Annotated in this window: 34 protein-coding genes and 2 rRNA genes (1 of these 36 running past the window's edge); 29 read left to right on the forward strand and 7 right to left on the reverse strand. The window is 49.0% G+C overall.

Annotated features, from left to right (window positions below; translation table 11 throughout):
* Window positions 1–273 carry the start of an aspartate-semialdehyde dehydrogenase gene (gene asd, locus J3369_RS17010; protein WP_349589100.1) on the reverse strand. It extends 849 nt beyond the left edge of the window, so only the first 273 of its 1,122 coding nucleotides appear in the window; it begins with the start codon at window positions 271–273; its stop codon lies off the left edge, out of view.
* A 374-nt stretch (window positions 274–647) separates the two neighbouring features.
* On the opposite strand from asd, the gene nhaC reads away from it, so the two are divergent.
* The 7 genes from nhaC to cyoE all read left to right on the forward strand — a co-directional run bounded on the left by nhaC (window position 648) and on the right by cyoE (window position 7,882).
* Window positions 648–2,069: a Na+/H+ antiporter NhaC gene (gene nhaC, locus J3369_RS17015; protein ID WP_349589103.1), complete on the forward strand. Its 1,422-nt coding sequence runs from the start codon at window positions 648–650 to the stop codon at window positions 2,067–2,069.
* A gap of 408 nt (window positions 2,070–2,477) precedes the next feature.
* Entirely contained in the window at window positions 2,478–2,888 is a 411-nt protein-coding gene (locus tag J3369_RS17020) for a hypothetical protein (protein ID WP_349589106.1), read from the forward strand.
* A gap of 181 nt (window positions 2,889–3,069) precedes the next feature.
* On the forward strand, window positions 3,070–4,008 hold the full coding sequence (gene cyoA, locus J3369_RS17025; RefSeq protein ID WP_349589109.1) for a ubiquinol oxidase subunit II: 939 nt from the start codon (window positions 3,070–3,072) through the stop codon (window positions 4,006–4,008).
* A gap of 2 nt (window positions 4,009–4,010) precedes the next feature.
* The gene (cyoB, locus tag J3369_RS17030) at window positions 4,011–5,999 is read left to right on the forward strand and encodes a cytochrome o ubiquinol oxidase subunit I (RefSeq protein WP_349589112.1); all 1,989 of its coding nucleotides are present in this window, start codon (window positions 4,011–4,013) and stop codon (window positions 5,997–5,999) included.
* Entirely contained in the window at window positions 5,996–6,598 is a 603-nt protein-coding gene (gene cyoC / locus J3369_RS17035; protein ID WP_349589114.1) for a cytochrome o ubiquinol oxidase subunit III, read from the forward strand. The genes cyoB and cyoC overlap by 4 nt, the downstream gene beginning before the upstream one ends.
* Window positions 6,598–6,936, forward strand: coding sequence for a cytochrome o ubiquinol oxidase subunit IV (cyoD, locus tag J3369_RS17040; protein WP_070126334.1), 339 nt, complete (start codon window positions 6,598–6,600; stop codon window positions 6,934–6,936). Before cyoC ends, cyoD begins: the two co-directional genes overlap by 1 nt.
* 49 nt (window positions 6,937–6,985) lie before the next feature.
* Complete coding sequence (gene cyoE, locus J3369_RS17045) at window positions 6,986–7,882, forward strand: heme o synthase (protein WP_070126333.1); 897 nt, start codon at window positions 6,986–6,988, stop codon at window positions 7,880–7,882.
* 104 nt (window positions 7,883–7,986) lie between these two features.
* Here cyoE and J3369_RS17050 read toward each other — a convergent pair whose 3' ends face one another.
* The gene (locus J3369_RS17050) at window positions 7,987–8,898 is read right to left on the reverse strand and encodes a LysR family transcriptional regulator (protein WP_349589119.1); all 912 of its coding nucleotides are present in this window, start codon (window positions 8,896–8,898) and stop codon (window positions 7,987–7,989) included.
* Between the two features lie 120 nt (window positions 8,899–9,018).
* On the opposite strand from J3369_RS17050, the gene J3369_RS17055 reads away from it, so the two are divergent.
* Window positions 9,019–10,125 carry an NADH:flavin oxidoreductase/NADH oxidase gene (locus J3369_RS17055; protein ID WP_349589122.1) on the forward strand — a complete coding sequence of 369 codons (1,107 nt, stop codon included), beginning with the start codon at window positions 9,019–9,021 and terminating at the stop codon, window positions 10,123–10,125.
* Between the two features lie 78 nt (window positions 10,126–10,203).
* Here J3369_RS17055 and J3369_RS17060 read toward each other — a convergent pair whose 3' ends face one another.
* The gene (locus tag J3369_RS17060) at window positions 10,204–11,091 is read right to left on the reverse strand and encodes an alpha/beta hydrolase (protein WP_349589125.1); all 888 of its coding nucleotides are present in this window, start codon (window positions 11,089–11,091) and stop codon (window positions 10,204–10,206) included.
* A 104-nt stretch (window positions 11,092–11,195) separates the two neighbouring features.
* Complete coding sequence (locus tag J3369_RS17065) at window positions 11,196–12,788, reverse strand: N-acyl-D-amino-acid deacylase family protein (RefSeq protein WP_349589128.1); 1,593 nt, start codon at window positions 12,786–12,788, stop codon at window positions 11,196–11,198.
* 356 nt (window positions 12,789–13,144) lie between these two features.
* Here J3369_RS17065 and J3369_RS17070 point away from each other — a divergent pair, with 356 nt between their 5' ends.
* From J3369_RS17070 to J3369_RS17080, 3 genes are all read left to right on the forward strand, one after another.
* Entirely contained in the window at window positions 13,145–13,735 is a 591-nt protein-coding gene (locus J3369_RS17070; RefSeq protein ID WP_303572619.1) for a porin family protein, read from the forward strand.
* Window positions 13,736–14,025: 290 nt separating this feature from the next.
* The gene (locus J3369_RS17075) at window positions 14,026–16,218 is read left to right on the forward strand and encodes a VTT domain-containing protein (protein WP_349589131.1); all 2,193 of its coding nucleotides are present in this window, start codon (window positions 14,026–14,028) and stop codon (window positions 16,216–16,218) included.
* Window positions 16,206–16,964 carry an endonuclease/exonuclease/phosphatase family protein gene (locus tag J3369_RS17080; protein ID WP_119502479.1) on the forward strand — a complete coding sequence of 253 codons (759 nt, stop codon included), beginning with the start codon at window positions 16,206–16,208 and terminating at the stop codon, window positions 16,962–16,964. The genes J3369_RS17075 and J3369_RS17080 overlap by 13 nt, the downstream gene beginning before the upstream one ends.
* Here J3369_RS17080 and J3369_RS17085 read toward each other — a convergent pair.
* Entirely contained in the window at window positions 16,940–17,914 is a 975-nt protein-coding gene (locus tag J3369_RS17085) for a LysR family transcriptional regulator (protein WP_349589133.1), read from the reverse strand. The two genes, J3369_RS17080 and J3369_RS17085, sit on opposite strands and share 25 nt — an antisense overlap.
* A 471-nt stretch (window positions 17,915–18,385) precedes the next feature.
* Here J3369_RS17085 and J3369_RS17090 point away from each other — a divergent pair, with 471 nt between their 5' ends.
* The 18 genes from J3369_RS17090 to J3369_RS17175 all read left to right on the forward strand — a co-directional run bounded on the left by J3369_RS17090 (window position 18,386) and on the right by J3369_RS17175 (window position 43,594).
* Window positions 18,386–20,962, forward strand: coding sequence for a TonB-dependent receptor plug domain-containing protein (locus J3369_RS17090; RefSeq protein ID WP_349589136.1), 2,577 nt, complete (start codon window positions 18,386–18,388; stop codon window positions 20,960–20,962).
* A gap of 831 nt (window positions 20,963–21,793) precedes the next feature.
* Complete coding sequence (locus tag J3369_RS17095) at window positions 21,794–24,406, forward strand: TonB-dependent receptor plug domain-containing protein (RefSeq protein ID WP_349589139.1); 2,613 nt, start codon at window positions 21,794–21,796, stop codon at window positions 24,404–24,406.
* A gap of 151 nt (window positions 24,407–24,557) precedes the next feature.
* Entirely contained in the window at window positions 24,558–25,379 is an 822-nt protein-coding gene (locus J3369_RS17100) for a sulfite exporter TauE/SafE family protein (RefSeq protein WP_119502482.1), read from the forward strand.
* Window positions 25,380–25,406: 27 nt separating this feature from the next.
* Window positions 25,407–26,573, forward strand: coding sequence for a pyridoxal phosphate-dependent aminotransferase (locus J3369_RS17105; RefSeq protein WP_349589141.1), 1,167 nt, complete (start codon window positions 25,407–25,409; stop codon window positions 26,571–26,573).
* 317 nt (window positions 26,574–26,890) lie between these two features.
* Window positions 26,891–28,078: a methyl-accepting chemotaxis protein gene (locus tag J3369_RS17110; protein ID WP_349589143.1), complete on the forward strand. Its 1,188-nt coding sequence runs from the start codon at window positions 26,891–26,893 to the stop codon at window positions 28,076–28,078.
* Window positions 28,079–28,165: 87 nt separating this feature from the next.
* On the forward strand, window positions 28,166–28,531 hold the full coding sequence (locus tag J3369_RS17115) for a response regulator (RefSeq protein WP_119502485.1): 366 nt from the start codon (window positions 28,166–28,168) through the stop codon (window positions 28,529–28,531).
* A gap of 20 nt (window positions 28,532–28,551) precedes the next feature.
* Entirely contained in the window at window positions 28,552–30,495 is a 1,944-nt protein-coding gene (locus J3369_RS17120; RefSeq protein WP_349589146.1) for a chemotaxis protein CheA, read from the forward strand.
* A complete protein-coding gene (locus J3369_RS17125) occupies window positions 30,492–30,992 on the forward strand; it encodes a chemotaxis protein CheW (protein WP_349589149.1) in 501 nt (166 codons plus the stop codon). Before J3369_RS17120 ends, J3369_RS17125 begins: the two co-directional genes overlap by 4 nt.
* A gap of 2 nt (window positions 30,993–30,994) precedes the next feature.
* Complete coding sequence (locus J3369_RS17130) at window positions 30,995–33,922, forward strand: methyl-accepting chemotaxis protein (protein ID WP_349589152.1); 2,928 nt, start codon at window positions 30,995–30,997, stop codon at window positions 33,920–33,922.
* A 15-nt stretch (window positions 33,923–33,937) separates the two neighbouring features.
* Window positions 33,938–34,774: a CheR family methyltransferase gene (locus tag J3369_RS17135; protein WP_349589155.1), complete on the forward strand. Its 837-nt coding sequence runs from the start codon at window positions 33,938–33,940 to the stop codon at window positions 34,772–34,774.
* Entirely contained in the window at window positions 34,767–35,381 is a 615-nt protein-coding gene (gene cheD, locus J3369_RS17140) for a chemoreceptor glutamine deamidase CheD (protein WP_349589157.1), read from the forward strand. The genes J3369_RS17135 and cheD overlap by 8 nt, the downstream gene beginning before the upstream one ends.
* 7 nt (window positions 35,382–35,388) lie before the next feature.
* Entirely contained in the window at window positions 35,389–36,435 is a 1,047-nt protein-coding gene (locus tag J3369_RS17145; RefSeq protein WP_303572608.1) for a protein-glutamate methylesterase/protein-glutamine glutaminase, read from the forward strand.
* A gap of 273 nt (window positions 36,436–36,708) precedes the next feature.
* The gene (locus J3369_RS17150) at window positions 36,709–37,074 is read left to right on the forward strand and encodes a response regulator (RefSeq protein ID WP_119502492.1); all 366 of its coding nucleotides are present in this window, start codon (window positions 36,709–36,711) and stop codon (window positions 37,072–37,074) included.
* Entirely contained in the window at window positions 37,071–37,655 is a 585-nt protein-coding gene (locus J3369_RS17155; protein ID WP_119502493.1) for a chemotaxis protein CheC, read from the forward strand. The genes J3369_RS17150 and J3369_RS17155 overlap by 4 nt, the downstream gene beginning before the upstream one ends.
* Window positions 37,655–38,926, forward strand: a complete 1,272-nt coding sequence (locus tag J3369_RS17160) for a sensor histidine kinase (RefSeq protein ID WP_303572607.1) — start codon at window positions 37,655–37,657, stop codon at window positions 38,924–38,926. Before J3369_RS17155 ends, J3369_RS17160 begins: the two co-directional genes overlap by 1 nt.
* Window positions 38,927–38,981: 55 nt before the next feature.
* Window positions 38,982–40,898 (forward strand): tetratricopeptide repeat-containing diguanylate cyclase, encoded by a 1,917-nt coding sequence (locus J3369_RS17165; RefSeq protein ID WP_349589161.1) that lies wholly within the window; start codon window positions 38,982–38,984, stop codon window positions 40,896–40,898.
* The gene (locus tag J3369_RS17170; RefSeq protein ID WP_349589163.1) at window positions 40,898–43,246 is read left to right on the forward strand and encodes a DNA polymerase II; all 2,349 of its coding nucleotides are present in this window, start codon (window positions 40,898–40,900) and stop codon (window positions 43,244–43,246) included. The genes J3369_RS17165 and J3369_RS17170 overlap by 1 nt, the downstream gene beginning before the upstream one ends.
* Before the next feature lie 141 nt (window positions 43,247–43,387).
* On the forward strand, window positions 43,388–43,594 hold the full coding sequence (locus J3369_RS17175; protein WP_119502497.1) for a hypothetical protein: 207 nt from the start codon (window positions 43,388–43,390) through the stop codon (window positions 43,592–43,594).
* 274 nt (window positions 43,595–43,868) lie between these two features.
* Here J3369_RS17175 and rrf read toward each other — a convergent pair.
* Window positions 43,869–43,984: ribosomal RNA gene (gene rrf / locus J3369_RS17180) — 5S ribosomal RNA — on the reverse strand.
* 153 nt (window positions 43,985–44,137) lie between these two features.
* Window positions 44,138–44,245: ribosomal RNA gene (locus tag J3369_RS17185) — 23S ribosomal RNA — on the reverse strand; the annotation flags it as partial.

Below are 44,245 nucleotides of genomic sequence, written 5' to 3' on the forward strand. Positions count from 1 at the left end.
GCTTTCCCGCAGGGCCAGATAGACTTCTTTAGTGTAATCACCACCCTGACAGGTAATAATAATATCCTGCTTTGCCAGTGCTTCAATGTCATTGGCATCTTCCAGTACACCGCAATCTTTACCGGCGAAATCCGGCGCAGGTAACCCTTTTTGAGAGGTCGTGAAAAAGGTTGGCTCAATGAATGAGAAATCGTTTTCTTCCTGCATTCTTTGCATTAATACAGAGCCGACCATACCGCGCCAGCCAACTAAACCAACTTTATTTTGAGACATTCTCTGAACCCTTCTTGTGTCCTTCCCGGCGCCTGTCTGACGGCAAAACCTCTTGCGGGCTCTTTATCTTTTGCCGTTGTTCACCGGAAACCTGTTGTAAAGGCCGCAGTCTATAAAGAAAGTCACGGCTTTGCCAGCAGCATTTGTTATCAGCAATAGCTGTTTTTCATACAAGACTGGTAATTTCCGTTGAGCAGTCAGTATTGCGCGATGTTGCGATTGCGCTGCGTCGTGGATTCCGATAGGGTAGAAATTAACCAACAGAATAATAACCTATTGATTTAGATTAACTTACCTGCCCTCTCCGGCCACTAAGATAATAAAGGAGCCCGCTTTTATCAGCAGGAACGGGACAGATACAAGGATGCAGAATCATGCAAACAGTCAGACAACCTTCTCTGCTCCAGGTCGGATTACTCGCCGGCGTAATTATTCTGATGATAGTTGTTATGACCCAATATACTCCGCTTCCCATTCAGCTGGCGCTGCTGGGCGCCTGGTTTGCCACTCTCGGGCTGGGGAAATGGCTCGGTCGTAGTTATGAATCTATGCAAAACGGACTGCTTAGCGGCATCTCTCAGGGAATGGAAGCTATTCTTGTACTCATCGCAGTGGGCGCACTGATTGGTAGCTGGATGGCCGGCGGCATTGTGCCGTCCATTATTTATTACGGTTTGTCTGTAATGACACCTCAGATATTCCTGTTCGCCGCCTTTTTTATCTGTGCGGTAACTTCCCTGGCGACCGGTACATCCTTCGGTACTATCGGTACCGCAGGCATTGCCATGATGGGGATTGGTGAAGGCTTTGGTCTGCCCGCTCCTCTTGTCGCCGGTGCTGCCATATCAGGGGCTTATGTGGGAGATAAATTATCCCCGCTGTCTGACACAACCGTGATGACGGCCTCATTGTGCAGAGTCGATCTCATCGAACATATTAAATCCATGCTTTATATCAGTGTACCTGCAATTGTGATTGCCAGTGCCCTGTTTTTGTTCACCGGCATTCTCACAGGCCATCAGGGAAGTACCGGACGGGCAACAGAAGTTATGGCCGTTATAGATGCCTGGTTTACGGTCAGTCCGTTTATGATTTTGCCCGCACTGGCGGTCATCACCCTGCTCATTCTTCGTCAGCCGGCGGTTCCGGTTATCTTTTTTGGTGCTTTACTTGGCGTTGTCTGGGCAGTTTTGTTTCAGCAGCAGGATGTCATACCGGCATTGGAAACGTTGTACGGCGGAAGCCACATCGAATCTGATGACAATGTTATCGCCGTGCTGCTGAACCGCGGCGGTATGGTGTCTATGCTGCCAAATATTCTGCTTATTATTCTGGCTCTGGGCATCGGCGGCCTGATGGAAGCCACCGGTGTACTGACTACCATTACCACCTCACTGCAACGCTGGGCTGATAACGTGACAAAATTGGGTTTATCCACACTACTGGCAGGGATCATTGGCAATATATTGGGTGGAGCGGCCTATGTATCGCTCATTACCGCCAGCACGATTACCGGTAAAAACTATAATGCGACGGGTACGGACCGGCGGGTACTGTCCCGTAATGCAGAATCCGGCGGAACGGTGGTGACACCGATGATTCCGTGGTCAGACGGAGGGGTATTCATGGCCACTACCCTGGGTGTGACCACAGCAGCTTACCTGCCTTATTTATGGTATCACCTGCTGGTACTTGGCATTGCTGTTCTCTACAGTTTTACCGGCTGGTTTCATTTCAACAACGCCATCCGGCCCGCAAAAACGTTCACTAACGAACAAAAAACAACCGAATCGTAGTCGCAAAAATCGCAGGTTCACGCTCCTTATCTGAATATTTCCACTATTTAACTATTGTTGCGCGATTGTTAAATCCACAACAAAATCAGGGACTATCGGTAAGGGTAAAAGGAAAAAACTACGACTTTGGTCATGCGTCCATAAGACCTTAGGAGCGATCAGGTCGGATATTGACTCATATTGTCTGAAATTGATATGGATCAACCCCGCCCCAAATGAAAACAAAATGTTAACAGCGATCACAAGGTGTTTTCACGCCTGCCGGAAATCTGTTCTCAGTCTCTTTTACTTCACTTGAGTCCCGGGTGATTTTTCTCTACTCTCTGACGCCCGAAGACTAATTTCCTGTTGAAATGTCGTTTCGAGACAATTCAGCATGACCGGTACACACGAGGACAGATAGTCAGCATGATTACCTCATTGCTCACCAACAATGCTTATGCGGTTTCCTTAAACCGTATGGCAATTGACAGCACCACGCGTGTTGGGGTGGTGCTTTGGCTGGCGACCCTCGTACTGGTATTCAATGTGTCTTTAATTATCAGCGGTATCATGGCGGACTCATCGGAGTTTGTTGGTGCCCTGCATGACAACCTTGTTGTCGAACCTCATTCCCTGGCAGTGATGCACGAAGCATTATCTGTGTTCTTCTTTTCAGCAGTCCTGCTTATCTGTTTATTGGGTATTCATCTACAGCCCGCCCCGTTAACGCGCGCCGGTGTAGCTGCCTCCCCGAAACCAGTTTTAATCGTTAACGACGATTACCGACAGCCGTTTGTGCAACAATCCGGCAGTCGCGCACCACCTTCTGACAAGTGATTTTCTGTTGATTACAGACGTGCCTCAGGTACGTCTGTAATCAAGAGCGCGTCGCGGGTCACTCCTCTGCTGGTTCACGCCGTGTTCACTTGTTCGAAAACCTTCGATAGTCACTATCGGAATATTACGCGTGTCGTCTGTGACGGCAATAACGTTGAACCCGGGTTATAGGAAAATGCTTTTGTCTATTCGTAACCTTTCTAAATTAGCTTTTGCGTCAATCGTGCTGTTACTGGCCGGTTGTAGCGGTGGCGTACTTGATCCGAAAGGACAGGTAGGTATTGAAGAAAAGAACCTGATCATTCTGTGTACGATTCTGATGCTTATCGTTGTTATTCCGGTGATTGTACTGACGCTGTATTTCGCCTGGAAATACCGCGCGAGCCGCGACTTTGAAGTCTACACACCGAAATGGGCTCACTCTACCAGGATTGAAGCCACGGTTTGGTCTATTCCAATTCTGATCATCATTGCACTGGGCATCATTACGTGGCAATCAACCCACGCATTAGACCCTTATGCACCGCTTGAAGATAAAGGCGAGCACATGACTGTTGAAGTGGTTTCACTCAACTGGAAATGGCTGTTCATTTATCCTGAGCAAGGCATTGCAACGGTTAACGAACTGGTGATTCCGGCTGACAAGCCAGTTTCATTCAAAATCACTTCTGAAGGCACAATGAACTCGTTCTTCATTCCTCAGTTGGGTAGCCAAATCTACTCAATGGCAGGCATGGAAACTCAGTTACACCTGATTGCTGATGAGCCGGGTACCTACAAAGGTATTTCTGCGAACTACAGCGGTGCGGGTTTCACTGGTATGAAGTTCGACACCATTGCTACGCCAACTGAAGCCGACTTTGATGCCTGGGTTCAGAAAGTAAAATCAGAAGGCGGTTCCCTGACTTCTGAGAACTTTACACAATTAGCTGAAGATAGTGAAAACCACCCTGTAACTTATTACAGCACGGTTAGCGACGGTCTGTTCCACGAAATCATCATGAAGTACATGAAAGATCATGGCTCTATGGATTTCTATGGTAAGCCTGCTAATGCCGCTACCGGCGAAAAAGCCGAAGCGATGCAGCACAACGGCCATCACATGGGGGTTGAAGAGTAAGTATGTCTTTTTTAGGTAAGTTATCTATAGAGGCTGTACCGTACCACGAGCCAATCGTTATGGTTACGCTTGGGGTTGTTGCAGTACTCGGTCTGGTGATCGCGGGTCTGATCACCAAATACAAAGCATGGGGTCCGCTGTGGCGCGACTGGATCACGTCCATCGACCACAAACGCCTGGGTGTTATGTATATTATCCTGGCACTTATCATGCTTATGCGCGGCTTTGCCGACGCCATTATGATGCGTACGCAGCTCGCTGCGGCAACAAACGGTGCAGAAGGTTATCTGCCACCGGAACACTACGACCAAATCTTCACCGCACACGGTGTCATCATGATCATCTTTATGGCGATGCCATTCATGGTGGGCCTGATGAACATCATCGTGCCGCTGCAGATTGGTGCGCGTGACGTTGCCTTCCCGTTCCTGAACAACCTGAGCTTCTGGCTGACCGCTGGTGGTGCAATTCTTATCAACCTGTCTTTAGGTGTGGGTGAGTTTGCGAAAACCGGTTGGGTTGCTTATCCGCCGCTGGCGGGTCTGGAGTATTCACCGGGTGTCGGGGTTGATTACTATATATGGGCCTTGCAGATATCGGGGCTCGGGACGCTCTTGACCGGGGTTAACTTCCTGGTAACTGTATTCAAGATGCGTGCGCCAGGCATGAAACTGATGCAAATGCCTATCTTCACCTGGACTTGTACCTGGGGTAACATCCTGATCGCTGCGTCATTCCCTATTCTGACTGCAGTACTGGCGATGCTTACGCTTGACCGTTATCTTGATTTCCACTTCTTCACCAATGATTTAGGTGGGAACTCGATGATGTACATCAACCTGTTCTGGGCGTGGGGTCACCCTGAAGTATACATTCTGGTTCTGCCAGCATTTGGTATCTTCTCGGAAATCATTTCCACCTTCACGGCGAAGCGTCTGTTCGGCTACAAGTCGATGGTTTACGCATCCGGTGCAATCGCAATCCTGGGCTTCATTGTTTGGTTACACCACTTCTTCACAATGGGTTCCAGCGCGAACGTTAACGCCTTCTTCGGTATCATGACGATGATTATCGCCGTACCGACCGGGGTAAAACTGTTTAACTGGCTGTTCACCATGTACCGTGGCCGTCTGACCATCACTACGCCTGTGCTGTGGACGTTAGGCTTCATGGTAACGTTCACCATCGGTGGTATGACAGGCGTACTGCTTGCTATCCCTGGTGCTGACTACGTACTGCACAACAGCTTGTTCCTGATTGCTCACTTCCACAACACCATCATCGGTGGTGCGGTATTCGGTTACCTGGCAGGTTTTGCTTACTGGTTCCCGAAAGCAATGGGCTTCAAACTGGATGAGAAAACCGGTAAAGCAGCATTCTGGTGCTGGCAGATCGGCTTCATGCTGGCGTTCATGCCACTGTACGTTCTGGGCTTCTTAGGAATGACCCGTCGTCTGAACCATACTGACAATCCTGACTGGAACATCTGGCTGTACATCGCTGCATTCGGTGCTTTCGTAATCGCTGCGGGTATCTTCTTCCAGCTGCTGCAACTGTTCATCAGCTTTAAGAACAAAGAAGCGCTTAAAGATACTACGGGTGATCCGTGGAATGGTCACACGCTGGAGTGGTCAACGGCGTCTCCGCCTCAGTACTACAACTTCGCTGTTATTCCTCACATCAAAGACATTGATGCATGGACTGACATGAAAGAACGTGGTGATGCGTATCAGAAGCCTGAGAAATATGCCCCAATCCACATGCCTAAGAACACCTCTGCTGGTTTCTTCATGAGCATGAGTCTGACTGTGATGTGCTTTGCGCTAATCTGGCACATCTGGTGGCTGGCAGCTGTTGGTTTCATCGGCGGTATCGCAGTATTCATCAAGCGCTGTTACACCAGCGACGTAGATTACTACGTACAGGTTGATGAAGTAGAGAAAATCGAAGCAGAGCATTTGTCTGCTAATGCTAAAGGAGTGAACGCATGAGCTCAGTAGCCACTGATATGCATCACGATCACGACCACGAGCATCACGAGAATAACAACGTATTCGGTTTCTGGGTTTACCTGATGACCGACTGTCTGTTGTTTGCCTCGTTCTTCGCAACCTACGCAGTGTTGTTCATGAACACTGCCGGTGGCGTGTCTGGTAAAGACATCTTTGAACTGGACTTCGTTGCAGTTGAAACCGCGGCACTACTGTTAAGTAGTATCACCTTCGGCTTCGCAATGATTGCAGCGCACAAGCAAAACAAAGGCGGCACACTGTTGTGGTTGGCTGTTACCTGGGTTTTCGGTGCAGTGTTCATCGGTATGGAAATCTATGAATTCCATCACCTGATTGTTCATGGTAACGGCCCTGATACCAGCGCATTCCTTACCGCGTTTTTCTCGCTGGTTGGTCTGCACGGTCTGCACGTAACTTCAGGTCTGATTTGGATGACCATCATGATCATCGAAGTGATGCGTCGTGGTCTGAAAGATCAAACTGTTACGCGCCTGAGCTGCTTAAGCCTGTTCTGGCACTTCCTGGACATCGTCTGGATTTGCGTATTCACCGTTGTTTATCTGATGGGAGCACTGTAATGAGTCAACATGATTCTCACGCTGTTAGCCATGCAAACGACCATGGTGATGTGAAATCCTATGTGATTGGGTTTGTACTGTCGGTCATACTGACAGTCATCCCTTTCTGGATGGTTATGGAAGGCGACTTCTCTAAAGGCACCACTATCTGGAGTATCGTTACGTTAGGTCTGGTACAGATTTGGGTTCACCTCAAATACTTCCTGCACCTGAACTTCGTTACCGAAGATGGCCGTGCAAGCACGTTCTCGTTCCTGTTCAGTGCGCTTATTATCTTCATGGTAGTCGGTCTGTCTGTCTGGATCATTTACGAGTCTAACGCGATGATGATGTACTAGCCTGCTGGCTGGTACATTTTCCAAAGCGTATGCGAGGAAAACTGGAAATATGAAACCTGTATTTCGTCGATATTTAACCGTGACTAAGCCCGGCATTATTATGGGCAACCTGATCTCTGTCGCCGGTGGTTTTCTGCTGGCATCACGGGGTGACGTTGACTTTATGCTGATGGCGGCAACGCTGATTGGCTTATCACTGGTTGTTGCATCCGGATGTGCAATTAATAACTGCATTGACAGGGATATTGATGCCAAGATGCAACGTACCCGCTCCCGGGTTACCGTGACGGGGGAAATGTCGCTGAAAGCCGCATTCTGGCATGGCATTGTGCTGGGTGTGATGGGTTTTGCCCTGCTGGTGGCGTACACCAACGCCACTGCGGTGTTTTTCGCTGCACTGGGTTATGTCGTGTATGTGGGCGTTTATAGCCTGTATATGAAACGTAACTCTGTGTACGGCACACTGGTTGGCAGCTTGTCCGGTGCGGTTCCCCCGGTTGTGGGTTACTGCGCGGTAAGTGGCCAGTTCGATGCTGCCGCTGCCATTCTGCTGGTGATGTTTAGTTTGTGGCAAATGCCCCACTCTTATGCCATCGCGATTTTCCGTTTCAAAGATTATGAAGCGGCGAATATTCCGGTACTGCCGGTTGCAGAAGGTATCGAAAAAGCCAAACTGCATATCGTGCTTTACATTGCGGTATACGCGATTGTAACCATGATGCTGTCGATTGCAGGTTACACAGGTATCGGTTTCCTGGCCGTTGCCTGTACCACCAGTTTCTGGTGGCTGCTGATGGCACTACGAGGTTATCGCCCTGATATCGACATGACACGTTGGGCGCGTCAGGTGTTCGGCTTCTCCATACTGAACATCACGATCCTAAGCATTGCCATGGCGGTAGACTACCACGATGTAGCGCCTAAACTGTTCGCCTTAGCGCTATAGACTTGTAAATACGAAAAAGGGCCGCTCAACTGAGCGGCCCTTTTTTTTGTGCACTGCTTTCCTGTCATCACGGATTTCTTTTGTTCACTTCTCTTCCCGGGTTATCACACCTCGCTCAGAATAATTTTAATTTGCTCCCGTATCCATTTTCGCAGGCCGTCTTCATGGGTCCGGGGATGCCATACCTGCTCTATCTTCACATCGGGTAACGATACCGGCGGCTCCCGGCTGGTAAGGTGCTGACAGGTAGCGGTTGCATAATCAGCGATGGGCTTCAGGCAAGTAAGAAAAACCTCGCGGCCGGTCACCAGTCGCGGTAGCACCATGAAACCTGATGCACCGGCTACCACCCGCCGGGTTAACCCCGCTTCCGCTAAGGCAGTGTCCACATCACTGTTAAGGTTGCCGGTCAGCGTTGACACTACATGGGGCTTGCTGGCATAAGTTTGGACATTCAGTGGCGTACCGGCGGGGATAAGGGCTTTGTCATGCACCACCCGGTAGGGGGTGACCATGAGTGACTGACGATAAAAATGTTCGGGCAGATCCCTGAAAAAGCCGGCAATGGCTATGTCACAATCACCTTGCTCCAGCGCCTGCACAGGCAAACGGCCGGACGTATTATGCATGACGATAGTTACGCCCGGCGCTTCCGCCTGTACTTTATCCAGTAAACGGGGAAGGAGTAAAAAATCCACCAGATCGGTACCATAAATATGGATTGCCTCATCCCGCTGTCCGATGGCATCACCCTCTGCATTAACGTAGAACTCTTCCAGACACTTCACCACACAGCATACCTGTTTAGCCATCTGATGCGCTTTGGGCGTGGGTGTAAAGCCGCGTCCGGTGCGGATAAACAACGGATCATCAAACTCACCACGCAGCTTGTTGAGTTTGTGGCTCATTGCGGGCTGGCTCAGGTTCATGCGAAGAGCAGCCTTGTTCAGGCTGCGCTCTTCGTAAAGCACAGTAAACAAATACAACAGGTTAAAGTCTTTTGATGCGATATTCATAAATTGGAATTATATTTTCGAAAACATTCACTTTTTAAAATCATAAACCGCCCCTATTACTGATAGCAAGTCAGGGGAGCATTTTGTTCCCGGCCAACTCATTATCATAAAGGAAACGTTATGCCCGATTTATTCAGCCCTTATTCACTAAAGTCAGTAGAACTCAGAAACCGCATTGCTGTGCCGCCCATGTGTCAGTACAGCGCAGACGATGGTCTTCCTAACGACTGGCATCAGGTTCACTATGCGTCATTGTCACGGGGTGGTGCCGGGCTTGTGATCGTAGAGGCAACCGGTATTGCCCCTGAAGGACGGATAAGCCCGGGATGCCTCGGTTTCTGGAGCGATGAGCATACCCCCGGGCACACTGCCATTGTTAAGCGCATCAATGAGGGTGGCGCTGTGCCGGGTATTCAGCTTGCTCATGCCGGCAGAAAAGCGTCAGCGAACAAACCCTGGGAAGGTGACGACCACATTGCAGAAGATGATCCCCGCGGATGGCAACCCATCGGCCCGTCAGCGGTACCGTTTGGCGCGAACTTACCCCGTACACCCACGGAAATGACGAAAGCAGATATCGAGCGGGTAAAAGCTGACTTTGTTGCTGCTACGAAACGCTCTGTCGAAGCCGGTTACAAGTGGTTGGAACTACACTTTGCCCATGGCTATCTGGCGCAAAGCTTCTGGTCGCCGGTTGCCAATCAACGTGATGACGAATATGGCGGCAGCCCTGAAAACCGCGCCCGTTTTCTGCTGGAAACCATCGATGCAGTTAAAGCCGTGTGGCCGGAAGATTTACCATTAACAGTGCGTTTAGGCGTCATAGAATATGATGGTAACGATGACAAGCTGGTTCCTGAATCCATTGAGCTCATCAAAAAGATGAAAGACCACGGCGTCGATTTTGTCAGTGTATCGGTTGGCTTCAATACACCTGAAGCCAATATTCCCTGGGGCCCTGCCTTCCTGGCGCCGGTATCACAACAAATTCGCGAGGAAGCAGACATCCCGGTCGCTACAGCATGGGGTGTTGACGATCCGGTGCTGGCCAATAAAACCATTGAAGACGGACAGCTGGATTTGGTGATGGTAGGCCGTGCGCACCTGGCGAACCCGCACTGGAGCTATGATGTAGCTAAAAAGCTGGGTAAAGACTCACCTTCATGGGTACTGCCAACACAGTATGCACACTGGTTAGCCCGTTACGCTCCGGCCGATTACAAATAACGGTCTGAACAGATAATTATCTGAAATGTTGCCCGCAGGGCAACCATGGCGCAGGTAAGTACCTGCGCCACATCACGCTCACTGATTTTTCACCCGGGCAGGTATAACCCCGAAGTTTTCCATCCATTCCAGCATATTGCTGAACCAGTCAGTCGGGTGATTCATCCCGAATCCGTGCCCGCCGTCAGGCAGCAGTAACATCTGTACAGGCACCCGCTTTTCCACAAGTGCGGCATGATATTGCAACGCATTCCCTACAGGCACGGCTTTATCATCATTAGCGTGAACAATGAAAGCCTGCGGTGTATTAGTGGTGACATTGTCCTGTGCGGAGAAAGTTGAAATCAATCTGTTGTCCGGCGATTCGCCCAGTAAATTCAGCCGTGATCCCTGATGCGTTACATCTTCTTTCATTGAGATCACCGGATAGATAAGCACCTGGAAATCCGGACGAAGGATTTTTTTCGTATGCGCTTTATTCACCGGTTGTTTGAACTGAGTTGCCAGTGTGGCAGCCAGATGTCCACCGGCAGAGAATCCCATTACGCCCACCCTGTCAGAGTCGATCCCCCACTCCTTTGAATGCTGACGCACCAGACTGATGGCCTGCTGCGCATCCTGAAGAGGACCATAGGACGGGTTATGCATAATGTCTTTCAGTGGCATACGGTATTTCAGCACAAATGCGGTAACACCTGCCCCGGCGAAACGGCGGGCGATATTAAAGCCTTCTTTATCGATGGCCAGCCTTTCATAACCGCCACCGGGCAAAATAATAACAGCGGTACCGTTCCGCTCATCCTCAGGAGGCGCGACCATAGTCAGCTCAGGAAAATCCACTGCGACAACCGAGCGGTCATTTATCACCTCCCGTCCCTGAAACTCTGTGGGTGTGTGGGCTATTTCCCCGGGGATCCCTTCAGGATAAAGTGTTAATCCGGTTATCTGAATCTGCTCTGCTGACACCGCAACTCCGCTGTTAATCAAAACAATCAGTATCATACCGGATAAACCGGCCTTGCGGCGACGCAGTGATAATCTTTGCGACAAACATTGAAAGATAAAGGCCCTCATACTTTACCCGCCCGGTGAGTCAGGATCTCTCCGGCATGCTGCCCGGTCATGCCTTGCGGCGTTTTGACAACAACCCCGTTCACGAGGATATATTCTATACCGGTGGGGTACTGATGCGGTGAGGTAAAAGTTGCATTATCAATCACTGTCTGCGGATCAAAAATCACAATATCGGCACGGTACTGCTCTGCCAGCGTACCGCGATCAGTCAGATCCATGCGTTGTGCCGGCAGTGCTGTCATTTTATGAATTGCCTCAGGCAACGTCAGTGTTCCCTGCTCTCTGACGTAACGACCCAGTACCCGGGGATAGGAGCCGTAACTGCGGGGATGAGGATTTCCTTCACCGGGTATTGCACCGGCTGTGTCTGTGGCTACGGAGGTAAACGGATATGCCATGATATGTGCCACATCCTTCTCGTCAATAGCATGGAAAATGCCTTGCGCGCCCCCCAGCTCTTCAATTTCCATCGCCAGTTCCGCTGCATTTGCCAACGTCTGCGCTCTGCCCTGCTGAGCCAGTACCTGACCAAACGTCAGTCCGTCCCATTCCGGATTTGCAGCAAAATGGGCTATCTGCAGCCTTTCCGGATCGCCACCACCGCGGTCTTCGCGAATGTTCTTTTCAATACCGGCTTTCACTTTTTCCCGTGTTGCCGGGTCACCGAGACGTTTTAACACTTCTCCGTGCCCACCGGCCAGCGACCAGGGCGGAAACAAAATACTGAAGCGGGTTGATGAAGCGGTATAGGGATACTGGTCCAGTGTCACGTCCATACCCTTTTCACGGGCGGCGGTAATCATACCCAGCGTTGTTTCGCTGTGGCCCCAGTTTGGCAATCCCACCAGCTTATGATGACTCACATGCACGGGGATGCCGGTATCTTCAGAAATCGCAATAACTTCTTCCAGCGCTTCAGTGATGAGCGCCCCTTCATCCCGCATGTGCGAAGTAAAAATACCACCGTACTGGTGCGCGGTTCCGGCCAGAGCTTTTACTTCAGCGTAATCAGAGTAGACACCCGGCACATACTTTAAGCCGGTCGACAAACCGAATGCCCCTTCTTCCATCGCTTTGGCCACAAGCGCCTGCATGGCCTTAACTTCATCTTGTGTGGCCAGTCTGCCAGCTTCACCCATTACTTCACGGCGAACATCATTGTGACCCACCAGCAACGCCAGATTCGGACCAAGAGGTGTCGTGGCAGCCTCCCCGAGAAACTCGCCGGTATGAACCGGTGAAAACCCGCAATTACCGCCAAGAATTGTAGTGATCCCTTGCTGAACCAGATTTTCCAACCCCGGCTGAGTAGCGGCAGAGCGCTCGGCATGAGAATGCAGATCGATAAACCCCGGGCTGACCACCAGTCCGTCTGCTTGTATCACTTGTGCAGCATCACTGGCTGACAGCTTTCCCATAGCGACTATGATGCCGTCTTTAATACCAACATCAGCAGACACTGTCGGTTTGCCGGTACCGTCTATGACCTCTCCCCCGCGGATCAGAATATCGTACTGCGCTGCCGCCAACGGAAAACACAGTGACAATAATCCTGCCCCCAGAACTGTTTTTACTAATCTGCCTGACATCGACGCTCCCTCTTTCTGATCATTTTTTACTGATTGTCATTGTTGTCCGTTATTTATACCCCGGAGAAAGAGCACATGCTTGTGTTGCATGATGAAGTAACCGCAGAACGGGACTGTATTCCTTACAAAGAGTTTTGAACAGGTTTCATGGGCCCCCGTTGAAACGGCCAATATTTCACCGGATTACACCTCTCCACCCCGTTTATTGTTCAGTTTACATACAAACCTGTATGGCATGCTCTTTGAAACAGACTAATCAGCGGGCGGCACCCTCTTCAGGTGTTCTCACCCTACCGGCTCTTTTACCGGTTTACAGGTGCGGCCCATACGCTAAACAAAGTAAGAGGAATTTTCTGATGAAAAAATCAATCACAGCATTCGCGGGTATTGCAGCGCTCACTTCTTTAACAGCTTTCAGTGCTTCCGCACAGTCTCTGGACACGCCATGGCAGGACCAACCGGGTTTTTACGTAGGTGGTAACTACGGTTATCTGAAAGTAGACGGGCAGGACGATTTTGATGATGATAATGACGTCATTCAGGGTCTGGTCGGTTATCGTTTTAACCGCTATCTGGCCGTAGAGGGATCGGTTATCGACTTCGGTGATTACGGCAATAACCTGTCACGGGCCGATACTGATGGCTGGACAGCGGGTGTAAAAGGTATCTTACCAATTACTAATCAGTTCTCTGTTTATGCCAAAGCCGGACAACTATGGTGGGATACTGATTATTCAGTGAATGGTGTATCCGGTAGCTACGACGACGAGAGTTTATTCATCGGTGCCGGCGTTGCGTACAATATCACTGAGAACTTCCTCGTGAATGCAGAATACACAGTTTACGATGCAGACCTCGATGCCAATGACCTGGCAGACGATCCCGGCGATGTGGACTTTAATACCGATCTGAAACAAGCCAGTGTGGGTGTTGAATACCGCTTCTGATTTGTAAAGGTCTCTCAAAGCCTCTGGTATTCCGGAGGCTTTTTTGATTCTGACAACCTGCCGGTTACCTCTGAGTACTGACTTCAGGAAAATTCTACAAACCGGCGGACAAACTTACCTGAAGGCAGGAAGCAGGTTCACACCCTCACCTTAACACCTGACAAACTTTCTAAGTTAAAACAGCAAGATAACCTTGTCAGACGGACATCAGGTCGTATGGAATAGTTTCTGCATTTCATATTGCATTTGTCACTTAATATGCTCATTCCGGGTTGGCATGAGGAGGAACGATGTCAGCAGAACAATCTATTTTCAAGCAGGGAGAAAATTGCTGGGCAACCAGTCAGGCCAGCTTCGCCACTCCACTTATTGATTGCGGTAATTACTACAAAGCTTTGCATTCGGCGATCCTTAAAGCGAAGCACAGTATATTTATCGTCGGATGGGATATCGACAGCCGGATCAGGCTGTTGCGCGGTGAGGACGAGGCGAACTCCGAAGCCCCCTCAGTGGTCAGTGATTTGCTGGCGTGGAAGGCCGAGCAAAACCCTGACATGAAAATTTACCTGCTGCGCTGGGATTCTTCTCTGGCCTTTTTCGCTCAACGGGAAATGTGGGCGAAAGAAGTATGGGATGAGAAAACACCTGACAACGTACTCACGGAACTCGATGACACGATTCCCATGGGGGGCAGTCAGCATCAGAAGATTATTGTTATTGACGATGAACTGGTGTTTTCGGGCGGTATGGATATTTCAACCAACCGCTGGGATACCCGTGACCACCCCATTGAAAGTGATGAACGCAACGGACCTGACGGACCTTACACGCCACTACATGACGTCCAGATTGTCTCTGCCGGCCCTGTGGTAGAAAGGTTCGCCGAACTGGTGCGCTGGCGCTGGTTGCGCGTAGCCGAAGAAAAGCCTATCGCCATCCGTGAAGAAGCGGAAACAGACTTGGACAGTCCTGTGCCCGCTTCATGGCCGGACGGCTTTGAGCCCTGGTTTGAGAAGGTCGATTGCGCCCTTGCCCGCACTATTCCGTTCATGGACGAGGTTGAGCCTGTACAGGAAGTCCGTCACATGCTGCTTGACCTCATCAGTGAAGCAGAACGGGTAATCTATATTGAAAACCAATTCACTTCCCGTCAGGAAATCGCAGAAGCGCTGAACCGCCGTCTGAAAGAAAAGCCTGAATTGCATGTCATTATTGTCAGCTCCTATGAACCTAAAGGTAAATTTGAGTGTGAGGCATTCTGGGCAGGTCGTATTGAATTTAAGAAAATTCTTGAAAAAGATATCGAGCCTGAACGCATCATTATGTCGTATTCGTCCATTACCGACGAGCACGGACAACATGCGACTAAACGTATCCATTCTAAAGTGATGACCATCGATGACCGCTACGCCGTTATCGGTTCGTCGAATATCAGTAACCGTTCAATGAGCCTTGATACTGAAATCGACCTTGTTCTGTTTGGTAATAATGATGCCAACCGCCGCCAGATAGCCCGTATCCGTGACGATTTACTGGCAGAGCACACCGGCCGCACCGTTGAACAGGTTACCGCAATCATGCAGGAACCTAATCCGGCACGGGCACTAATGGAAGGCCAGCTGGCTCATGGCTATGTGCTTACTCAGGTGCGTGACGAAATATTTACCAGTCAGGAATCAGGTAAAAATTTCTTTTCATCCTTATCCGATCCGGAAGAGCCGCTGATCCCGCCAATTCCGGGTTTAAACGGTGAAGCAACACCGGTACGCAATCCCCGCCGCCGCACGATCATGGTTGGTATCGGCGTTCTTGTGATTGCAGCCCTGGCGGCCACGCTGCTGCTCGCCAGTCACTTTATTCCGTGGTTATCGACAGATAATATCAATGCCTTCCTGGAGGAAAGCCGGGGCACCTATTTCGCACTTCCGACGGTTTTACTTGTCTATGTTGTGGGCGGCTTCTTCTTCTTTCCGGTCACCGTAATGTCACTGGCGGTCTCTGCCATCTTCGGACCGGTTTGGGGACCATTGTACGGCATCATGGGCGCCCTGCTGAGTTCCGCGAGCATGTTCGGTGTAGGTAAGCTGGCCGGTAACGCGGGACTGCGTAAAGTTGGCGGGCCGAAAGTTGCTGCTGTTGATGAGAAGCTGAAAACCAGTGGTATAGTTGGTGTCGCCGCTATCCGGATGTTGCCCATCGCACCATTCAGTCTGGTTAATCTGGTTGCCGGCATTTCATCAATTGGTCTGATGCAATTTTTGATCGGAACATTCCTCGGCATGTTCCCGCCGATGATAGCGAAAGGTCTGGTAGGCGATTCTATTACTCAGATTTTCCGCAATCCGTCACCGGAGACGATTTCCTATCTGGTAGGCGGCATCGTGTTGTGGGGCCTGATGATTTGGGGCTCACAGAAAATTGCCAAGCGTTATCAGGAAAGCAAACAGGTAGAAAAAACAAAGGGTGAAGAATGTGTCGCATAGTCAGTTATAATATCCATAGCGGTATTGGTCGCGACAACAAGCATGATTATCGCCGCATTGGCAGTTATCTTGCCGAACTGGGTGCAGATATTGTGTTGTTGCAGGAAATGGATACGCGGCCTGAACACAGAGATATTGAAACGGACATCAGAGATATTTGCGCCAGTCAGGTGTTTCAACTGGTACCTTCACCGGCTATTACAGAAGCCGGCGGGGGCTGGTATGGGAATGCAGTACTGACCCGCTTTCCCGTGCTGAAAAATGAAACCCTTGATGTGAGTCAGGATGGTTTTCAGCCGAGAAATATTCAGGCTGTAGATTTACTCACGCCGTCAGGACCACTGACAGTAATCAATACTCACAAGGGATTGAAGAAAAGTGAACGCCGTTCACAATTCGCAAAGCTTCATGAATACATTGCCGGCAGAATGAAAGAGAATAAGACGCCTATTGTGCTCGGCGGAGATTTCAATGAATGGCAGTTTTTTACCCGCGCATTCCGTGCTCTGGACAGCGTGCTAAACCAGCACAAAGCCGGAGCCACGTTCCCCAGTCAGTTTCCGTTATTTTCTCTGGACCGGATCTGGACGTCGCCTGACATTAAATTACGCCGGATCCGCCGTCTGAAAAATGCCCGCACGAAAATTCTCTCTGACCATCTGCCCGTTCAGGTAGACATCCGCCTCCCCGAACAGGACGTCAGTGATTTACCGGAACCGTTTCAGGCACAGGCGATGCTTGGCTGACGATACTTTAGATCGCCACGCCAGTGATTTAACTCCTGCTCACAGGCAGTCACCCTGCGGATAATATCCCGCATTTTTATGCTTGCATCCGTGAGTGACCCGCTGCGGTTGGTGGCCATTAATACCTGTCGGCGCATTTCCGGCTGTTCTATTTTCAGGGCTTTTACCAGGCCACTTTCTTCAAGATGGAAAATGGCTGATGAAGGTAAAATCATCGCCCCCTCGCCCTGCAGCAATTGCCTGAGCCCTGTCATCAGCTGGCCCGAATACGCTGTATTGTGCCTCAACGCAACGCCGGTCACTTTTTCGTAATGGGCGATGAGCATACCCAGCGCATCCCGGCTTCCGGGCGTAAGTAACTCAAACTGGCTGAGTTCCCAGAATTTGATAGTGTTGCGATCCTGGTATTTCTGATACAGCTCTGACTGGTCGTTCACGCCGAGCACCAGATACATGTACTCCTCGATCAGCGGCTCGCAAACCATTGAAACAGCATCAACATCCTGCTCATAAGTAATGGCGATATCAATCTGATTGGTCTCCAGCCAGCCCCGGACTGAATACGACGGGCCGGTGCTGATATCCAGTTTCAGCTTGCTGGCCGATTTTTTTACTTCCGACAATAACGACATGGACAGCACGTTACCGATAGACGGCAACATGCCAACTTTCACAGTACCTGATTGTTCTGCAATGAGGTGCTGTAAATCGGCTTTAGCCGCATTGATGTCGTCAATCAGCCGTCTTGCATGCTTCGCAAAAACCTCTCCGGCTTCGGTTAAAGAAACCCCTTTGAAACTCCTTTGAAACAGCGGTGTGCCCATTTCTCTTTCAAGATTGGCCAGTTGCTGGCTGATTGCCGGTTGTGCAATGTCTAACTCTCTTGCGGCTGCGGCAATACTTCCTTTTCTCAACGTGGTGAGGAAGTACTGTAACTGTTTTGAATTCATGGCAAGTCTCCTGACGCCTCCATCAAAGTTTTTCTGCCGGTGCCCGCACGCGCCTTGTCGTTTTAATTTCTTGTTAATACCTGAACGGTATTCTTTTTTATATTCCAGAACAGCAACTTATATGCCATTGCAGCGAACATTTACAGATATCAATTGTTAACGGAAGGTAAGCATCCTTTGGATGAAAAAAAACATTTCTGGTCTGCTATCTCTGCCCGGCCCGCGATTTCCGGCGCTCCCCGATTGCCCTCAATATATTTTTTATACCCTTCCATATTCTTTTTTCTTCCGCGACACCGCTCTCATTTTTTAGTCTTTATGAACACAGTTTACAGCTACGCAGCATCGCTGTTCAAAGCTTGTGCATCTTATTGGTGCCGCTGTGAGCCATAGTTGGGCGCGGTCACCGGATCCTCCATGAGCTGCGCCCGCAAAAAGAGCAATCAGGCAACAAACCGGGAACACACACTCATGAAAATAAAAAAATTAAGTGCGTCTATTTATGCCGGATTAACCGGCATGACCATGGCATTAGCGCTGACTCCTTCTGTATATGCTCAGGAAACTGATACTCCTGATGCCGAATCGGATCCTTCCCTGGAACGGATTGCTGTTGTTGGTGCGCGGGGTGCGCCGCGTTCTGTGACAAGCTCTCCCGTGCCAGTTGATGTATTGACAGCTGAAGACATGGAAGGTGTAGCATTCTCAGATATGAACGATGTAATGATGACCCTGGTGCCGTCTTACACACTGTCACGCCAGCCAATTTCTGATGGCGGTACGTTTGTGCGCCCTGCACAAATGCGTGGTCTGCCCACCGACAAAACACTGGTTTTAGTTAACTCCAAACGCCGTCACCGCTCTCCGCTGGTGCAAATTGGTGGCTCAGGTACACAAGGGCCTGATTTGGCAACCATCCCGACTGCGGCTATCGGTTCCGTTGAGGTACTGCGCGACGGTGCGGCCGCGCAGTATGGCTCGGACGCCATCGCCGGGGTCATTAACTTTCAGTTAAAAAATAACAGTGAAGGAGGTTCACTGTCAGCCGAACTGGGCCAGTATTATGAAGGCGACGGCGATCAGATGGTGATCAGCGGTAACAAAGGTTTTGCGTTAGGTGAAGACGGATTCTTAAGTATTTCTGCTGAAATTACTGACTCAGAAGCGACCTATCGTGGCGAACAGTACTGTGAAAGCTGGTTCTGTGTGACCGACCAGTCCGAAGAATATATCGCTGCTGCGATTGCAAGTGCTAATGCCGTTCACGGTTCAGATGAAGTACAACCCTGGGGCCAGCCAAACTCTAAAGGCACCCGTGTATTTTTTAACTCAGGTTATACGATTTCTGACGAAGTAGAATTATACGCATTCGGTAACTATTCAGAGACCGAGGGCGATGGTTCCTTCTTCTATCGTTATCCGGGCAACGGCACCATTGAGGACATCCGTCTGCAGGATGGTTCAGTCTGGAGCCCGCTGGAATTCTTCCCCGGTGGTTTTACGCCGCGCTTCGCAGGTGAAGTTACCGACTACTCACTGGCTGCCGGTGTGAAAGGGATGAGTGGTAAGTGGACGTATGACATCAGTGGCCGCTTTGGTTCCAGTGAAATTGATTACACCCTGAGCAACACCATCAATCCGTCGATGGGTAACGAGTCCCCGACTTCATTCAAGCCAGGCTCACTGACCAACGAAGAGAAGCAACTTCAGGCTGATTTCACCTATGATCTGGACGAATATATTTTCGCTTTCGGTCTGAGCTACATGGACGAGTCTTATGATATCTCCGGCGGTGAAGAAGACTCCTATAACGCAGGTCCATATGCTTCAGCAGATCCATGGGGTTTCTGTAACGATGACGGCACAGCGACAGCGGCAGGCTCAGCCATTGCAGATCTGGACTGTGCAGACGACTCAGACCCGGTTTATACAGTAGTAGGCGTAGGTTCCAACGGCTTCCCGGGATACTCTCCCGAATTCTCCGGTGAATATAACCGTGACTCTTACGCTGTTTATACCGACATTTCCGGTGACGTAACAGACAAACTGTTTGCTCAGGCAGCATTACGTTACGAAGACTACTCTGACTTCGGTTCTGAACTCGTTTATAAAGTGGCCGGTATTTACCAGCTTACCGATGAAATCGCACTTCGCTCTTCATACGGTACAGGTTTCCGTGCTCCGACTCCGGGACAGCAAGGTACAACAAACGTATCCACCCGGTTGCCTAACGGCTTCCCGGTTGCTACCGGTCTGTTCCCTGCCAGCAGCGCAGTTGCTCAGGCGTTGGGAGCAAATGCCCTGGCGCCGGAAAAATCCACCAACATTACCTTTGGTATGACGGCGGATTACGGCGACTTCACCCTTACTGTGGATTACTACAATATCGAGCTTGAAGATCGTCTGAATGCCATCTCAACGCTGGATGTCAGTTCTGATCCTGATGCAGAAGACCCGGAAGATTATCAGCGTTACCTGAGCCTGGCGAATGCCGGTGTTTCCGGTGCGGAATCAATCGGTGGTGTGTTCTACTTCCAGAACGCTTTCGACACCACAACCGAAGGTGTAGATGTAGTAGCAACATATAATATGCAGTCAGATATGGGTGACACCACCTTCACTGCATCATTTAACTACAACAAAACCACACTGGATAACGATCCTGAAAACTTCTACAACGAAGAAGATGAGTTTGACCTGGAAAACGGTACGCCGGATTTCCGTGGTACTGCCTCAGTTAAACACAGCATTGAAGACTGGATGATTGTTGCCCGTATGAACTACTACGGCGAATATGAAAATGCCGCGAGCAGTTCTCTGGATGTGATTCAAACCTTTGGTACAGAAATCCTGTTCGACCTTGAGCTGACTTATCACATCAGTGAAAGTCTGTCTCTCAGTGCCGGTGCCCGCAACCTCTTTGACGAGTATCCGGACGCTGGTACTGACGAAATGGGTGAAACCTGCTGTGGTCGTATTTACCGCTCAGACTCTATTGTTGACTGGCAGGGTGGCTATTACTACACCAAGTTAAACTATACCTTCTAAGAACACACTACCTCTTTAAACAGCAATCAGGGCCGGCTTTCTTGCCGGCCTTTCTTTTTCCTGCAAGCACACGGTTTGTGCCTGCGCTTATATCCGCGTCCGTGCAGTTAAATTCTCCGCCGGCGAAGGCAGTCTCCCCTTCTGTTACTCCCAACTCTGATGCCTTTGATGTGTCTTTACTCTCAGAAAGAAGAATAATTTGACGGTATTTCAACCGGCAACTAACTTCATATATACAGAGCGTGTTCCTGACAGGTAACCCCATAGCCTTATTTGGGGCGATCGCCGGGTGCTAATTTTGGCTTTGGTTATCCCCTTGTAACCAACCTTAACAATGCCATAAGAAAAACTAAATAATAAAAATGAGCCGTTTCAAAACAAACCAATAATAAACAATGACTTAAAACTTCTTTCCGGAAATTATTAATTTATTGTGACGGCTACATAAAACTTAAAAAACACTTTATTTTCAATAAATTAAGATAAGGCGTATAAATACTGGCCAGCGATCAGTTGTTAAAAATTCGTTTACAAGACGCTGAAATTAAAAAAAAATTCTGCCTGATTTTGGCATTACCACATGATTTTTATACTTTTTATTACCCCCTCCATATTTTTCCTATAGCCCTACATATTCTTTTTTCTTCCGCGATACAGGTCTGTTTTCTTAGTCTCGATTACACACAGCACGCCACCGATACAACGTTGTATCAAATATTCTGACCGCCAGGGGGGCGGCTGTGAATTATTGTTGGGTGCAGTGTCGAGATTTCTCCCTGGCCTGTATCCAAAGAAAAAAAGCAATCAGGCAAATTTTGGGAACACACATTAATGAAAATAAAAAGACTCAGTGCGTCAATCTATGCCGGATTAACCGGCGTGACTCTGGCTTTCGCTCTTTCTCCTTCTGTTTACGCACAAGAAACTGATACCCCCGATGCTGAATCCGATCCGTCTCTGGAACGTATAGCTGTTGTCGGTGCCCGTGGTGCCCCCCGTTCAGTAACCAGCTCTCCTGTTCCCGTTGATGTATTCAATGAGGAAGATCTGGAAGCGGTTTCTTTTACCGATATGAACGATGTTGTCCGCACCCTTGTCCCTTCTTATACCGTTTCACGTGAACCTATTTCAGATGGTGGTACGTTTATCCGTCCGGCTTCTCTTCGCGGACTGCCAACGGATAAGACGCTGGTACTGGTTAATTCTAAGCGCCGACATCGTGCAGCTCTGGTGCAAACAAGCGGTTCAGGTACCCAGGGACCAGACCTTGCAACAATTCCTACTGCCGCAATCGGCTCGGTTGAAGTACTCCGCGACGGTGCTGCTGCACAGTACGGTTCAGATGCGATTGCAGGGGTAATGAACTTCAATCTGAAAAATAACGCCGAAGGCGGCAGTTTTTCTGCAGAATGGGGCCAGTACTATGAAGGTGACGGCGACCAGCTCACGCTGACAGGAAACAAAGGCTTTGCCCTTGGAGATGATGGTTTCCTGAGTATTTCTGCGGAGTACACCGATAACGAAGCCACCAGCCGTGGCGAGCAATATTGTGTATCGTCATTCTGTCTGGATAAATCCAACCCGAACTACGATCCCAACGCATCTTATAACGCTTATCTGACAGATGACTTCCTTGCAGCCGCAGAAGCCATGGGGCAGGAATCGCAGGGCGCGAACGTCGTACAGCCCTGGGGCCAGCCAAATTATGAATCAGCAAAGGTCTTCTTCAATGCCGGCTATGTTTTTTCTGAAGCAGCTGAACTCTATGCGTTCGGTAACTACTCAGAAAGCTCCGGTGACGGTGCGTTCAACTACCGTAACCCAACCAACAGTGTAAATGCGGATATTCGCCTGCCTTCAGGTGAAACCTGGAATGCACTTGAGTTCTTCCCCGGCGGCTTTACTCCCCGCTTCGCCGGTGACATTACCGATTATTCACTGGCTGGCGGTGTGAAAGGTGCTTCAGGCGATCTGAGCTATGATTTTTCTGCCCGTTACGGTTCAAACGAAATTTCTTACTCTATCTGGAATACATTCAACCCGTCATTAGGCAACGAATCACAAACTTCATTTGAACCGGGCGATCTGGTAAACGAAGAAATGCAGTTACAAGCTGATTTTGTGTATGACTTTGACGGTTATGCCTTTGCATTCGGTCTGAGCTACCTGGATGAATCTTACGAGATTCAGGAAGGAGAAGAAGCATCATATACTGCCGGCGCTTATTCTCAGGCAGATCCATGGGGATTCTGTAACGATGACGGCACAGCCACTGAAGCAGGCTCTGCTATTGCAGACCTGGACTGTGCAGACAGCTCTGACCCTGTGTATACCGTAATGGCTGTAGGCTCAAACGGTTTCCCGGGTTACTCCCCTGAGTTCTCCGGTGAATACAACCGAGATTCATATGCGGCTTATGTAGATATTTCCGGTGATATCACCGACAGTATTTTTGCTCAGGCAGCGCTGCGTTACGAAGACTATTCAGACTTTGGTTCTGAGTTAGTTTACAAAGTAGCCGGTATTTATCAGGCAACGGATGAAATTGCTCTGCGTGCCTCTTACGGTACCGGCTTCCGTGCTCCGACACCTGGCCAGCAGGGTACAACAAACGTTGCGACGACGTTTATCAACTCTGAGCCTGTTGCGGTAGGTTTATTCCCTGCCAGCAGTGATGTTGCCCAGGCCCTGGGTGCCAGCACACTGGATCCTGAAACCTCCACTAACATTACGTTTGGTTTAACTGCGGATTACGGTGACTTCACTTTCACTGCTGACTTCTATCACATCGAAATTGAAGACCGCTTCAACGCCATTTCAACGCTGGAAGTTTCTACAGATCCTACTGCCGGAGACGAGTATGACAACTATCTGGCCCTGGTGGCAGCCGGTGTTTCAGGCGCTGAATCCATCGGTGGCGTACGTTACTTCCAGAATGCGTTTGACACCACCACTCAGGGGGTTGACCTGGTAGCAACTTACCGCCTGTCTTCGCAATACGGTGATACCACGTTCTCAGCCTCATACAACTACAACGATGTAGAGTTTGATTCTGACCCGAGCGAGGTGTTTAACCCTGAAAATATTTATGACTTCCTGAACAATACGCCGAATTCCCGCGCGATTTTGTCAGCAAGACATAACTATGACGCGTGGCAAGTTGTCGCCCGCCTTAATTATTATGGCGAAAACTCAAACTCTGATTACAACACCAACACTGAAGTACTGACTATTCAGGACTTCGACAGTGAAATGCTGTTTGACCTGGAAGGTTCTTACCTTGCAACAGAAAGTCTGCGCATCACGGTGGGTGTTCGTAACCTGTTTGATACCTATCCACAGTATGACGAAATCGAAGCATCGAATGGCCGTCTGTACCGTTCAGATTCTATCGTCGACTGGCAGGGTGGTTATTACTACACCAAGTTGGAATACACATTCTGACCTGTACTGGCGGGTAGCTGTTTTACGGCAAGTCGACCTCGTGTCGGCTTTGCTGTGAAAGAGCCGGGGGAGTTCACTTTCGCTGCTTACAGCTGAGATACCCCCTGAGGACATACCCTCTTTAATTAATGTTTAGCGGAGTTTTGTAGTTATGGAAATCGAGTTGGTCTGGTTTGTTGTTACGTTATGTGCTGCAGGTGCCATTGCAGGCATAACGTCAGGCCTGTTTGGCAACGGTGGCGGCTTTGTTGTCGTGCCTGCCCTGTCTATTGTCTTTCCCTTCTTTGTTCCCGATTCTGATGAAATCGTGAAAGTGGCTATCGGCACGTCTTTAGCCTCTATTGTTGTTTCCAGCCTGCGTTCTGTGATTGCCCACAAAGCGAAAGGTGCTGTGGACTTTGCCGTACTGAAATCCTGGTCAGTATGGATAGTCCTTGGCGTCATCGGCGGATTACTCATTGCAGATAACACCAGTGCAGGCGGACTTAAAATTGTCTTTGCAGCCGGTGTACTGCTTTACTCAATTTACTTCCTGTTCCCCGATTTTGTCGTGCGTCCGGGAATGTATTTCTCTATGCCCAAAGGTATCGGTAAAGCCACCCTCGCATTTGTGCTGGGTGGTTTTTCTGCCTTACTGGGTATTGGCGGAGGAACGCCCACCGTTATCACCATGGTCATGTGCCGCCGCACAATTCAGCAGGCAGTTGCCACTGCTGCCGGTGTCGGCTTTCTCATCGGCCTGCCAGGCGCGCTGGGCTTTTTGTTCATGCGCCACTCTGAAACTGCCGCCCTGCCGGTGGGTACCGTGGGATATGTCAATATTCCCGCCCTTATTGCTATCAGTATCGGTTCGATTATGACGGCCCCTATTGGTGCCAACATGGCGCATAACTTCAGTGAAAAAATGCTCAAAAGACTGTTTGGCATTTACTTAATCATCGTGTCACTCGGCATGTTTTATAAAGCCCTTTAGTCTTTTCACTTTCAAAGGAACTTATTTATGACTTACAACCCTGCACGACGTTTATTCTTAGGCGGCAGCCTGGCTGCTACAGCAGCCGGCGCAACCGGTATTATTACTCCTGCTGCGCTGGCAGCAGGTTCTTCAGTGGCGGCGCCTCACGTAATGTACGGCCCTCAGGCCGGCATCGCCAAGCTGAATGCGAATGAAAACCCCTATGGTCCGAGCCCTGCTGCTCTTAAAGCCATTGCAGAAGCCTCGTCCACCGGCGGTGCCTATTATGCTTATCAGGCGGGCATGTACTTAACTGACATGATTGCAGAAGAGTATGGCCTGAAAAAAGAAAATGTGGCAATTACCGCCGGTTCCAGTTTGATTCTGGCCTTCGCCGCTTATGCCGCCACATCAAAGGGAAAAATATTGGGTCCGGATCTTTTCTGGGACACCACATCCAAGGCGCCAATCAGTCAGGGCGGACCGGATATTGTGCGGGTACCCAACACAGCTGATCTGGATATTGACCTCGATGCACTGTACAACGCTATCGATGGCAACATTGCCATGGTCCATATTTGTAACCCGAATAACCCGACCGGCAAAGTGCTCGACACGAAAAAGCTGCAGGACTTCTGTATAAAAGCATCGAAGAAAACGCTGGTGCTGGTTGATGAAGCGTATAACGAATTGATCAGTGACGGCCCTGCACACTCAATGATCCCGCTGATCAATCAGGGCCACAATATTATCGTGGCGCGAACGTTCTCAAAAATTTATGGCCTGGCCGGCATGCGTGTGGGTTACATGCTTGGCTCAGAAGAAAATATCAGCTTTATCAATCAATATGGTCTCGGCGGCTATTCCATCAACCAGGCCGGCTTAGCAGCAGCGATTGCGAGCTTTAAAGATGAAGCCTTCAAAGACTTCTCACGGGATAAAGTGATGGAAGCCAAAGACATGATTATGTCGGCAGTTAAAGCGAATGGTTTGACGGCACTGCCATCAGCGACTAACTTTGTTTTTGTGAATCTGGGTGATAATGGCGATGCCAATGCCTTCCGTGCCGCCATGGAAAAAGAAAATGTACTGATCCGTGGACAGTACCGGACTTACAAGCCCTGGTCGCGGGTGAGTACCGGTAAAATCGAAGATGTGAAAATGTACGTAGACGCAATGCCAAAAGCGCTGGAAGCCATGTACAAGGCGTAACTGTACCTTAAATACAATGTAACTTGGTCCATGAGTGGTGCCGTAAGGCGCCTCTCATTCTGCTGCAATTCTGATAATCCCCTCCTCTGAATCCGGTTCGCAATTGCGACAATCACGACATTCCTGACGATTGAGAATTTTTTTTCTGCATTTCTTTCATTACTGAAATTCTTGTCTATAACTTAAATTAACGTGCGCCTGATAACGCATCAGGCAAATCCTTTTGGTCAGTAAGTTTCTAAAATTTCACACAGTCTGGACCCAAAGAGACAGAAAAAGCCGACAACGTGCAGGCAGTAACAATCCCGGAATGTATTATGATGAGTGACAATCAAATTATGGGCGGAATAAAAAATACACCACCAATTGCAATGATTGGTGCAGGCGTGAGCCTTGTTGTGGGCTTTGTTTTAGTGTCTATGGGTCTTGCTTATCCGGCAATAATCGTTTCTTCCATCGGCGTTTTTCTGGCTGCAAAAATGCAATCAGGAGATACAGAGTCACAGGCCGACACTCAGGCTGTACACGCAGAGCCTGTATTTGAACAACAGGAAGTCACCGGCGATATGATGTCGGTAACTCAGGATATGGCTAAAATTCTCAGTGACTGTGAGAAAAACCTGTCTGACATTTTCAATACACAAACCGATGCCGTAACCACACTAAGTGAAGCTTTCCTCAATTTGCAACGCCTTGTAGGCGAACAAAACACCTGTATTACCCGACTGATTCAGGCAGATTCTGACAGCGGTGAAATGTACTCAAACCGCATGCGTACCTTTGCTGATGAAACAGAGAAGTCACTGGATAAATTCCTTGAGTCTACCGAACAGATTTCAGAAGGCACCACCACCATTCTGGAAAAAGTAAACCGTATCTACGACACCATGCCTACTGTGCTTAAAGCCCTTGGCGATATTGATGATATTTCTGCCCAGACTAACCTGCTGGCTCTGAATGCGGCTATTGAAGCGGCACGCGCCGGTGAAGCAGGCCGCGGATTTGCTGTTGTTGCCGATGAAGTTCGTGCTCTGTCGAACCGCTCCACTCAGTTCAGCGGCGTTATCAAGAAACAGATGGAAAACATCGGCGTGAAAATTGATGAACTCACGCAGGATGTCCGCACACTCGCCGCCCAGGATACCAGTTATATCATTACAGCGAAACGGGACATTCAGGGAGAACTGGACGCGATTATCGTAAAAGCTGAGAGCGACGGGAATACAACCAATGAACTTGAAGGGATCTCCGGTCAGCTGGACAGTGCTATCGGCTCTGCTATCCGTGGCATGCAGTTTGGCGACATTAACGGTCAGAATCTCACCTATACCCAGGAAATGCTCACAATCGTTAATGAGCAACTGCCTCTGCTGGGTACGAATGATATTGCTACGGTTAAGAGGAATCTGGAAGAGCTGCAGAGCAGCATGAAAAATCGTTCTAACCTCGATCATAATCCGGTATCTGCCAGCAGCATCGATGCCGGAGAAATTGAATTATTTTAGCAACCACCAGCGCGGCTCGCTTGTTAGCCGGGATGACATGGAATCGCCGGATTCGGCGTAACACGTGAAAAAATTGTCGGGAGTATTATGAGTAAGAATATCCTCATTGTTGATGACTCACCATCAATCCGCCAGATGGTAGAAGTGACTCTAAAGTCAGCCAGTTACCCTGTAACTACCGCCGTAGACGGACAGGATGCGTTAGATCAATGCAAAGTGAAACGCTTCGACTTCGTTTTAACTGACCAGAATATGCCAAGAATGGACGGTTTGACGCTGATTAAAAACCTTCGCGGTATGTCAGCCTATGCCCGTACGCCCATTATCGTGCTCACCACGGAGGCGGGTGATGACATGAAGGCAAAAGGGAAAGCTGCCGGGGCCACAGGCTGGATGGTTAAGCCTTTCGACCCTGCTAAATTACTTGCGGTTGTAGGTAAGGTTCTCGGTTAGTTGTAACAGGAAGCGTCACTATGTCTATCGATATCGAACAATTCCACGCGGTCTTCTTCGACGAAAGTCAGGAACACCTTGATGACATGGAACAGCTCCTCATGGAACTGGATGTCGAAGATCCCGATCTTGAGCAGCTCAACAGTATTTTCCGGGCCGCCCACTCAATCAAAGGCGGTAGTGGAATTTTCGGTTTTGATGCGCTTACCGGTCTCACCCATGTCATGGAAAATTTGCTCGATAAAGCCCGTAAGCAAACCATTTCCCTTGACGTGCCTACCGTTGATTTGTTTCTTGAAACAGTAGACTTACTCAAGGTCATTCTGGATGCATATCGTACCAGCAGTGAGCTTCCTCAATCTGACATAGACTCCGGTGTGGCCGCCCTTGAAAAAGCGCTGGCTGCTGCCGACGGACAAGCAGCAGACGCACCGTCCCCCGCTGCAGAAAGTGCCGGGGCGGATGACGATGATATCGATGGCTTCGGCTTTTTTGATGATGATGATGATGACGAGCCCGCAGCAGAAACAGCGGAAGCCGTAGACAACACAGAAAATGAAGCAGCGAAAGCTGAAGCAAAATATGACGATATAGACGGGTTTGGCTTCTTTGATGATGAACCTCAACTTGCTGCATCACCGGAAGAAAAGCAAGGTTACGGCTTCTTCAAACCGGTTGAAGCCGTTGCAGAAGACGCAAAAGCCGCATCGGCAGAGGCGGCAAAGGCAGCCGCCAAACCTGCGGCAAAGAAAGCTGCAGCGAAATCTGCGAATAACAAAGAAGCGTCTTCTATTCGTGTTGACACCCTAAAAATTGATCAGATGGTAAACCTGGTGGGTGAACTGGTTATTACTCAGTCCATGTTGTCGATGATTGGTGATGAAGTCACCGGAGCCATAGGCCAGAAGCTGCAAACCGCCATTGCAGAACTGCAGCGCAATACCCGCGAGATCCAGGAATCGGCAATGTCCATGCGTATGCTGCCGGTGAATATGACATTTAACCGCTTTCCCCGTGTTGTACGGGATCTGTCTTCTAAACTCGGCAAAAAGGTTGACCTCGTTATTGAAGGCGGCGCAACTGAAATCGATAAAAGCATGATTGAAAAGCTGATCGACCCTCTGACTCACCTGGTACGAAACAGTATCGATCATGGTGTAGAGAAGCCGGCAGACCGGGTCGCGGCAGGCAAAACAGAAAATGGTACCGTGATTTTACGGGCTGCACAGCGTGGCAGTTCGATTGTCATCAGCATTATTGATGACGGGGCAGGACTCAGCCGTGAGCGCATTCTGGCCAAAGCAACAGAAAATGGCCTGCCTGTAACACCGGATATGCCTGACAGCGAGGTCTGGTTACTGATCTTCCAGCCCGGATTTTCCACGGCAGCGGAAGTGACTGACGTGTCCGGTCGTGGTGTAGGTATGGACGTTGTCCGCCGGAACATCGAAGCTATTGGCGGCCGCATAGAAATCGATTCACATAAAGGACTCGGGTCATCATTTCATATCCATCTGCCACTGACGCTGGCTATTGTAGACGGGATTTGTGCTGCCGTGGGCGACCAGATTTTTGTCATCCCGCTGGTAAATATTATCGAATCGCTGCAACCGGTAAAAGAACAGCTCAAACTGATTAAGAACGAACACCTGCTCTGGATAAGAGAGCAGTACTGGCCTCTGGTACCGATTCACCAGATGATGCATGTGGATCATGCTGTTACGAACCCCACGAAAGGGATCGTTGTACTGCTGGAAAGCAGCAAACGTCGCTTTGCCATTCAGGTCGATTCTCTGCTCGGTCAGCAACAGGTGGTGATCAAGAGTCTCGAACAGCACTACCGTAAAGTACCCGGCATATCCGGTGCCACCATCATGGGAGATGGCCGTGTTGCCATGATTCTGGATGCAGATGCCATCGCAGACTTGTGCAAACCTGTTCATGAAGAGGAAAAAGTATCATGAATGCCCATGCCAGAGATCATCTCGCATCTAAAGATGTTCAGGAATATTTAAGCTTTATTTTAAGTTCTGAGCAATATGCCCTCGATATTACCTCTGTAAAAGAAATTCGCGGCTACGAGAAAGTCACACCTATCGCCAATGCGCCCAAATTTATCAAAGGCGTGCTGAATCTTCGCGGTGACATCGTCCCCATCATCGACTTGCGGATTAAATTCAATATTCCGGATCCGACCTACAATGAATTCACCATCGTCATCATGTTGCATGTTCACAATCGTGTTGTGGGCATAGTCGTTGATGGCGTCTCGGATGTTGTACGCCTTACGGAAGATGAAGTCAGGCCACCACCTGATTTCGGGGTGATATTCGACAGCCGGTTCCTGAAGGGGCTGGCAACTGTGGATGACCATATGGTCATTCTGGTTAACATTGAACAACTAATTTCCAGCGAAGAAATCGGTCTTGCAGCAGAGCAACTGACCGGTGAGGGAGAGTAATTATGGGTATGTTTGACTGGATCAACAGCGAAGCCTCGCGTGATCAGAAAATTCAGATGCTGCGTAAATCGCAGGCTGTCGATGCTTCAACCTGCTGCATCATGATGGCTGACGCAGACAGAAATATTGTCTACGCCAACAAAGCTGTCGTTAAGTTGTTAAAGGATAACGAAGCGGAATTGCAAAAAGTATTGCCACACTTTTCAGCAGACAATCTGATTGGCGAGAACATCGATCAGTTCCATAAAAATCCCGCTCATCAAAAAGGCATGCTGGCAGAGCTAAAGCGTCCGATGTCTTCGAATATCATTGTGGGTAAGGTTAACTTTAAACTCACCCTCACCCCGCTGAAGGACGAAGAAGGCCATTCAGTGGGCACCATGGTGGAATGGGTGGATCAAACAGAACTTCTGCTGAAAAGCGGCATGCTGGAGGCCCTTCACCGGGTTCAGGCTCTGGCCGAATACACAGCAGAGGGTGAACTCATCGACGTGAATGAGAATTTTCTGAAGCTTACTGGCTATAGCCGGGCAGAAGCTCTGGGAAAACATCAAAGCGCTTTCGTGAAACAGGAGCTGGTTCACAATCAGGTATATAAAGACTTCTGGGATAAATTACGGCGCGGCGAAATTGACTCCGGGGAATATCAACGCTTTGGCAAAGATGACAAAGAGTTCTGGGTGCAGGCGTCGTATAACCCGATTTTCGACACTGCCGGCAAAGTCACCAAGGTGGTCGAGTTTACCATCGATATAACAAAAGAAAAACTGAAAAATGCCGATTATTCAGGCCAGATTGAAGCAATCGGTAAAGCTCAGGCCGTTATTGAATTTGATACTTCCGGCAACATTCAGTGGGCCAATGACAATTTCTTAAGCGCCACCGGCTACAACCTGGATGAAATAAAGGGCCAGCACCACAGCATGTTTGTTGAACCGTCAGAAAAAATCAGTGCTGCTTACAGCAATTTCTGGAATGAATTACGAGGTGGCAGCTTTAAATCAGGGGAATATAAACGGGTTGCCAAAGGCGGCAACGAGATCTGGATTCAGGCATCTTACAACCCGATTATCGATATGAACGGCAAGGTTTTCAAAGTCGTTAAATACGCCACGTTGATCACTGAACAAAAACTTAAAAATGCTTACTTTGAAGGGCAAATTAACGCCATCGGTAAATCTCAGGCGGTTATTGAGTTCAATGTGGACGGTATTATCCATTGGGCTAATGATAACTTCCTGAATACAGTGGGTTACACCCTGGATGAAATAAAAGACAAGCATCACAGGATGTTTGTAGACAAAGAAACCCGGGGCTCCGAGGAATATTCTCAGTTCTGGGCCGACTTGAAGAAAGGTAAATTTTTCTCCGGTGAGTTTAAACGCATTAATAAAGCCGGTGAGGAAATATGGATTCAGGCCTCCTACAACCCTATTCTGGATATGGACGGTAATGTTTTCAAAGTAGTGAAATACGCGACCAATATCACAGAAGAGAAGTTACGCACCGCTTATTTCGAAGGTCAGATTGCGGCAATCGGCAAATCTCAGGCTGTGATTGAGTTCGATATGGACGGCATGGTTCTCCACGCCAATGAGAATTTCCTGAACACGCTTGGCTATACCCTCGATGAAATTAAAGGTAAACATCACAGTATGTTTGTGGATCAGGAAACCCGCAACAGCAATGATTACCGTTCATTCTGGGATCAATTGAATCACGGTGTCTACCAGTCCGGCGAGTACAAACGTTTCGGCAAAGGTAACAAAGAAATCTGGATTCAGGCCTCCTATAACCCCATTCTGAACCAGAATGGCAAGCCTTTCCGCGTGGTGAAATACGCAACCGATGTCACCGCCCGCACCACTGCAGTTTACGATATCAAACAAGTGATGACCCAACTGGCGAAGGGCGACCTGACTTGCGAGATTGAGCACGAGTTTGAAGGCGAGTTCAAAGTGCTGGGCGAGTCTATCAACCAGTTTATCCGTGATATGCGGGTCACCATTTCACGCATCAACCATGCTGTTGAAACGATCAGCAGTGCGTCCAGTGAGATCGCCAGCGGAAATGCAGACTTATCCAGCCGGACAGAGCAGCAGGCGTCCAGTCTGGAAGAAACGGCGTCCTCAATGGAAGAACTCACCGGTACTGTGCGTCTGAATGCAGAGAATGCCGAGCAGGCCAACAGTCTGGCATCACAGGCTTCATCTATCGCCGTAAACGGCGGCAATATGATTCAGCGTGTGGTTGAAACCATGGGCAGCATTAACGAGTCGGCCCAGAAAATTTCAGACATTATCGGCGTAATAGACGGCATCGCCTTCCAGACCAATATTCTGGCACTGAATGCCGCCGTAGAAGCCGCCCGTGCCGGTGAACAGGGACGCGGATTTGCGGTAGTCGCCTCTGAAGTAAGAACACTGGCACAGCGCTCTGCAGAAGCCGCGAAGGACATCAAAGAGCTGATTTCAGACTCTGTAGATAAGATTGGCAGCGGCAACACGCTGGTGAAACAGAGCGGCGACACCATGGGCGAAGTGGTTACCTCGATTAAGCGGGTTAACGACATTATGTCAGAAATTGCTGCGGCGTCTTCTGAACAGTCCAACGGCATAAACGAAATCAGTAAAGCCGTTACGCAAATGGATGAAATGACGCAGCAGAACGCGGCGCTGGTCGAAGAAGCCGCAGCAGCAGCGGAAAGCATGCGTCAGCAGGCTGCACAACTGTCAGAGCGTGTGGCCACATTTAAATTGAGTGATAAAGATCGCTCAGCAGACCCTATGGAAGAGTTACCCGCCATTAGTGCCAGACCGAAGGCTCAGTCCCGCAAGCCGGCAGCAGCAATCGGATCAAACGGGAAAAGCAGCAAACCTGCAGTAAAGGCAGCGGCTCCTGAAGATACGGAAGAATGGGAAAGTTTTTAAAGGAGACGGGCCGGTATGAGCCAGAGCGCCCAGCAAGAATTTGCGTTTAATAAAGAGGATTTTGAGAGAGTCAGACGAACCTTATATCAAAAGGCAGGGATCAATCTTACAGAGACAAAAGATTCACTGGTATACAGCAGACTCGCCCGCAGACTGCGGGCGTTGTCGCTGAACAGCTTCGATGACTACCTCACATACCTGAAACGTACGCCTGAAGAAGACGAGAACTTCATTAATGCCCTGACGACAAACCTGACTTCATTTTTCCGTGAGGCCCACCACTTTGATGCGCTGGCAAATTACTTGCGGACGCATCCGGGTCAGCGAACTATATGGTGCTCAGCCAGCAGTACCGGTGAAGAGCCTTACTCCATTGCAATGACAGTGGCAGAGGTATTCGACAGTTTTGATAATCCGGTATCGATCATTGCATCAGACATTGACAGCCAGGTACTGGCGAAAGCCAGTGCAGGCATATACAACAGCGAGGCGACAACTAAACTGACACCGCATCAGTGCAAGAAGTTTTTGCACAAAGGTAAAGGCAGCCAGAAAGGTAAAGTGCGGGTCGTGCCGGAACTACGAAAAAATGTCAGTTTCAGACGCATTAATCTGATGGATGTGACCTGGCCAATACGGGGACCCATTGACGTCATATTCTGCCGCAACGTAATGATTTATTTTGATAAACCCACCCAGTTGAATATTTTGAAACGCATGGTGGCACTGTTACCGGATGACGGTTTATATATCGCCGGACATTCTGAAAACTTCAATAAGGATTCACAGATCGTTACGCCAGTGGGGAAAACCATTTACAAACCGGTCCGTGAAGGCAGACGCTATGGCTGAAACCTTCATGGACGGCGAGGGACACGAAGCCAACACATATTATGATCCCCGCTTTGTCCGGCAGGCTGTAAAAATTCTGCCGGGGGAGTATTTTTCTACCGGCAATGACACACTGATGGTCACGGTTCTTGGTTCCTGTGTGTCCGCTTGTCTGATGGATTTGCACAATGGCGTGTGCGGCATGAATCACTTTTTGTTGCCCTCAGACAGAGGCTCTGAAGGGGAATTTTGTGAAGCCTCCCGATATGGCATGTATGCCATGGAGTTGTTGATTAACCAGATGATGAATTTAGGTGCCGATAAGCGGCATCTGCAAGCCAAAGTATTTGGCGGCGGTAATGTGGTTGCGGGTATATCCGTCACCAATGTCGGCCAGATGAACTCTGAGTTTGTAACTGCTTACTTACGAAGAGAGCGCATTCCAATCGTTGCCAGCGATTTAATGGAAGACTACGCCCGCAAAATATATTTCTTCCCTGACTCAGGACAGGTACTCGTGAAACGGATACGGAAATTCAATAATTCAACGATCATGGACCGGGAAAGTGCTTACCGCATTAAGTTGAAACAAGGGCCTGAACAGAGTGAATTTGAACAGTTTGATTAGGTGAGCCATGACGATAAAAGTACTTGTTGTAGACGACTCCGCGTTAATCAGAAATCTGCTTGGCGAAATCGTGAAAAGCGAAAGCGATATGCAGCTTGTTGGTGCCGCACCCGATGCCTATGTCGCTAAAAAGATGGTGCAGGAGCACAATCCGGACGTTATCACTCTGGATATTGAAATGCCCAAGGTCGACGGCCTGCGTTTCCTCGATGTACTGATGAAAGCCCGTCCCACACCAGTGGTAATGATATCTACTCTCACGGAAGCGGGTGCTGATGCCACCATCCGTTCACTGGAGCTTGGCGCTGTTGATTTTATTCCCAAACCCAAACTGGGTGTTGTGCAGGGAATAGAAGAATACCGCGAATTAATTTTATCAAAGATACGTATGGCAGCACACTCACGGGTGCGTCAGCAAAAGCCGGCTACAGTTAAAACAACGACTGCCCTCACCTATTCAAGTACTGAGAAAATCATCGCCATCGGCGCATCTACCGGCGGCACGGAAGCGATTAAAACCATAGTCAGTGCGTTACCGGCCAATGCTCCGGCAACGGTAATCACCCAACATATGCCGCCGGGTTACACCAGCACCTTTGCAAAGCGGCTGGATGCCTGCAGCCAGTTAAAAATTGTGGAAGCCCGTGGTGATGAGCGTTTACTTCCCGGCCACGGCTATCTGGCTCCGGGCGACAAACATATGGAGATCATCCGCAGCGGTGCCGATTACCGGATCAGATTAAATGACGGGCCCCGTGTCAGTGGCCACAAGCCCTCAGTGGATATGATGTTTACCTCGCTGGTTGAATCTGCCGGCAGTAATGTAGTGGCCAGTTTGCTGACAGGTATGGGTAAAGACGGCGCTGACGGGTTGCTGGCACTGAAAGAGAAAGGCGCATTCACCATTTGTCAGAATGAAGATACCTGTGTGGTATACGGTATGCCTAAAGTTGCCGTCTCGCTGGGGGCGGCGGAAAAGATTTTGCCACTTGAAAATATCGCTCAGGCAATGGTTACTCAACTGGAGAAAATGAAAGCAGGCAGCCGTTTGTAAAGCTCTTAAGTATGACGGCTTATATCAGATTATGGCGTTGCATCCGGTAGCTCAGGTAAGAAGTTAGCTACACTGGATTCGGGTAGGTTTTAGTGACATTTGTGCAGCGAATTCCGCCTAAAGAATAACACGCAAATGTCACAAAAGACCTATACTCAAAATGACGTGATATTAGCAAATAGTCGAAATTGAAAGATTTTTTTTCAGGTGGACTTGCAGGAATGAAAATATCGCAAATACTCATGATAGGTTCGAAATTGTCTGGAGGTAAGAATGACAGTTCCGCTACTTGTGGCCGATGACTCGCGTCTGTCACGAAGAAGTGTACTAAAAGCGCTTCCGCCTGAAATCGAGTTTACTGTCACAGAAGCTGCGAATGGCAGGGAAGCAATAGATCTGCTCGAAAAGAACGGGTTCAGATTACTATTACTCGACCTGACTATGCCCGAGGTGGACGGTGTTGGTGTGCTTGAATATCTCGCGGACAAAGAAGAAAGACCGGATGTGATTGTGATCAGTGCTGATTTCCAGCCTGAAAAGCAACGCATTGTTATGGATCTGGGGGCGCACAAATTCATCAGAAAGCCTCTCGATAAAGAAGAATTAGCCATGACATTGTTTGAGCTGGGGTATCTATGAGCAGTGTTATTTCCCTCACAGAAGATCAACGTGACGCCCTTCAGGAGCTAATGAATATCTCTATGGGGCAAGCTGCTAATTCGCTGGCGCACCTGATAGAAACCAAAATAGGTATTTCCATACCTAAAATATCAGCCGTTACGCCAGCCGAATTATTTACACTTATTAATCGCAGTGAGAATGCGTTTTACACCAGACAATCTTTCCTTGGAGATATTCAGGGTGAAGTGATGGCGGTGGTATCAGAGCAGGGTTTAACCGAAGTGGCCAGCCTGCTCGAATACGAGGCACCGCTCAGCCAGAGTGATATTGAAGAAACCATACTGGAGCTGTCAAATATTCTGGCCGGCGCTTGTCTGGCCGGGTTATCGAACCAGCTTGAACTGGCAACCAATCTGAATATGCCGACGCTGTTCTCTCCGAATAAAGCATCATTCACCGAACTTAACTGGCAGCATAGCCTGGTAATGGAGGTGCAGTTCGATATTGAGCTCTCTTCATTTTCCATGCGGGTAGTCTTTTGTCTCGACCGTGCGTCACTGGTACGACTAACCGAAACTATTGATGAATTGCTGGGTTAATGTTCGAGCAACTTTTTGGAAAATTACCGGTAGGGATCTGCATTGTAAATGAAGATTACCAGGTCATTTTCCTAAACGACTTTTTTATCGACCGCATGGAAACCGGACTCCGTGCTGACTACATGGAAAAACCGGTAGCAGAGCTTTTTCCTGAGCAGGAAAAGTTTCTGCGCCGCAGAATCAAATCTGTCTTCGTTCTTCAACATCCCAGTTTCAGCTACTGGGAACAACGCCCGCATATTTTTCCGTTTAAAAGTAGCCGCCCCATAACCGGTGAAGAGACACAGATGTACCAGAATATGGAAATCGTGCCCTTATCTTCTCCGGAGCATGGCAAGCTGGCGTGTATTTTCCTTCAGGATGTTACCGCCCAGGCAAGTTACTTCATTGCCCAGCAGGAATTATCCAAAGCGCTGAAACGTGAGCATGAAGAACAGCTCAAACTCATCAAGAAACTCGACTCAGCGCAAAGCCAGCTTATCCAGGCAGAAAAAATGGCTTCCACCGGACAACTGGCCGCCGGCATTGCCCATGAAATCAATAATCCCATCGGCTTTGTCTCAGCCAATCTGGACACTTTAAAGCAATACGGTGAACACCTGATAACATTATGCGACACGCTGGCAGACAATATTGAAAATACCGATGAAAAAACCCGCACGCTAATCACGGGCCTTCTGGAAGAGCATCATTACGATTTACTTAAAGACGATATGACTCCGCTGATTGATGAGTCCAGAGACGGCCTTATCCGTGTGCGGGATATTGTCGAGAACCTTAAGCGGTTTGCGCTGGAAGATTCGGCCGGATGGCAACTGATGGATCTGGATGAAGCGGTAAAGCAGATGGCAGAGCTGGTATCAGTCCAATACAAAAAGCCCACGTTTAAAGTCACCTGTGAACCCGCCGGCCTGAAAATCTATTGTGAGCCGGGCAGCCTTAAACAGGCTTTGATGAATATGGTGATCAATGCGGCCCAGTCAATCAATCATAAAGGGTTTGTAAAAGTAGATGTGCATGGTGATGATACGACGGTCCGCATCAAGATCATCGACAGTGGCGAAGGCATTGAAGAAAAACACGTTAAGAAGATATTTGATCCGTTCTTCACAACCAAACCGGAAGGCCTGGGTCAGGGGCTAGGTTTATCAGTGGCTTATACAGCCATAGAACAACATGAAGGCAAAATTTCAGTCAGTAGTAAGGTGGGTAAAGGTACCGTATTTGAAGTCACTTTACCGGTACTGACGCCGGACGAAGAAGCACATTAATCTTCCCGTGCTGAACTGTTGCAGGTTATGTTTGGCCTCCCGCACGCATCAGGCTATGATACACCGTCTTTTTCTTATGCTGACAGGAACAGTGATGTATCCGGCTTACCGGTTTAAAAGATACCTGGCAGGGCTGCTTGCTTTCAGTATTCTCAGTTTTAACGTATTTGCGGACTTGTGGACAGGTGATGCCGCTGTGCATCTTACCGGTGTAAGAAACTCTCCGCAGGACGTACTCGACGCTTTACCGGCTAACAATGATGAACTGTCTTCAGAACAGAGAGCCCTGCATTTTTACCTCATCAGCCGTGCAAATGGCGCACTTGCTTTGCATGAAAAAGCGGAAGAAGCCGCTTTAGCAGGTCTGGCACTGGCACCGCCTCCCCCTTTAAATGACTATCTGACGCTGGCGCTGGCAGAAGCCAGAGACGGACTGGGTCTTGCTCAATCCATGATCTCTGCTGCGGCAGAATCGCTGGCCCGGGCCCGTGACGGGGATGACGAAGCCCTGTTGTTTTATGCAATCAGTGTGAACGGTTATATCAATGTAACTTTAAACCAGTACAGCGAAGCCCTTGCGTTATTTCAGGAAGGTTACCGCCGGCTTGAATCTCCGGGTGCTTTTTTCAGCCGGGCTGATTTTGCCAGCATGATTGCCGTTGTATACGAATACCGGCAGGAACCTGAAATGGCATTGCGTTTCTATCGCGAAGCTGAAACGTGGTACCGGCAAAATAATGTGCGCCTTGAACTGGCGAATACCCTGTTTGGATTAGGCAAAGCCACTATCCAAACCGGCGATGGTGATGAAGGCATGACCCTGCTTCTTGAATCTGCAGATATTGCCCTTAACATCCGCGATTTACAGGGTGCTGCATTCAGTTATGAAGCTATTGCATCTGAGCTGATTGACCGGGGGATGACCGCCGATGCATCGCCGTTTTTAGATGATGCCCTCAGTCTGTTTATGCAGGCTGGCAATCCGTTTATGCAAATTAAAGTCTTAATTGAAAAGGCACAAATTGCCGTTGATCAGGGTCAGCCGGAAGAGGCTTTACGCAGACTGGCCAGAGCTGAGGAAATGGCCACGGGTGAATCCTTTTTGTCACAACGGATTGCCATTGCAGATACAAAAGCCCGCGCTTTTGCCGCCAAAGGTGAGCACCAGTCTGCCTATCTGGTACTACTGCAAAACAGACAGAACCGCGCTTTGTTACAGAAAGAAATTAACTCCAGGCGGATTCTGGAATTACAGACCCGTTTCGATGTGGAAAAGCAGCGGGCGCAAAATGCTCTGCTGGAAGAGCAAAATTTACGTCAGCAAAACCAGTTAAAGAATGAACAGCGCCTTCAGCGCTATACAATTGCACTTATCGGATTACTTATTGTGGTGTGTGGCCTGCTGAGCTGGCTGTATTTTAATGGGAAACGTCATCAGAAACGCCTTGAACAACTGGCAAACTATGACGGTCTGACTGGTTTAATGACACGCCGGAAAACCATGGAAGATGCTGAGTTACAGTATCAGATGGCCCTAAGACACAAAACGCCTTTGACAGCAGCGGTTATTGACCTCGATCATTTCAAACAGATTAACGACGAGTACGGCCATCAAACCGGGGATGATGTGCTCAGGGCCTTTGGCAGAAAGGCGCAAAAGCATTTCAGGAAAACGGATATTCTGGGCCGTATTGGTGGAGAGGAATTTCTTTTCCTGTTTCCCCATACCGGGACGGACGACGCGCTGGACATGCTTGAGCGTTTTGCCGGCAGCGTCCGGAAAATTCCTGTTGAATTGAAAATCAAAACGATGCAGGTCACGTTATCCGTCGGCCTTGTCGATGCCACTTCGTTTTCCAATATGACCAGAGTAGTTGCTGTCGCAGACGAAGCGTTGTACGAAGCAAAGGAAACTGGCAGAGATAAAATTGTGACCGGTCAGCCCTTTGCTACGGACGGACAATCTCAATAGTGACAGGCAAAGGCTTCATTTTATCCCGCCGGACCATTCGCAGGGATAGCCGCGAATGCGTTGAGTTGTGGATTTCCACTGAGAGTGGTCCGGTACGGCTTATCTCCGGGCCACAAACCAGCGTTTGCTTCATCAGGACATCTCATCTGGAACAGGTTCAAAATCTGATCCGCGCGAAAGGCCTGGATATCACTCCGGAAGCGGTCAATTTCAAAACCCTGGAACAGGAAGAAGTCATACTACTGCGGTGTGCTGACGACTTCACAAGGCACAAATTACGTCGCGAGATGCAGAGCGCGGGGTTGTCATTGTACGAGGGAGATATTAAGTCTGAAGACCGCTTTCTGATGGAGCGTTTTGCTTACGGAGCTGTGAGTTATTACGGGACGCCGGTTAATAATGAGATTGTGAACGCCAAAGTTAAAGGGACACAGTTTCGTCCGCAACTGACCAGTGTTTCTGTTGATATTGAGTGTGATGAAAAGGAAAACCTGTATTCCATCGCTGTTGCTTCTGAGACCATGAACCGTGTATGGCTGAATACTGCAGGAACCACGCCGGTCACTGACGAATTTGCGACCTTTGATGTCATTAATCTGCCCGGTGAAAAAGAAGTCCTTACCGCTTTCTGCAAGGCTGTCGCGGAGCTGGATCCTGATGTCATACTGGGCTGGAACATCAAACAGTTTGACCTCGCTGTGCTTAACAGAATGGCACGGCGACAAGGCATTCCGCTGACATTGGGCCGCCAGGGAGAAACCCTTACCGTACGGGAGTGGGAAGACGGCTCACAGGTAATAGCAGAGATCCCCGGCCGTTGTATCATTGATGGCATAGATGCCCTGAAAACCATGACCTGGCAGTTTGAAAGCTTCGCACTGGACTTTGTTGCAAATGCCTTGCTGAATAAAAGAAAGCTGATTACCGGCGGGGATAAACTTGAAGAAATTAAAACCTTATACCGGGACAATCCTTCTCATTTGGTCGCCTACAATCATCAGGACTGTGTACTGGTAAACGACATCGCAGAACATACACGTTTCATTGATTTTCTCATATTACGCAGCACCCTTACCGGATTGGATATGACCCGTCCCGGCGGATCAGTTGCAGCGTTTATAAACGTATATCTGCCCAAGCTGCACAGACAAGGATATGTATGTGGAATCCGCCCGGAGAATGGCGGTCTTGCGAGCCCGGGGGGCTACGTGATGACGTCCAGACCCGGGCTGTATAACAATGTACTGGTACTGGATTTTAAGAGTCTGTATCCCTCTATCATAAGAACTTTTCTTATTGACCCCCTTGGTCTGGCTGAAGGGTTACTGCACCCTGAAAACGCCATAGAAGGTTACAGAGGAGCCATGTTCTCCCGCACCGAGCATTTCCTGCCCGATATCATTGCCGGATTGTGGCAACAACGTGATGAAGCCAAAAAGCAGCAGGATGCGCCCCGCTCTCAGGCGATAAAAATTCTGATGAATTCATTTTACGGTGTGCTCGGTAGTGGTGGTTGCCCTTTCTACGATCCCCGTCTTGCCAGCTCGATTACTATGCGGGGACACGACATCATGAAAACCACTGCCGGCTGGATAGAAGACGCCGGCTACGAAGTGATTTACGGCGATACGGACTCTACATTTGTATTCACAGGCGATGACTGCACACCCCGGCAAGCTGAATTAATTGGTACGCAGTTACAGGACATGATCAACCGCCGCTGGCGTGAGACGCTAAAACAGGACTTCAATTTACACTGTCATCTTGAAATTGAATTTGAAACCCACTTCCGCCGCTTTTTTATGCCCACAATCCGTGGTTCAGATGAAGGTAGCAAGAAGCGTTATGCCGGCGTGGCGGTAAAAGAGGGTAAGGAACAACTTATTTTCAAAGGGCTGGAAAATGTCAGATCGGACTGGACTGCACTGGCACGTCAATTTCAGGAAAAACTTTACGCACTTGTTTTCGCTGAACAGTCTCCGGAGGATTACATCAGAACATTACTCAATGATATCCGCGCCGGTAAACTGGATAACTTACTGGTGTACGCAAGACGCCTCAGAAAGCCTCTGAATGCTTATACTCGCACGCAACCGCCTCATGTTAAAGCTGCACGTCAGGCTGATGAGATGAATATGGCAGCAGGCAAACCTTTGCAATACCAGCACAGAACCACAGTGCGTTATGTTGTCACTATAGCGGGACCGCAGGCTGTCGGGTATGTCACTCAGCCACCTGACTATGAACACTATATTGAAAAACAAATCAGACCCATTGCTGAAAGCATCCTGCCGGCAACAGGGATTAACTATGATGATATAGACAACCAGCAACTGGGTTTATTTTAACCCGTTAGCCGCCCCTTCCGGTAATTCAACGCAGAGCCATTTCACTGGCACACTTTATCCGATATAACGTTTACATCCCTTGCAGGACAGCCTTCAGGCGCTGGCAGGGAGCTTCGACTTAGTCACCGGATAGGAGGAACAGTGTTTAACTGGAAAGCCATACTGAAGCCCGCGGACAGGGCCTCAATTCTTAAGCATACCGGCCTGCTCGCTTATGCATTTATTGCCAGTATCTTATTCAAATCTCTGGGATTCATTCCGTCACACCAGGTGCCGGTAACCATGCTTATCGCATTTGTGTCTCTGGAATGGATGTTTTTCCAGCGCACTAAGTTCACTTCTCAGTAAGTCCTCTTTGTTATGATCCTTCCGGATACTCACAATCAGTGTCCGGTTTGGCTGTCTATTCCTCTCTGCTCCGCACTTTTATCAACTTTTCAATGATCATCTCTCTTCTGAAATCCGTCAGTAAGCAGACAATTACACTTTAAATAACTGAGTAGCTGGCTCCGGCCAAAAGTGATTCAACCTTAATGTTTTAGCTTTTGAATGGCAGGGATTCTATGCAGAGAACAGAAACGAAAAAAGCCCGCTCAGATGAGCGGGCTTCTTCGAATTGGGAGCCTGACGGTGTGCTACTCTCACATGGGGAGACCCCACACTACCATCGCCGCTAACGCGTTTCACTTCTGAGTTCGGAATGGATTCAGGTGGTACCACGTCGCTATTGCCGTCAGGCATAAACTTTTGTCTTAATGATGTTTACACATCACTAAGATAACAATTCCGGAAAGCTTGATATCTTCATCAATCAGAGTAACGCTACTCTAACTTAAGTAATTAGTCAGTCATTAACTTACAACTTCTAAGTAAAAGCTACTTAGGCGTTGTATGGTTAAGCCTCACGGGCAATTAGTACAGGTTAGCTTAATGCCTTGCAACACTTCCACATCCTGCCTATCAACGTTGTAGTCTTCAACAACCCTTCAGAGAGGTTAA

Origin of the sequence: Alteromonas sp. NFXS44 (assembly GCF_040148705.1) — a bacterium.
GTDB lineage: Bacteria > Pseudomonadota > Gammaproteobacteria > Enterobacterales > Alteromonadaceae > Alteromonas.

Coding starts and splice junctions, on each gene's coding strand:
- nhaC (WP_349589103.1), top strand. CDS start 648: ATGCAAACAGTCAGACAACCTTCTCTGCTCCAGGTCGGATTACTCGCC.
- J3369_RS17020 (WP_349589106.1), top strand. CDS start 2,478: ATGATTACCTCATTGCTCACCAACAATGCTTATGCGGTTTCCTTAAAC.
- cyoB (WP_349589112.1), top strand. CDS start 4,011: ATGTCTTTTTTAGGTAAGTTATCTATAGAGGCTGTACCGTACCACGAG.
- cyoC (WP_349589114.1), top strand. CDS start 5,996: ATGAGCTCAGTAGCCACTGATATGCATCACGATCACGACCACGAGCAT.
- cyoD (WP_070126334.1), top strand. CDS start 6,598: ATGAGTCAACATGATTCTCACGCTGTTAGCCATGCAAACGACCATGGT.
- cyoE (WP_070126333.1), top strand. CDS start 6,986: ATGAAACCTGTATTTCGTCGATATTTAACCGTGACTAAGCCCGGCATT.
- J3369_RS17050 (WP_349589119.1), bottom strand. CDS start 8,898: ATGAATATCGCATCAAAAGACTTTAACCTGTTGTATTTGTTTACTGTG.
- J3369_RS17055 (WP_349589122.1), top strand. CDS start 9,019: ATGCCCGATTTATTCAGCCCTTATTCACTAAAGTCAGTAGAACTCAGA.
- J3369_RS17065 (WP_349589128.1), bottom strand. CDS start 12,788: ATGTCAGGCAGATTAGTAAAAACAGTTCTGGGGGCAGGATTATTGTCA.
- J3369_RS17070 (WP_303572619.1), top strand. CDS start 13,145: ATGAAAAAATCAATCACAGCATTCGCGGGTATTGCAGCGCTCACTTCT.
- J3369_RS17075 (WP_349589131.1), top strand. CDS start 14,026: ATGTCAGCAGAACAATCTATTTTCAAGCAGGGAGAAAATTGCTGGGCA.
- J3369_RS17080 (WP_119502479.1), top strand. CDS start 16,206: ATGTGTCGCATAGTCAGTTATAATATCCATAGCGGTATTGGTCGCGAC.
- J3369_RS17085 (WP_349589133.1), bottom strand. CDS start 17,914: ATGAATTCAAAACAGTTACAGTACTTCCTCACCACGTTGAGAAAAGGA.
- J3369_RS17090 (WP_349589136.1), top strand. CDS start 18,386: ATGAAAATAAAAAAATTAAGTGCGTCTATTTATGCCGGATTAACCGGC.
- J3369_RS17095 (WP_349589139.1), top strand. CDS start 21,794: ATGAAAATAAAAAGACTCAGTGCGTCAATCTATGCCGGATTAACCGGC.
- J3369_RS17100 (WP_119502482.1), top strand. CDS start 24,558: ATGGAAATCGAGTTGGTCTGGTTTGTTGTTACGTTATGTGCTGCAGGT.
- J3369_RS17105 (WP_349589141.1), top strand. CDS start 25,407: ATGACTTACAACCCTGCACGACGTTTATTCTTAGGCGGCAGCCTGGCT.
- J3369_RS17110 (WP_349589143.1), top strand. CDS start 26,891: ATGATGAGTGACAATCAAATTATGGGCGGAATAAAAAATACACCACCA.
- J3369_RS17115 (WP_119502485.1), top strand. CDS start 28,166: ATGAGTAAGAATATCCTCATTGTTGATGACTCACCATCAATCCGCCAG.
- J3369_RS17120 (WP_349589146.1), top strand. CDS start 28,552: ATGTCTATCGATATCGAACAATTCCACGCGGTCTTCTTCGACGAAAGT.
- J3369_RS17125 (WP_349589149.1), top strand. CDS start 30,492: ATGAATGCCCATGCCAGAGATCATCTCGCATCTAAAGATGTTCAGGAA.
- J3369_RS17130 (WP_349589152.1), top strand. CDS start 30,995: ATGGGTATGTTTGACTGGATCAACAGCGAAGCCTCGCGTGATCAGAAA.
- J3369_RS17135 (WP_349589155.1), top strand. CDS start 33,938: ATGAGCCAGAGCGCCCAGCAAGAATTTGCGTTTAATAAAGAGGATTTT.
- cheD (WP_349589157.1), top strand. CDS start 34,767: ATGGCTGAAACCTTCATGGACGGCGAGGGACACGAAGCCAACACATAT.
- J3369_RS17145 (WP_303572608.1), top strand. CDS start 35,389: ATGACGATAAAAGTACTTGTTGTAGACGACTCCGCGTTAATCAGAAAT.
- J3369_RS17150 (WP_119502492.1), top strand. CDS start 36,709: ATGACAGTTCCGCTACTTGTGGCCGATGACTCGCGTCTGTCACGAAGA.
- J3369_RS17155 (WP_119502493.1), top strand. CDS start 37,071: ATGAGCAGTGTTATTTCCCTCACAGAAGATCAACGTGACGCCCTTCAG.
- J3369_RS17160 (WP_303572607.1), top strand. CDS start 37,655: ATGTTCGAGCAACTTTTTGGAAAATTACCGGTAGGGATCTGCATTGTA.
- J3369_RS17165 (WP_349589161.1), top strand. CDS start 38,982: ATGATACACCGTCTTTTTCTTATGCTGACAGGAACAGTGATGTATCCG.